At 31.7% G+C, this 57671-nt stretch carries 62 protein-coding genes and 3 pseudogenes (2 of these 65 running past the window's edge); 44 read left to right on the plus strand and 21 right to left on the minus strand.

Going from position 1 to position 57671, the window contains the following annotated elements:
- From G9F70_RS10385 to G9F70_RS10410, 7 genes are all read left to right on the plus strand, one after another.
- On the plus strand, window positions 1–964 hold the final stretch of the coding sequence (locus G9F70_RS10385; protein WP_164947139.1) for a DNA polymerase. The gene continues 989 nt to the left of window position 1, outside the view; only the last 964 of its 1953 coding nucleotides appear in the window; the start codon falls outside the window, past its left edge; it ends in the stop codon at window positions 962–964.
- A gap of 83 nt (window positions 965–1047) precedes the next feature.
- Window positions 1048–3381, plus strand: coding sequence for a VapE domain-containing protein (locus G9F70_RS10390; RefSeq protein ID WP_411956015.1), 2334 nt, complete (start codon window positions 1048–1050; stop codon window positions 3379–3381).
- Window positions 3382–3649: 268 nt separating this feature from the next.
- Window positions 3650–3817 carry a hypothetical protein gene (locus tag G9F70_RS10395; RefSeq protein ID WP_164947141.1) on the plus strand — a complete coding sequence of 56 codons (168 nt, stop codon included), beginning with the start codon at window positions 3650–3652 and terminating at the stop codon, window positions 3815–3817.
- Between the two features lie 32 nt (window positions 3818–3849).
- Window positions 3850–4383: a sigma-70 family RNA polymerase sigma factor gene (locus tag G9F70_RS10400; protein WP_164947142.1), complete on the plus strand. Its 534-nt coding sequence runs from the start codon at window positions 3850–3852 to the stop codon at window positions 4381–4383.
- A gap of 167 nt (window positions 4384–4550) precedes the next feature.
- Window positions 4551–4679 (plus strand): hypothetical protein, encoded by a 129-nt coding sequence (locus tag G9F70_RS26965; RefSeq protein ID WP_263484290.1) that lies wholly within the window; start codon window positions 4551–4553, stop codon window positions 4677–4679.
- Window positions 4680–4811: 132 nt separating this feature from the next.
- Window positions 4812–5249, plus strand: a complete 438-nt coding sequence (locus G9F70_RS10405; protein ID WP_164947154.1) for an HI0074 family nucleotidyltransferase substrate-binding subunit — start codon at window positions 4812–4814, stop codon at window positions 5247–5249.
- 1 nt (window position 5250) lies between these two features.
- Complete coding sequence (locus tag G9F70_RS10410) at window positions 5251–5541, plus strand: nucleotidyltransferase family protein (protein ID WP_164947143.1); 291 nt, start codon at window positions 5251–5253, stop codon at window positions 5539–5541.
- A gap of 88 nt (window positions 5542–5629) precedes the next feature.
- On the opposite strand, the gene G9F70_RS27275 is transcribed toward G9F70_RS10410, so the two are convergent.
- The 4 genes from G9F70_RS27275 to G9F70_RS10430 form a co-directional block, all read right to left on the minus strand.
- On the minus strand, window positions 5630–6472 hold the full coding sequence (locus G9F70_RS27275; RefSeq protein WP_224617838.1) for a sigma 54-interacting transcriptional regulator: 843 nt from the start codon (window positions 6470–6472) through the stop codon (window positions 5630–5632).
- A 40-nt stretch (window positions 6473–6512) separates the two neighbouring features.
- Window positions 6513–7307 carry a histidine kinase dimerization/phospho-acceptor domain-containing protein gene (locus G9F70_RS10420; protein ID WP_164947145.1) on the minus strand — a complete coding sequence of 265 codons (795 nt, stop codon included), beginning with the start codon at window positions 7305–7307 and terminating at the stop codon, window positions 6513–6515.
- 78 nt (window positions 7308–7385) lie between these two features.
- Window positions 7386–7973, minus strand: a complete 588-nt coding sequence (locus G9F70_RS10425) for a transporter substrate-binding domain-containing protein (protein ID WP_164947146.1) — start codon at window positions 7971–7973, stop codon at window positions 7386–7388.
- Entirely contained in the window at window positions 7973–8389 is a 417-nt protein-coding gene (locus tag G9F70_RS10430) for a TetR/AcrR family transcriptional regulator (RefSeq protein WP_164947147.1), read from the minus strand. Before G9F70_RS10430 ends, G9F70_RS10425 begins: the two co-directional genes overlap by 1 nt.
- 128 nt (window positions 8390–8517) lie before the next feature.
- Between G9F70_RS10430 and G9F70_RS10435 the strand changes: the two genes are divergently transcribed.
- The 6 genes from G9F70_RS10435 to G9F70_RS27280 all read left to right on the plus strand — a co-directional run bounded on the left by G9F70_RS10435 (window position 8518) and on the right by G9F70_RS27280 (window position 12547).
- The gene (locus tag G9F70_RS10435; RefSeq protein WP_318010992.1) at window positions 8518–10500 is read left to right on the plus strand and encodes an FAD-dependent oxidoreductase; all 1983 of its coding nucleotides are present in this window, start codon (window positions 8518–8520) and stop codon (window positions 10498–10500) included.
- A 93-nt stretch (window positions 10501–10593) separates the two neighbouring features.
- Window positions 10594–10818, plus strand: coding sequence for a hypothetical protein (locus G9F70_RS10440; protein ID WP_164947148.1), 225 nt, complete (start codon window positions 10594–10596; stop codon window positions 10816–10818).
- Between the two features lie 135 nt (window positions 10819–10953).
- Window positions 10954–11673 carry a hypothetical protein gene (locus tag G9F70_RS10445; RefSeq protein WP_202882658.1) on the plus strand — a complete coding sequence of 240 codons (720 nt, stop codon included), beginning with the start codon at window positions 10954–10956 and terminating at the stop codon, window positions 11671–11673.
- A 21-nt stretch (window positions 11674–11694) separates the two neighbouring features.
- The gene (locus tag G9F70_RS10450) at window positions 11695–11931 is read left to right on the plus strand and encodes a hypothetical protein (protein WP_202882659.1); all 237 of its coding nucleotides are present in this window, start codon (window positions 11695–11697) and stop codon (window positions 11929–11931) included.
- A 275-nt stretch (window positions 11932–12206) separates the two neighbouring features.
- Window positions 12207–12317, plus strand: a complete 111-nt coding sequence (locus G9F70_RS10455) for a DUF2922 family protein (RefSeq protein ID WP_164947149.1) — start codon at window positions 12207–12209, stop codon at window positions 12315–12317.
- Between the two features lie 83 nt (window positions 12318–12400).
- A complete protein-coding gene (locus tag G9F70_RS27280) occupies window positions 12401–12547 on the plus strand; it encodes an N-acetylmuramoyl-L-alanine amidase (RefSeq protein WP_164947150.1) in 147 nt (48 codons plus the stop codon).
- Between the two features lie 465 nt (window positions 12548–13012).
- Here G9F70_RS27280 and G9F70_RS10465 read toward each other — a convergent pair.
- Window positions 13013–13693 (minus strand): annotated as a pseudogene (locus tag G9F70_RS10465) (recombinase family protein).
- A 244-nt stretch (window positions 13694–13937) separates the two neighbouring features.
- Between G9F70_RS10465 and G9F70_RS10470 the strand changes: the two are divergent.
- Together G9F70_RS10470 and tnpA are read left to right on the plus strand one after the other, a co-directional pair.
- Window positions 13938–15473, plus strand: a complete 1536-nt coding sequence (locus G9F70_RS10470) for a transposase (RefSeq protein WP_224617509.1) — start codon at window positions 13938–13940, stop codon at window positions 15471–15473.
- Window positions 15474–15727: 254 nt separating this feature from the next.
- On the plus strand, window positions 15728–16201 hold the full coding sequence (tnpA, locus tag G9F70_RS10475) for an IS200/IS605 family transposase (protein ID WP_224617364.1): 474 nt from the start codon (window positions 15728–15730) through the stop codon (window positions 16199–16201).
- 106 nt (window positions 16202–16307) lie between these two features.
- Here tnpA and G9F70_RS10480 read toward each other — a convergent pair whose 3' ends face one another.
- Entirely contained in the window at window positions 16308–16631 is a 324-nt protein-coding gene (locus G9F70_RS10480; RefSeq protein WP_224617510.1) for a recombinase family protein, read from the minus strand.
- Window positions 16632–16994: 363 nt separating this feature from the next.
- On the opposite strand from G9F70_RS10480, the gene fmt reads away from it, so the two are divergent.
- Complete coding sequence (fmt, locus tag G9F70_RS10485; RefSeq protein ID WP_055665350.1) at window positions 16995–17948, plus strand: methionyl-tRNA formyltransferase; 954 nt, start codon at window positions 16995–16997, stop codon at window positions 17946–17948.
- A 336-nt stretch (window positions 17949–18284) separates the two neighbouring features.
- Here fmt and G9F70_RS10490 read toward each other — a convergent pair whose 3' ends face one another.
- Entirely contained in the window at window positions 18285–19478 is a 1194-nt protein-coding gene (locus G9F70_RS10490; RefSeq protein ID WP_224617502.1) for an IS91 family transposase, read from the minus strand.
- Window positions 19471–20319: a site-specific integrase gene (locus G9F70_RS10495; RefSeq protein ID WP_224617511.1), complete on the minus strand. Its 849-nt coding sequence runs from the start codon at window positions 20317–20319 to the stop codon at window positions 19471–19473. Before G9F70_RS10495 ends, G9F70_RS10490 begins: the two co-directional genes overlap by 8 nt.
- A 494-nt stretch (window positions 20320–20813) precedes the next feature.
- Between G9F70_RS10495 and G9F70_RS10500 the strand changes: the two genes are divergently transcribed.
- The 4 genes from G9F70_RS10500 to G9F70_RS10515 all read left to right on the plus strand — a co-directional run bounded on the left by G9F70_RS10500 (window position 20814) and on the right by G9F70_RS10515 (window position 24030).
- Window positions 20814–21239 carry a hypothetical protein gene (locus G9F70_RS10500; protein ID WP_164946289.1) on the plus strand — a complete coding sequence of 142 codons (426 nt, stop codon included), beginning with the start codon at window positions 20814–20816 and terminating at the stop codon, window positions 21237–21239.
- 542 nt (window positions 21240–21781) lie between these two features.
- Window positions 21782–22498: a hypothetical protein gene (locus G9F70_RS10505; RefSeq protein WP_164946288.1), complete on the plus strand. Its 717-nt coding sequence runs from the start codon at window positions 21782–21784 to the stop codon at window positions 22496–22498.
- 40 nt (window positions 22499–22538) lie between these two features.
- The gene (locus G9F70_RS10510; RefSeq protein WP_164946287.1) at window positions 22539–23177 is read left to right on the plus strand and encodes a lecithin retinol acyltransferase family protein; all 639 of its coding nucleotides are present in this window, start codon (window positions 22539–22541) and stop codon (window positions 23175–23177) included.
- A 298-nt stretch (window positions 23178–23475) separates the two neighbouring features.
- On the plus strand, window positions 23476–24030 hold the full coding sequence (locus tag G9F70_RS10515) for a hypothetical protein (protein ID WP_164946286.1): 555 nt from the start codon (window positions 23476–23478) through the stop codon (window positions 24028–24030).
- A gap of 271 nt (window positions 24031–24301) precedes the next feature.
- Here the strand turns inward: G9F70_RS10515 and G9F70_RS10520 are convergent, their stop codons facing one another.
- Window positions 24302–24883, minus strand: a complete 582-nt coding sequence (locus G9F70_RS10520; RefSeq protein WP_164946285.1) for an NAD(P)H-dependent oxidoreductase — start codon at window positions 24881–24883, stop codon at window positions 24302–24304.
- 229 nt (window positions 24884–25112) lie between these two features.
- Here G9F70_RS10520 and G9F70_RS10525 point away from each other — a divergent pair, with 229 nt between their 5' ends.
- Window positions 25113–25997 (plus strand): LysR family transcriptional regulator, encoded by an 885-nt coding sequence (locus tag G9F70_RS10525; RefSeq protein ID WP_164946284.1) that lies wholly within the window; start codon window positions 25113–25115, stop codon window positions 25995–25997.
- Between the two features lie 283 nt (window positions 25998–26280).
- Here G9F70_RS10525 and G9F70_RS10530 read toward each other — a convergent pair whose 3' ends face one another.
- Complete coding sequence (locus G9F70_RS10530; protein ID WP_164946283.1) at window positions 26281–26754, minus strand: MarR family winged helix-turn-helix transcriptional regulator; 474 nt, start codon at window positions 26752–26754, stop codon at window positions 26281–26283.
- Window positions 26755–27078: 324 nt separating this feature from the next.
- Between G9F70_RS10530 and G9F70_RS27285 the strand changes: the two genes are divergently transcribed.
- Window positions 27079–27291 carry a hypothetical protein gene (locus tag G9F70_RS27285; protein ID WP_318010993.1) on the plus strand — a complete coding sequence of 71 codons (213 nt, stop codon included), beginning with the start codon at window positions 27079–27081 and terminating at the stop codon, window positions 27289–27291.
- Complete coding sequence (locus G9F70_RS10540; RefSeq protein WP_164946282.1) at window positions 27261–28391, plus strand: MFS transporter; 1131 nt, start codon at window positions 27261–27263, stop codon at window positions 28389–28391. Before G9F70_RS27285 ends, G9F70_RS10540 begins: the two co-directional genes overlap by 31 nt.
- Window positions 28392–28676: 285 nt before the next feature.
- Here G9F70_RS10540 and G9F70_RS10545 read toward each other — a convergent pair.
- Window positions 28677–29188: pseudogene (locus G9F70_RS10545) on the minus strand (VanZ family protein).
- Between the two features lie 361 nt (window positions 29189–29549).
- On the opposite strand from G9F70_RS10545, the gene G9F70_RS10550 reads away from it, so the two are divergent.
- Entirely contained in the window at window positions 29550–31649 is a 2100-nt protein-coding gene (locus tag G9F70_RS10550; protein ID WP_164946281.1) for a phosphoenolpyruvate synthase, read from the plus strand.
- 192 nt (window positions 31650–31841) lie between these two features.
- Here the strand turns inward: G9F70_RS10550 and G9F70_RS10555 are convergent, their stop codons facing one another.
- Window positions 31842–32027 carry an FmdB family zinc ribbon protein gene (locus tag G9F70_RS10555; RefSeq protein ID WP_125003568.1) on the minus strand — a complete coding sequence of 62 codons (186 nt, stop codon included), beginning with the start codon at window positions 32025–32027 and terminating at the stop codon, window positions 31842–31844.
- Window positions 32028–32203: 176 nt separating this feature from the next.
- Between G9F70_RS10555 and G9F70_RS10560 the strand changes: the two genes are divergently transcribed.
- The 3 genes and pseudogenes from G9F70_RS10560 (at window position 32204) to G9F70_RS10570 (ending at window position 33576) form a co-directional block, all read left to right on the plus strand.
- Entirely contained in the window at window positions 32204–32341 is a 138-nt protein-coding gene (locus G9F70_RS10560; RefSeq protein WP_164946280.1) for a hypothetical protein, read from the plus strand.
- Window positions 32342–32647: 306 nt separating this feature from the next.
- A pseudogene (locus G9F70_RS10565) lies at window positions 32648–33226 on the plus strand (GGDEF domain-containing protein).
- A gap of 191 nt (window positions 33227–33417) precedes the next feature.
- Window positions 33418–33576, plus strand: coding sequence for a DUF3990 domain-containing protein (locus G9F70_RS10570; RefSeq protein ID WP_164946278.1), 159 nt, complete (start codon window positions 33418–33420; stop codon window positions 33574–33576).
- A gap of 256 nt (window positions 33577–33832) precedes the next feature.
- On the opposite strand, the gene G9F70_RS10575 is transcribed toward G9F70_RS10570, so the two are convergent.
- Both G9F70_RS10575 and G9F70_RS10580 read right to left on the minus strand, forming a co-directional pair.
- Window positions 33833–34255, minus strand: a complete 423-nt coding sequence (locus tag G9F70_RS10575; protein WP_164946277.1) for an ImmA/IrrE family metallo-endopeptidase — start codon at window positions 34253–34255, stop codon at window positions 33833–33835.
- A gap of 24 nt (window positions 34256–34279) precedes the next feature.
- On the minus strand, window positions 34280–34693 hold the full coding sequence (locus G9F70_RS10580) for a helix-turn-helix domain-containing protein (protein WP_164946276.1): 414 nt from the start codon (window positions 34691–34693) through the stop codon (window positions 34280–34282).
- Between the two features lie 172 nt (window positions 34694–34865).
- Here G9F70_RS10580 and G9F70_RS10585 point away from each other — a divergent pair, with 172 nt between their 5' ends.
- The 4 genes from G9F70_RS10585 to G9F70_RS10600 all read left to right on the plus strand — a co-directional run bounded on the left by G9F70_RS10585 (window position 34866) and on the right by G9F70_RS10600 (window position 37520).
- The gene (locus G9F70_RS10585) at window positions 34866–35084 is read left to right on the plus strand and encodes a helix-turn-helix transcriptional regulator (protein WP_164946275.1); all 219 of its coding nucleotides are present in this window, start codon (window positions 34866–34868) and stop codon (window positions 35082–35084) included.
- A gap of 125 nt (window positions 35085–35209) precedes the next feature.
- Window positions 35210–36283, plus strand: a complete 1074-nt coding sequence (locus G9F70_RS10590) for a DnaD domain-containing protein (RefSeq protein ID WP_164946274.1) — start codon at window positions 35210–35212, stop codon at window positions 36281–36283.
- A 100-nt stretch (window positions 36284–36383) separates the two neighbouring features.
- Window positions 36384–36926, plus strand: a complete 543-nt coding sequence (locus G9F70_RS10595; protein ID WP_164946273.1) for a sigma-70 family RNA polymerase sigma factor — start codon at window positions 36384–36386, stop codon at window positions 36924–36926.
- 327 nt (window positions 36927–37253) lie between these two features.
- Complete coding sequence (locus tag G9F70_RS10600) at window positions 37254–37520, plus strand: ImmA/IrrE family metallo-endopeptidase (protein ID WP_164946272.1); 267 nt, start codon at window positions 37254–37256, stop codon at window positions 37518–37520.
- A 258-nt stretch (window positions 37521–37778) separates the two neighbouring features.
- On the opposite strand, the gene G9F70_RS10605 is transcribed toward G9F70_RS10600, so the two are convergent.
- Complete coding sequence (locus tag G9F70_RS10605) at window positions 37779–38666, minus strand: fructose bisphosphate aldolase (protein ID WP_164946271.1); 888 nt, start codon at window positions 38664–38666, stop codon at window positions 37779–37781.
- Window positions 38667–39427: 761 nt separating this feature from the next.
- Between G9F70_RS10605 and G9F70_RS10610 the strand changes: the two genes are divergently transcribed.
- From G9F70_RS10610 to G9F70_RS10640, 7 genes are all read left to right on the plus strand, one after another.
- The gene (locus tag G9F70_RS10610) at window positions 39428–41167 is read left to right on the plus strand and encodes an ABC-F family ATP-binding cassette domain-containing protein (protein WP_164946270.1); all 1740 of its coding nucleotides are present in this window, start codon (window positions 39428–39430) and stop codon (window positions 41165–41167) included.
- A gap of 393 nt (window positions 41168–41560) precedes the next feature.
- Window positions 41561–42976, plus strand: a complete 1416-nt coding sequence (locus tag G9F70_RS10615; RefSeq protein ID WP_411956000.1) for an alanine/glycine:cation symporter family protein — start codon at window positions 41561–41563, stop codon at window positions 42974–42976.
- Between the two features lie 582 nt (window positions 42977–43558).
- Window positions 43559–45514, plus strand: a complete 1956-nt coding sequence (locus G9F70_RS10620) for an SEC-C metal-binding domain-containing protein (protein WP_164946269.1) — start codon at window positions 43559–43561, stop codon at window positions 45512–45514.
- Between the two features lie 246 nt (window positions 45515–45760).
- Entirely contained in the window at window positions 45761–46354 is a 594-nt protein-coding gene (gene rpsD, locus G9F70_RS10625) for a 30S ribosomal protein S4 (protein ID WP_164946268.1), read from the plus strand.
- A gap of 85 nt (window positions 46355–46439) precedes the next feature.
- Window positions 46440–47021 (plus strand): hypothetical protein, encoded by a 582-nt coding sequence (locus G9F70_RS10630; RefSeq protein WP_224617512.1) that lies wholly within the window; start codon window positions 46440–46442, stop codon window positions 47019–47021.
- A 229-nt stretch (window positions 47022–47250) separates the two neighbouring features.
- Window positions 47251–47694: a hypothetical protein gene (locus tag G9F70_RS10635; RefSeq protein WP_164946266.1), complete on the plus strand. Its 444-nt coding sequence runs from the start codon at window positions 47251–47253 to the stop codon at window positions 47692–47694.
- Window positions 47695–47763: 69 nt separating this feature from the next.
- Complete coding sequence (locus tag G9F70_RS10640) at window positions 47764–48591, plus strand: hypothetical protein (protein WP_224617513.1); 828 nt, start codon at window positions 47764–47766, stop codon at window positions 48589–48591.
- 598 nt (window positions 48592–49189) lie between these two features.
- Here the strand turns inward: G9F70_RS10640 and G9F70_RS10645 are convergent.
- Genes G9F70_RS10645 through G9F70_RS10655 form a run of 3 tightly spaced genes read right to left on the minus strand, consistent with a single transcriptional unit; the run spans window position 49190 to window position 51068 of the window.
- Window positions 49190–49831 carry an ABC-2 transporter permease gene (locus G9F70_RS10645; RefSeq protein ID WP_164946264.1) on the minus strand — a complete coding sequence of 214 codons (642 nt, stop codon included), beginning with the start codon at window positions 49829–49831 and terminating at the stop codon, window positions 49190–49192.
- Complete coding sequence (locus G9F70_RS10650) at window positions 49831–50691, minus strand: ABC transporter ATP-binding protein (protein WP_164946263.1); 861 nt, start codon at window positions 50689–50691, stop codon at window positions 49831–49833. The genes G9F70_RS10645 and G9F70_RS10650 overlap by 1 nt, the downstream gene beginning before the upstream one ends.
- A complete protein-coding gene (locus G9F70_RS10655) occupies window positions 50688–51068 on the minus strand; it encodes a GntR family transcriptional regulator (RefSeq protein WP_164946262.1) in 381 nt (126 codons plus the stop codon). Before G9F70_RS10655 ends, G9F70_RS10650 begins: the two co-directional genes overlap by 4 nt.
- 656 nt (window positions 51069–51724) lie before the next feature.
- Between G9F70_RS10655 and G9F70_RS10660 the strand changes: the two genes are divergently transcribed.
- Together G9F70_RS10660 and G9F70_RS10665 are read left to right on the plus strand one after the other, a co-directional pair.
- A complete protein-coding gene (locus G9F70_RS10660) occupies window positions 51725–52873 on the plus strand; it encodes an AAA family ATPase (RefSeq protein WP_164946261.1) in 1149 nt (382 codons plus the stop codon).
- A 6-nt stretch (window positions 52874–52879) separates the two neighbouring features.
- Entirely contained in the window at window positions 52880–53326 is a 447-nt protein-coding gene (locus G9F70_RS10665; RefSeq protein WP_164946260.1) for an HNH endonuclease, read from the plus strand.
- 79 nt (window positions 53327–53405) lie between these two features.
- Here G9F70_RS10665 and G9F70_RS10670 read toward each other — a convergent pair whose 3' ends face one another.
- The 3 genes from G9F70_RS10670 to G9F70_RS10680 form a co-directional block, all read right to left on the minus strand.
- Window positions 53406–53834, minus strand: a complete 429-nt coding sequence (locus G9F70_RS10670) for an Rrf2 family transcriptional regulator (RefSeq protein ID WP_164946259.1) — start codon at window positions 53832–53834, stop codon at window positions 53406–53408.
- A gap of 111 nt (window positions 53835–53945) precedes the next feature.
- Window positions 53946–54572, minus strand: a complete 627-nt coding sequence (locus tag G9F70_RS10675) for a DsbA family protein (protein WP_164946258.1) — start codon at window positions 54570–54572, stop codon at window positions 53946–53948.
- A 21-nt stretch (window positions 54573–54593) separates the two neighbouring features.
- Window positions 54594–55229, minus strand: a complete 636-nt coding sequence (locus G9F70_RS10680; RefSeq protein WP_164946257.1) for an NAD(P)-dependent oxidoreductase — start codon at window positions 55227–55229, stop codon at window positions 54594–54596.
- A 167-nt stretch (window positions 55230–55396) separates the two neighbouring features.
- Here G9F70_RS10680 and G9F70_RS26980 point away from each other — a divergent pair, with 167 nt between their 5' ends.
- The 4 genes from G9F70_RS26980 to G9F70_RS10695 all read left to right on the plus strand — a co-directional run.
- Window positions 55397–55519, plus strand: a complete 123-nt coding sequence (locus G9F70_RS26980; protein WP_263484294.1) for a hypothetical protein — start codon at window positions 55397–55399, stop codon at window positions 55517–55519.
- A 166-nt stretch (window positions 55520–55685) separates the two neighbouring features.
- Complete coding sequence (locus G9F70_RS10685) at window positions 55686–56258, plus strand: TetR/AcrR family transcriptional regulator C-terminal domain-containing protein (protein WP_164946256.1); 573 nt, start codon at window positions 55686–55688, stop codon at window positions 56256–56258.
- Between the two features lie 140 nt (window positions 56259–56398).
- Window positions 56399–57379: a DUF5692 family protein gene (locus tag G9F70_RS10690; protein ID WP_164946255.1), complete on the plus strand. Its 981-nt coding sequence runs from the start codon at window positions 56399–56401 to the stop codon at window positions 57377–57379.
- Between the two features lie 120 nt (window positions 57380–57499).
- Window positions 57500–57671 carry the 5' portion of an oleate hydratase gene (locus tag G9F70_RS10695; RefSeq protein WP_164946254.1) on the plus strand. 1598 nt of this gene lie beyond the right edge of the window, so 172 of the gene's 1770 nt are visible here — the first part of the coding sequence; its start codon is at window positions 57500–57502; its stop codon lies beyond the right edge, outside the window.

Below are 57671 nucleotides of genomic sequence, written 5' to 3' on the forward strand. Positions count from 1 at the left end.
TCCTAGAAATAGTATGGATAACTTAAGCTTTGCCCGGGGACTTATAAAAGCGGGAGATTATGAAATGCTAGAAATGCTTTTTGATAGTGTACCAGAGGTGTTATCACAACTTATAAGGACAGCTTTTATTCCATCAGTGAATTCTAGATTTATTGTATCAGACTTTAGTGCTATTGAAGCTAGGGTTATAGCTTATCTTGCAGGTGAAAAGTGGGTTATTGATACCTTTAAAAGTCATGGGAAGATATATGAAATGACTGCAAGTAAGATGTTTGGGGTGCCAATTGCTAATATAGTAAAAGGCAGTCCTCAGTATGAATTAAGGCAGAAAGGTAAAATAGCAACCCTGGCTTGTTGTTTTGGGGGAAGTGTTGGTGCCTTAACTAATATGGGCGCAATAAAGATGGGACTTAAGGAAGAAGAACTTCGAGGTATTGTTACAGCCTGGAGAAAAACTAATCCAAGGATTGTAGCGCTTTGGAGAGAAATTGAAAATGCAGCAATAGTTTCAGTAGCTGAAAATAAGATAGTTAAAATGCGGTGCGGACTTGAATTTTCTTGTACAAAACGTGTGCTATTTATTAAACTTCCCTCAGGTAGAAGTCTCGCTTATGTTAGCCCTAGAATTGAAACAGATGCTAGGTTTAACAAAGCAAAGCTTACTTATGAGGGAATAGAGCAAGTAACAAAGCAGTGGGGAAGGATTAGTACCTTTGGTGGGAAACTTACTGAAAACATAGTACAAGCAATTGCAAGAGACTGCTTAGCAGAGGCAATGATTAGGATTGACAAGGCAGGCTATAAAATAGTATTTCATGTCCATGATGAGGTTATTTTAGATGTACCAAAGGGTTTTGGATCTTTGCAGGACGTGAATGAAATTATGGGACAAGCTATTGATTGGGCTCCTGACCTTCAACTAGAAGCAGCTGGTTTTGAAACTGATTATTATAAGAAAGATTAACAGCACGGTACGTGATGATTAACTGCACCTAATAATTTTATGTGTAATGTCGGAGGGGAATATCTTTGAAAAACGATGGCCTTATTACTATTGCGATAGGAAGAAATCGTAAAGAGTTAAAGTGGAAAAATCAAATTATGAAATGGTCTGAGTTTTTAAGTAGAGTAAGCAAAACTACAAGAACGCCTGAGACCTGCGAGGAATATAAAAAATTACCAAAGATTGAGCAAGATAACCTTAAGGATGTGGGCGGCTTTGTTGGTGGAGCTTTAAGAGAAGGAAAAAGAAAAAGTGATGCGGTACTGAGTAGATGCCTCATTACTTTAGATGCTGACTATGGACAAAAGGGTCTATGGGATATTATAGAAATGTTATTTGATTTTAGCTGCGCAATGTATACAACTCATAAGCATAGTCCAGATTTTCCAAGGCTTAGGCTAGTTATTCCCCTAAGTAGAGCAGTAAGTTCTGAAGAATATGGTGCGGTATCTAGAAAAATTGCAGAGGAGATAGGAATAGATTATTTTGATGATACAACCTATGAACCTTCAAGACTTATGTATTGGCCCTCAACGCCCCTGGACGGAGAATTTGTTTTTAAGTATCAGGATTCCCAGTGGTTAAATCCAGATGAAATCTTAAGTAGGTATGAAAATTGGCAGGATACAAGTTTTTGGCCGGAATCTTCAAGAAATATAAAAAGGAGAGAAAAGCTAGCAGATAAGCAAGGAAATCCAAGTGAAAAGGGTGGAGTAGTAGGTGCCTTTTGTAGAACCTATAACATCCTGGGTGTAATAGAAAAGTTTTTAAGCGAGGTATATGTGACCTGTCTTATGGAAAATAGATACACCTATACTAAGGGAACAACAGCAGGAGGACTTGTTATTTATGAAAAAGGTGACTTTGCATACTCACACCACGGAACAGATCCCGCTTCCGGTAAACTTTGTAATGCCTTTGATTTAGTAAGACTTCATAAGTTTGGTGCTCTGGATGATGAAACGCGGGAAGGGACACCTATGAATAAAATGCCTTCCTTTAAAGCCATGCAAGAGCTTGCCATGAAAGACAGCTGCGTGAAAAGTCAAATAGCCCTTGAACATATTAATGAGGCTAGTGAAGATTTTAGTAGCGTGGATAATTGGGCAGAGCAGTTAGAGATTAATGCTAAAGGTGGCTTTAAGGAAACTTTGACAAATCTAGTATTGATAATCAAACATGATTCGGCCTTAATGGGAATTGCTTATAATGAGCATAGTGAAAGAATAGAAACACTAAGTGAGGTACCTTGGAAAAGATTAAAGGCTGGTTGGTCCTTAGGAGATGATGCAGGTCTCTCTTGTTATCTAGAAAAAAAATATAAGCTTTGGTCCCCAAGTAAATGTCAGGAGGCACTATTAAAGGTTGCTATAGAGAGATCCTTTCACCCAGTAAAAGAATTTTTAAAGTCACTACCGACCTGGGATAACGTACCGCGTGCTTCTACCTTACTCATTAAGTATTTAGGGGCAGCTGATAGTGAATATGTTAGAGCAGTTACAAGGAAAACCTTATGTGGTGCAATAGCTAGAGTTATGAAGCCTGGAATTAAATTTGATACCACCCTTATTTTAAATGGTCCTCAGGGAATAGGTAAAAGTACTATATTTTCAAAGCTTGGTGGCAAATTTTTTAGTGATGCACTAAGTATAGCGGATATGCATGATAAGACAGCAGCAGAAAAATTGCAAGGGAGCTGGATTTTAGAAATTGGGGAACTGGCAGGTATTAAAAAGGTTGATGAGGATACATTAAAATCCTTTTTAACAAGGCAGGATGATAAATTTAGAGCAAGTTATGGACGAGTAGTGGAGGAACATCCAAGGCAGTGCATTATTGTAGGGACTACTAATCAAGAAGCAGGTTTTTTAAGAGACACCACAGGAGGTAGAAGATTTTGGCCAGTAAAGGTTAAAGGCAGCTCCAAATTTAAACCGTGGGATATAAAAGATATAGATCAAATATGGGCAGAAGTCTTAATGATGTATAACAATGGAGAATCCTTAATACTAGACAGTTCACTTACTGAAGCCGCAGAAACGGCACAAATTGAAGCTTTTGAAAGTGATGAAAGGGAAGGCATAGTTAGAGAGTATTTAGATAAACTTCTTCCAAGCAATTGGGAGGAGATGAGCTTATATGAGCGGAGAGGTTTTTTAAGAGGTGAGGGAGAACTGGCAGTAAAAACTGTAGGAACATTAATACGTGATCGTGTTTGTATAATGGAGGTTTGGTGTGAACTCTTTGGAAAGGATGCAAGTATGTTAAGAAAAATAGATTCTTATGAGATAGGGGGGATAATGAGGAAAATGGAAGGGTGGGAGAAGATTAATGATAGAGTTCAATTACCTATTTACGGATACAAAGAGTTTTTTTGAGGGAATCTGCGGGACAGTGTGGACAGTAGATTATAGGTTGTCCCAGAGCTTGTCCCACCACTTAAAGCCTTATGGAATAAAGGTTTAGAGCTACTTCGGGACAAGTGGGACAAGAATTGTCTATAGAAGTATGTAAATTAGGTAGAATAAAAGGGACAGGTGTGCCTAATACGCATACCCACGTAAGAGAATCTTGTCCACCTTGTCCCAAAGATGTATTGAAACCTAGCAAACAAGTCATTTATACGTTGGACAAGTGGACAAGTGGATGAAAAAAAGTATTGCTCAGGTAGCACAGTTAAATGTAGTGAAGATAAGGATTAAAAAATCACTACGTAGGGAGAGGATTTTATGGGAACAAGAGAACTTAATTTTACTTAACTTAAGGCCTTTTGATGCTGGATTAACCATGGATAAATGCGAGGGATGCATATAGCTTTTATAAAATATAAAAAGGCGGTGTATATCATGGAAAAATTAGTTGAAAAGGCAAAAACTAAAGAGGGCAATTCTACAGAAGAAATAATAGAAAAATTCAAGTATCTAATATTCAAGGAGGCTTCAAAATATCACATTCCGAGTTATAATTATGAAGACTTAGTGCAACATGGGTATCTTTCAGTTTTAAAAGCAATAGCCATGTACAAGCTAGGAAGCAACAGCTTTTACGGTTATTGTATAAATGCCATAAAAATGAACTTTAAAGCCCTTTTAAAAGGCCAAATAAAGCATTTCAGAGAAGTTCCAAACAATGAAATGCTAGATTTTGATACCTCTGGAGATTATGAATTTACCTTAGAAGATGAAGTAATTGCCTATGATGAAGTGAAAAAATTATATGTAGCTCTTGATAAACTTGATCCCCCAGAGCGGGATATTTTGAAGAGATATTATGTTTTGGATCAATCTCTAGGAGAAATAGCTTGTGATATGGATAAAAGCTACCATCAATTTGCACGAATGAAGAGAAAAGCCTTAGAGAAACTAAGAAGACTTATGTGAATTAATATTTTTTAAAAGCTCCGCACAAAACTTCGCAGGGGCGAGTGGTAACTTAATTCAGCTAAAAACGATAGCACGGTGAAGAATAATATGACATTCATCTATCTTCTTATCTTAGGATAAGGAGATTTTTTCATTTTAAAATAAATTTAGATGAGGTAAAAGTAATGAAAGATAAATATAGACATGCATATATTATAAATGAAGTAACCAGCAATAAATACCAGCTTTGTAGGGTATTGAATGATTATGATAGTGATCTTGCGGTAACAGATGATAATGTTGAATTATGTTAATAGAACGTTTTGGTGTGTTAACCACATTTCAGTATGCACCTCTCGCTTCTATAATTGCAGTATTAAAATTTTATTTTCAAATGAAATTGTATATGGTAAAATAAATATATAATTTAGAAAGGGTGATTGAATATTATGGGGATATTAGATAAATACGAGGAGTCAATAAAATTAACATATAATTACGCATATAGAATGTTAGTTCATCTAAAGAATATTATAGATAATTTTAATAGTATACAAGATCCAGATGATATAACAATGGAAGTATATAGAGATTCTATTATTAAAAAGTACGAAACATTAGAAGATTTAACTTGGAAGTTACTTTCAAAGGTATTTAAAGCTTCAGGTTTGGAAATAAATAATCCAAGAGAGTGTTATAAGCAAGCCTTTAAAGAAGGGTTAATCAATGATATAGAAATTTGGAATGATATTTTACTATCAAGAAACTCTACAGCACATATCTATGATGAGGAAGACTATGAAGAAATTAAAAATAAGATAATAAATGATTATACATGTGCCATAGAAGATTTATTAAGCAAGCTATCAAAAGTGGTAATGTGATATGTATGGAATAGATAAACACGTATATGCAAACTTAATTTATTATTTCCAAAATAACACTACCATAGAAAAAGTCATAATATTTGGGTCAAGAGCAAAAGGAACAGAAAATATAAATTCAGATATAGATTTATGTATTGAGTTTATAGGAAAAAGTAAAGGAACTATTGTAGATGAAATTAATGATGTAATAGGAGTATACTCTTGTGATATTGTTTTCCTAGACGCATTAAATGAGAATATAGAAAAACAGATAGAAAGAGATGGAATTCAAATTTATTGTAAAAACTAAAAAAAGCTCTAGAAAAATTGCTAGAGCTTTTAAAGTTTCTAAAATCATTTGTCCGATATCTATTCTGCAATTCTTTTCTCTAAGATTCTTATTTAAATAGATTCATAAAGAAAACAATAGTTGGTATACCTATAAGGTCAATTAGAAATGCTCCAACTAATGGAACTATTAGAAATGCCTTTGGAGATGGCCCATATTTTTCAGTAACAGCTCCCATATTAGCTATAGCATTTGGAGTAGCGCCAAGTCCAATAGTTGTAAAGAAAGCTATCATGAAAGGCGATTGAAAAGTTGTATCCATACTAATTGTTATTATACCGCTCTGTTTTAGAACAAGGGCAAGTATTGAAAATAGTAAACCTCCAATTACTCTTCTTTCTATGGACTTCATGTTTTCGCCAACATAAATAGGTATAATATCATCACAGATACTAACAATATTTTCTGAAAAAAACACATCCTCAGGTAAGTCATCTGTGTTAATAAAATCATCTCTTGTTAAAGCAACTGCCCTCTCTATAATATTTTGCAATTCCCGTACATTTCCATCAAATTTATATTTTTCAATTGCTTGAAGAGCTTTAGCTGAAATACCTTTAATGTCTTTGCTTAATAATATATTATATTTCTTTAAGAAATGGTCAACTAGTCTTGGAATATCTTCTCTCCGTTCCCGAAGTGGAGGCATGCTTATATGTATTACATTTAATCTATAAAATAAATCTTTTCTAAAGTTATTTGTTTTTACCTCCTGTTTTAAATCCTTATTTGTAACTGCAATAAATCGTACATTTATTTTGGTACCTTTAATTGAGCCAATAGGAAATACAACTTTATCCTGAAGAACCCTGAGCAATTTAGTTTGAAGATTCACATCCATATCTCCTATTTCATCAAGAAAAAGTGTTCCTTTATTAGATAGTTCGATAATACCTTTTCTATCTTCAAATGCACCAGTAAAAGAACCCTTTTTAAATCCAAATAATTATTCTTTTATCTTGTTTATCTAAACATTCAACAGCATTTAGAACTATATTTATAAGTACCTGTCTAAATTGATTTTTATCAATAAACACAAAGATATTCTTATTTATATTATTCTCTATAATAATGTTTTCAGTTTGCAATTTGTTTTTTAATAAGAGAATAACTTTATTAACTATCTCACATAAATCTGTTTTTTCCTTGTATGGTTTTTGTGGCTTTGAATATTCCAGCAAATCATTAATCAAGGAATTTAGTCTATCTATTTCAGTAGGAATATCTTTGGACACCATTTCTCTGAATTTAGGATTATCAAACTTTTTGGGTATTAATTCAACGTATGCTCTTATTGAGGTTAATGGATTCCTAATTTCATGGGCAATACCTGAAATTAGGTTGCCCAAAGATTGCATTTTATCTTTTGTTCTAATATTTTCCTGCATTAATTTTTCTTCCGTTATATCTCTAAAGTCTCTTTCAAGTTTTATTTGTATATTCTTTTTTACAAGTATATCATTGGCATTGTTAATTTCACGTGTTTGTTTATTAACTTCTTTTTTTAAACGATTATTCCATTTATAAAACAGAAGCATTATAATGGCAAGAATAGGTATTATAATAGCTGAAAAAAATATAATCCGCTTAATATACCAGTTAGGTAAATTTACAGGCTGGCCAAACCATTTCCTATATATTTTATCGTATGTTCCATTTTTTTTAATTTCTTTAAGTCCACTATTAATTATGCGTAAAGTTTCTACATCTCCATATTTTACAGCCACGGAGTATTTAGTTGGATTGAGAACTTTACCAACAATTTTTATTTTATTTTTAATATCAAGTTTATTTATAAAAAATACTCAAGTTAAGGTATTACCTATATATGCATCTGCTTCTCCTGAAAGTAGCTTATTAATCGCTTGTTCTTGATCATTTGTATAAACGATATTTACATTATTCAAAGTATTAAGATTATCTACTGAAACATCACCTTGTTGTATAACTACTTTCTTGTTTTCCAAGTCTCTAAATTGATTTATATCATTATTATATTCAACAACAAAAATAGATTGAGAATTTTCTAAATATTCCTTGGAGAATTCATAATATTTGTCTCTATCTGTTTCGATTTTCATCCCCTCAATCACATCAACTTCACCATTTTTAAGTTTTTCACAGGCTTCTTTCCAAGGCATGGGATAAAACTTAATATCGATACCTGTAGATAGAGCTATGGCTCTCATTATATCAACGTTGAAACCAGTATATATACCATTTTCATCAGCATATTCATAGGGAGGAAAATTAATATCACCAGCTACCTTGAGAACAATGTGTTTATTTTCCCTTGGGAGCAGATTGGCACTTTTAAAATGGTAGATTACAATTAATGAAATAATAGCTAATATTGAAATTGTAATAATAAGAAGTTTTTTTATTAAAATCATCACCTTACTTTTAAAGAATATTTCAAGTTGTATTTCTGGATAAGAAATTTTATGTTAATTATATCATACCTGGGTAATCTCATATAACAAAGCCCATTTGGTAATCCCCTTTCCATAGATAAAAAGAATTCATTACCATCTGTTATTTGTGCCTTATATAATTGTGTGGAACAATCATTTCCAATATCAAGTCCATACTGCATTTGCGAAGCAATATAATCTATAATTTTATTGTAATAAGAATTTGATTTTTTTAATAAAGTGGGAAGTATGGTTTCTGAAAAATAAATATCACATATTGAATAAAGCTCAATAATGATTCCAGCTTTATTTTTGAAATGCTGATAAAAGCTGCCAACAGAAACACCTGCTTTTTCACAAATAACATAAGGAATAATGAGATATGGTGACCTCATTCAGTATTATGTGGTGGAAAAGGGATATATTGATATTATTAAGTTTGATTCTTATAAATTTAAGTGTTAAGATTTTAACATAATCAAATCACAGAACTGATTTTGTTAAATATGAAGGAGGAATTTTTGTGAACAAGTATCAAAAACTTTTTGAACCAATGACAATAGGTAAGCTGAAATTAAAAAATAGAATTTCCATGGCACCAATGGGATTAGTTTTTTATGCTGACCCAAATGGTGGGTTTAATGAAAATGCGCAAAACTATTATGTAGAACGCGCTAAAGGTGGCACTGGGTTAATTATTACTGGTATTTGTAACGTAGATTACAATGAAGTGGAAGATTTGATAATGCCATGTCCAACATACAGACCTGCATTATTTTGTAAGTCTGTAGCATCTATGATTGAAAGAATTCATGCTTATGATTCTAAAATAATTTTACAGCTTACAGGTGGTTTAGGTCGTTCTGCAATTCCAGGACTTGTAAAAACACACATAGCTCCATCTATTAATGAAAATCGTTTTGAACCAAGTATAATTCATCGAGAAATGACAACTGAAGAAATTCAAGTTTTGATTAATAATTTTATAAAATCTGCTGCAATTGCTAAAAAAGGCGGTTTTGATGGTGTTGAAATCCATGCAGTACATGAAGGCTACTTACTTGATCAATTTGCAATCAGTTTTTATAATAAACGTACTGATGAATACGGTGGAGATTTAAGGGCAAGATTAAAAATCGCAACTGATATTGTAAAAGGTGTGAAAAAAGTATGTGGTGAAGATTTTCCAGTATCTTTGCGCTATAGTGTTAAATCCTTTATAAAAGCTCTTCGCCTTGGTATATTACCAGGAGAAGAAGCTCAGGAAAAAGGAAAAGATTTAGAAGAAGGTTTAGAAGCTGCAAAGATTTTAGTAGAAGCTGGGTATGATATGCTAAATGTTGATGCAGGGACTTATGATTCATGGTACTGGAATCACCCACCAATGTACTTTGAAAAGGGAATGTATCGCGAATTTGGAAGAGCTGTGAAAAAAGTGGTGGATGTTCCTGTTATACTTGCAGGTAGATTGGACAATCCTGATATTGCATTAGATGCACTTAATGGCTGTTGTGATATAGTATCATATGGACGACCACTTCTTGCAGATCCTTATCTTCCAGAGAAAATTCGTACAGGCAATTTTAAGGATATTCGTCCTTGTCTTTCTTGTCACGATGGATGTATGGGAAGAATTGCCACAGGTTCTCCATTGTCCTGCGCAGTAAATCCTGCTTGCGGAAGAGAAGAAAAATATGGTTTAAGTAATACTAATTCGCCAAAAAAAGTATTGGTAATTGGTGGTGGACTCGCAGGTATGGAATGCGCACGTGCAGCAACAATTCGTGGTCATAAAGTAACCATAGTTGAAAAATCCAGTAAATTAGGTGGAAATATTATTCCAGGTTCTGTTCCAGACTTCAAAACTGATGATAGAGAATTAATTAAATGGTACGAATACCAACTAGAAAAACTTAGTATAAATGTTATAAAGAATACACCAGTAGATAAAGCATATGTTGAAAAATTTGATGCAGATGTTATTGTAGTTGCAATAGGTTCATCTCCAATTAGTATTGATTTTGGAAGCGAAAATAACGTATATACTGCAAATGATGTGTTACTAGATGTATCCAAAGCAGGCAATGAAATAGTTGTTGTTGGTGGAGGACTTGTAGGCTGTGAAGCTGCCTTATGGTTAGGACAGATGGGCAAAAAAGTAAGTGTTGTTGAAATGCAAAGTGATGTTTTAGGTGGACCTCATGGAATGCCTATGATGAATTATTCAATGTTAGTTGAGCTTTTAGCATTTAACAATGTAGATGTTTATAAAAATACAAAAGTTGAAAAAGTAAATAAACATTCAGTAGTTATAAATAACGCAGAAGGACTGGCCGAAATTTCAGCTGATACAGTTATTACCGCTGTGGGATACCGTCAAAAGAATGATTTGTATAATAGTCTTAATGATGGTGAAAAGGTACTTTATAACATAGGAGATTCTAGAGAAGTTCGTAATATTATGAACGCAATTTGGAGTGGTTATGAATTGGGAAGAAGTATCTAGATATAAATTTAAAATTAATATATGAATACAAACACCACAGAATGTAATATGTCTGTGGTGTTTTAGCGCCTATTATTTGCTCCATCGGAGCTGATGGAAAATATTCTGTGCGTAAAAATCGGCGCTGCGACCATATTTGGCGTTTTAATGGACAAGGACAATCTTGTGCAAGTTGTTTTTGATAAGGATGTGCTTTTTGAAGAGTGGTATGGATGTAGCGATGGGACTACAAACGGGTATATGGAGGTCAAAACAAAGGAGATCGTCAATAATTTCCTAACCTATACAAAGCACATTCCGACAGTTATTCAAAGATAAAATTCTGAAAACACAATAAGGCTACTCAAGTTACTTTAGATGAAGCTAAAAATCGCGACTACATTCATTGACGTCTATTATAATACTTTATTTAATATAATATTTAAAGTAATTATATTAAAAGGTAGGGAATAGATGAAGAGTATAAAGTTAAATAAGAATATAATTTTTCAAATTGTTATTGGATTATTAACAGCTTTATTATTAATATTAGTTGTTTTCATTGTATATCATAAAAACCAAAATTCTGTAAAGATAACAATGGGAGGACAGTTCTATACACAGTTTAGTGATAGTGAAGGGAAAGACATAGAAAAATATTTTAGACCATCAAAACTACCTTCTATTAATGATAGGTTTTTAGATTATAAATTTTTTGATAACTTCTACGATAAAAAGCCCTCTGAAATTACATTGCCTAGTAATTTGCTTAAAACTCCAGAAGAAACAATAATTAATTATTTCAGCGTTTTAAGGCAAGCTGCGAATCCAGTAGAAGGAAAGGGCGCGGGCTGTGGAACACTGGGGAATGCACAAATACCTTATCCAGTGGCATATAATTTTTTATCCTCTAAATATCGAGATAAGTTAAATTATAATGAGTACCTTAAATCTTTCGAAAATATACTTCATATAAATCTAATAAAACTAAAAAAAGTTCCTGAGTTTAATAATGATCTAAATAAAATCAAATATTTTGTTGAGATTGAAACTATTGAAGGTACAGGAGACAACATCTCTAATTTTGCTTATTACTATGCTTTTATAGAAATATCAAAAGAAGGTTCCTTGTATAAAATTTCTGATGTTCAACTTTTCGGAGAGGATTTTTTATGTGCACCTTATCATGGTTAGAATCATAATGCTGAAGCTGTAGTGGATATTAAATATGGAAATTGGTGTTCACTCGTAAAGGAAAGATATCCGACAAAACAAGAAGGATATGTTAAGAATATATATTTCAAGGGTACTGATGGAAATGATTACAAATTTATGTTTTTTCAATTGACTAATGATACTGACATAGAGATAGCACAATATAAAAAAGATGAAAAGGGAAATTGGAATTTAATAAAGATTAATCCGGAAAAATGCTTAGAGAAAAAATCTTAGCAACTAAAGCAAAGAAACTATACCCATGAAAAAATGTCTAAGTACTATATTTTGTATAATACTTGGACATTTTCATATCTTAATTTAATTAGCAACCATAAACTTCTAATTATGGCGCGATCTCGGGGGAATGTAGAATTATCTACTTAAAATGAAAACAAAATGAAAGGGGGAATTAACATGGCAGTTAAATCAACAAAGGTAGCCAGTGCGTTAAAGCTTATCCAATATTCGGACTAGACAGAGAAAATCAGTACAGCTTAGTTAATGCTCTTATGGATTTAGTAATCGCAAAAAACATTTTTGCAGCAGCGAGTGGTAACTTAGTTGGCAAGAAAGATGCTAAGATAGTTACTACTGATACTAGTACAGTTGAAGTAGCTTAGGGAAATAGTGCCTGCGAGGGCACTATTTTTCTGCTTAAACATTTAAATAAGGAGACAGAGGAGTAAAGGCGGCTAATTTTCATGTGCTAAGAGAAACCAAGGCCTCAGCTGTGCTAGTTGAGATTGGGTTTATTGATAGCACTAATGATAATAACGTTTTTGATAGTAAAAGAAGTGAGATTATTAAAGCATTAACTAAAGCTATTCTTACAGAAGTAGGTGTAAGCTAAAATGAACCTTCAGTACCTGAACAAGCGAGCGTACAAAATATTTATAGGGTTGTGGCAGGTTCATATGCTGCAGGGGAAAATGCTGAAAATCAAATTAGGAAGTTATGGGGGCGGTTTTTGGGGCAATAATTATGTAATGGGGTGTTCTAGGCACATGAAAAAAACGAACAGGGGTTCGACACCCCTCGCATCCACCATAAAAGAACAACAATTTTGATACAATGGAAAACCCTTGAATTCAGGGGTTTTCGTTGTTTTTTGGATGAAATACAAGCTGTAATTTGAGATGAAAGTCATGAAATTATAGGTTGGAATGGAATAAATGCACACCCCCTATGAAATCTAGTGTAGGGGGTGTGCACTTTTTAGCGGAAGTACAAAGCCAGTATTTTAGCGACCTTGAGTATAATTACGAAATAAATGCAGTAATTCTCTCAGCAATCGTTATCTGATAATATATTTAGCCTACTCATAATTGGTTTCTGTTATTGTTGATCTTTTCATACTGTAGTGAGTAGTTCTGCGAGTCGCATTATCATCAACTACCTGAATATTGCTGCGTCTTGTTTTTTTCAACTGAACTTTATCAAATAATTCCTGCGAAATAATAGGAACGTGGCAGTCTATTGCTAAATATTTTTGTAATTCACCTTTGTTGATTATTCTTTTATTGTTAGGATATTCAAGGCCGTAAGTTTTCCCAACCACCACATTGCCCGTGTACTTTTCATTTTAAAGCATTGTATCGATTGTACGCTTCGCCCAATGTTCTTTGTCTGTTGGAGACTTTAAACATTCCGCTTCAAGGTAACGAATTATTGCTAGAATGCTATAGCCATTAAGATATAACTCATAAATTTTCTGTACTACTTTGGATTGATCTTCATCTATAACAATATTTCCATCAGAAGTATTAATATAGCCATAACACTTGCGATTATAAAATTTTGAGTTTCCGGTCTCAAATCCACGCCGAATACCCCACCTAATATTTTGGCTTCTTGATTCACTATCAGCTTGTGCTACTGCTTCGAGAATAGACAACAGAAAAGTCTTGCTTGTCTCTGAAATGTTAATGTTTTCAACCTCAAAGTACACATCAACAAGCAGGCTACGCAATTTATTTATCACATCGAGTATGTCCACTTAGTACTCTCGGAAACTCTCAAGCCATTGCTAATGCTAGGTTAATTTTTCTTCAAAAATCAACTTCACCCCAGAATTTCTTTGAGTTTTATATTGTACGCATAACCTAGATAATCTAAGCTATTCGTAGCATTATTAATTTATTTTAAATAAACAGTTTGAAATAAGACTTGACAGCTAGTAAAAATTCCCAAAATGAAATGTGTATATTATTACCATTATTTCATTATAAGGAGTGATTTTCATGCTAACTGTTAAGGCTTCACATGCTCAATATCAAGATTTTGTTGAAACATTTCTAGAAAAATTCTTTATTCAAAATAATCAACAAATTACTTTGGTTGAGCGTAGTTCAATAATAACAAAAATCTGGTCTGCCGACCTAACCGGAATTGTTTCTCTAATACAAAGTACTTACTCTAAGTCCAATCAAGGGGCTCCGCCAAAAGATGCTGTAGCTTTACTTAGGTCCCTTATTATTATGGCTTATTGTAAAGAAACGAGCATATCATCTTGGATAAAGAAATTACGTTCAGAACCGCTTTATGCAATTCTGTCAGGGTTTATCCCTGCTTGCTACTCGCCCTCTAAAGCCGAAGGCATACTTGCTGATCAAATACCTGGTATAGGCACTTTTTATGATTTTATGGATAGGCTGATTTACAAGGACAAAGTCCTATATAAATCCAAACTGCGTAAATTTAAACGTAAACCAAGTAAAAAACAAAAGAAAAACCAAAAGATGAATAACTCCAAATCTGGCGTAGTTGAACGTTTAGTTAAAAGGGTTTTGAAATATGATAATTCTAAGCTTTCTGATAGAATAGAATCCAAAATGAACAACATACTTAAAGAATTATTTGTTATTCCTTCGTTATCAATGGGCATTCTGGGAGACCCTTCAAAACTAAATATTGCTGGTGATGGAACATGTATGCCTACGCAGGCTTCGCCTTATGGTAAAAAGGTTTGTGATTGCAAACTTAAACCTGGAGAGCGTTGTGATTGTTATCGAAAGTTCACCGATCCCAGTGCTAGCTGGGGTTGGGATAGCTTTAATGAACACTATTACTATGGTCATACTTATCACGGGTTCACTGCCTGTGATAGTTTTTACAGCCTACCTATCCAAATTAAATTTGTTAGTGCAGCTCGGCATGATTCTGTTACTGGCGTTTATGAACTTAAAGAGCTTGTAGATTTATACCCGAAAATTAAATTTCATTCTGTAGCCTTAGATTCTGCATATGATGCTAATGCTTTTTATCTTTTATGCATGCATTATGGAATAAATCCTATTATTGATTTAAATTCACGTTCTTCAAAACCTTCATCAGGTAGTGAATTTGTTGAACTTAATGATAAGGGTATTCCTCACGGGAAAATTTGTGGACATCAACTTCGTAATTGGGGAATTATCCGTAAAGAATACAGGCGTAAATGGTTATTCTCAGTTCAATGTGAACACTGTGAAAAATGTCCTATAAAAAGCAACAAAACTTACTACACTAAAACATTAGATAACCCAAGATATTTTACTCCAATAATAAGAGGTTCAAAGCAATGGAAATATCTTTATAAACGACGTTCAACTACTGAAAGATGTTGGGATAGAATAAACAATGACTTCCACGCTGAAAAAGCAATTATCTATTCTGTTGGTCGCAGAATAACAAGAGTATTTCTTGGTGCATTTTGCTGCTTTATAGATGCTTGGGCTAAAGAAAAACTAGTAACCCTTGCTGATATTTTCCCGATTTTTAGGAATAGCGCTGCGTAATTTACAGTCAGTTTCAACTCAATAACCAGCCTACGGCTTTTTTAAATAACGTATGAAAAAGCCTTTTTGTCATGCCCAAAATTAATCTAAAGAAATTTTTACATCCAGTTTAATACTTTTATTAATGAAAGAATACCACGGGCTATGCCTGTGGTTCTAAAAAGCTTATAGCTATACGTAGAAAAAAACAACCCCCTTTGATAAAATGGAAGTAGGTTTGCCAACCACAACCAAGTCAAAGGGGAAAAATCCAAATGGACAATCAAAGTTTAGCACATAGTAAATGGAATTGTAAATACCATATTGTCTTTGCACCCAAATATAGAAGACAAATAATATATGGGAAAATAAAATCAGACATAGGACAAATATTGAGAAAGCTATGTGAATATAAGGGTGTAGAAATATTAGAAGCAAACGCATGCAAGGATCATATACATATGCTTGTAAGTATACCACCCAAATTAAGTGTGTCACAATTTATGGGATATTTAAAAGGTAAAAGTTCATTGATGATATTTGATAGACATGCAAATTTGAAGTATAAGTATGGGAATAGACAATTTTGGTGTAAAGGATATTATGTAGATACAGTAGGAAGAAACAAAAATGCAATAGAAGAATATATAAAAAACCAACTTCAAGAAGATATTGTATGTGAGCAGATAAGTTTAAAAGAATATATGGACCCGTTTACGGGTGAGCCAGTAAATAAATACAAAAAATAATACCCCTTTAGGGGTTGTATGTAAAGGTATGCGGTTGGCAGAACTTTCAGTATGTCTTTAGACGTAGCCAGTAACATGCCCTTATAGGGCTAGAACAAGCCACCCGTTATACGGGTGGTCCTGACTCATAAATATAAGAATTGTTAATTATTGTTTTCCGACTATACTCGTCCACTGTATTGCGTCCAAATCGACTTACTGATTTGGTAATTATTAAGTCAATTTTGTGGTCATAGCAATCTGAGAGCATTCTTTGGAATTCTGTCCTGTCGGTAGTATTTTTCCCGGATTTAATATCTGCATATACATCAACTAGTTCCCAATCAAGGTGCCGCTTAACCAGCTGCTTATATTGATGGATTTGGTTGTTAAGGCTTTCTATTTGATCAGCATGCAACCTGCTGACTCTGCAGTATATTGCTACCTTCACTTTTAGCATGAGAGATATTCTCTCAATTTTCGTGACTTTTCTTTCATTACTCATTTTCGCATCATTCCTTTAAAAGAATTAAAAATATAAAATTTGCCAAATTACATGTTTCTCATATGAAAATTTCATCCAATATAATGATTATTGCCAAATTGTAATAAAATAATTAGCCTAAACATCTCACTTCGGAATTAGATTTATATTTAGGCTATGTTAAAAAGTAGTGTTAAAAATCATATACACCAATTATAGCCAATATTATCCTTTTGTTGTATAATGGAGTTAATTCGGACTTGTAATTTATTGTGTAACTAATGAATAACTACAAAATATATTTTGTAGTATCAAAGGGAGGTATCAATAATGAAAATAGTTTTTATGGGAACTCCTGATTTTGCAGTTCCCTCATTGAAGAAAATGATAGAGAAATATAATGTAAGTGCGATTGTAACACAACCTGATAAACCAAGTGGAAGAGGGAAAAAGGTAGCAATTTCACCAATCAAAGAGGTCGGACTATCGAATCAAATTCCGATTTTTCAGCCCGAAAAAATAAAAACAGACTCTGTAATTATTGATAAATTAAAAGAAATAAAACCTGATTTTATTATTGTTGTAGCATATGGTCAAATCATAACTAAGCATATACTTGACATACCAAGACTCGGATGTATTAATCTACATGCATCTCTCCTCCCAATGTATAGGGGGTCATCACCGATAAATTGGAGTTTAATAAATGGGGAAATAACAACTGGAAATACAACTATACTAATGGATACTGGTATAGATACGGGTGATATGCTTATGAGAAGTGAGTTTGACATATCTGAATCTATGACAGCAGGAGAATTGTACAAATTATTAAAAATAAACGGTGCTGAACTGTTAGAGGAAACAATAAATGGAATTATCACAGGTAAAATTTGTGGGGTAAAACAACAGAGTGATGGAAGTTCTTATGTACAGATGTTAAACAAGCAAATGGCAAAGATTAATTGGAATGACAGTAGTATTAACATACATAATTTAATAAGAGGATTGAGTTCTTGGCCATATAAAAATATAAACTCATGGCCAACTGCTCATACTTATTATAAAGATATTCCAATTAAAATATTCAAATCCAAGTCATTAGAGGCGAATATTATTAAACCACCTGGTTATATTATAGATGCAAATAATGAAGGAATTACAGTCGCCACCAATAACGGTATTCTGATTATAGAAATATTACAGTTTCCAGGGGGGAAACCTCTTGAGGTAAAAGAATTTTTAAAAGGAAATAAAATAGAAAAAGGCATTGTATTATCATAATCATAATTGATTAATAGTCTATATAGGACTACAATATTATGATTATTGGTTCGTAATATGTATAGGTTTGGATTCAGATGTTGAGCCGATAAAAACTATCACCATAAGTATATACTTAAATGATGATAGCCACTAAAACTGCTCAATTTCTGAAACAAGCAAAAGAACGATGCCGCGTTTCCACTACTATGGAGATTCAATCTTTCCCCTCTTTCTGAAATTTGCTTTAACACTAAGATTAATCACTTTAATTTCCATAAATGTATCTTAAACTCTTCTAAATTTTGATTATTTTCTAAAAATAGACGTACTTTCCCCCTCCCCAAAATAAACACTCTACGAGACGCTATTCCATTTTTTTTCACAAGGTGGAGAAAAATTTTGGCGATTCAACTTCTCTTTTATAATCATTTTACCTTTACCACAGCAAGAACATGTATTTATATCTATTCCTGTCATCTTTAAAAGAAGCTCCGCTGCACTTAACTTAACATCTGAATTTTCACCTTTACTTTGTACTGCACCTGTAAGTTCTTTGCACTTTTGAAGTTTAGTTGACCTATTTCTATTGCTTAATATCCCATAGTGTCTAATTTTTACAAATTTTCTTGGTAGAACATGCATGAGAAATCTTCTAATAAATTCATCTACCGCAAGAGTCATAAATTTTTCTTTATTATGGTCTTTATAATCTCTCCACTTAAATGTTACATATCCATTTTCTAAATTTACAATTCGATGATTAGATATCGCTACTCTATGAGTGTATCTGCCAAGGTATTCAAGTACGTACTCCGCACTCCCGAAAGGGGGTTTGCAGTATACAACCCATTCTTTTTTATATAACTTACCTACAAAGCTTTGGAATATGTGTTTTTCTGTTAATTCCTCAATTCCAGTAGTATATTTAAGAGCATTACTATAATAAGCTTTTTTAAGATAAAATAAGAATTTTCCTCTAAATATTCTTGATAAAACTTTCACTGGAATAAAAAAATTCTTTTTAGAATTTATCCATTTTGTACCATCAAAAGTTAAACCACCACTTGGAACTATACAATGCATGTGAGGGTGATTCATTAAGTTTTGACCCCACGTATGTAAAATTGACATAAATCCAATTTCGGCTCCTAAATATTTTTTATCTCTTGAAAGTTCAAATAATGTTTCTGAAACAGCATTAAAGAGGATAGAATACATTTCCTTTTGGTTTGTAAGAGTTATATAGTTAAGTTCTTGAGGTATAGTGAAAACTACATGAAAATACCCTACGGGTAATAAATCCTCTTTTCTTTTTTCAAGCCATCTTTCCTTTGCTAAAGTTTGGCATTTAGGACAATGTCTGTTTCGGCAGGAATTATAAGAAACTCTAATATGCCCACATTCATCACATTCATCTATATGACCACCAAGCTCTTCTGTTCTACAAGCTTCAATATCAATCATAGTTTTCAAAATGTGCAGCGGAAGCTGATGATTTCTCCTATATTCATCGCCATACTGATTAAATATATCTTGAATCTCAATCATCTTTTTCTCCTAAGAGCACATCCAATGGACTCTTTATATTAAGTAAATCCATTCTTCTAAGATGTAAATAAATAGTGGTAGTAGTTATTCTGGTATGTCCTAAAAGTCTTTGAATGTAGCAGATATCTGTACCAGCATCCAATAAGTGAGTTGCAAAGCTATGACGAAGCGTATGGACAGTTGCATGCTTAGTGATTTTAGTTTTTTTTATAGATTTCTCGAGCATTTTCTGAACACTACGTGGACTTATAGAATCTGTACGACCCTTTCCAGAAAATAAATATTCCGTAGGATGATATTTTATCCAATACTCTCTAAGGATTTCTAAATTTGCTTTTGACAACAATGAATATCTATCTTTTTTACCCTTGCCCTCTCTAATTAATATTTGCATGTTTTTACTATCAATATCCGTTATTTTTAAATTGCAAACTTCACTAACCCTTAAGCCTGCGGAGTAAACCGTCATGAGAATTGCCTTATGCTTAAGGTTTTCAGTAACATCAAAGATAGACTTAACCTCATCTGGGGATAATACAGCAGGTAATTTTGATGGTTCTTTCATCCTTGCGATTTTGTCCGAATTCCAGTATCTATTCAGAGTTTTAGTATAAAAAAATTTAAGGCTTGAATTAATATAATTAACTGTTCCTTCACTTAATTTCTTTATAATGATACAATAATGTAGATATTCACAAATTTCTTTTTCACCTAAATACTTTGGTGATTTGTTGTAAAATTTAGCAAAGTTACTAACGTGATTGATATAGCTTTTTATAGTCATTGGACTATAACCACTTAGTTCCATATCCATTTTCATTTTTTCTCTTAATTCTGACATAAATAATAACACTTCCTTATTTTTTATTTCGACAATAAAAGTTTATAGGAAGTGTGTATTATAATAAAGAAGTATCTTAGTAAATAGGATACTTCTTTATATTTTATTTATGTAAAAATTAAATTAAGCGCATTAGTACCCGTCTGCCACCGTTTTTAGCGGTTTAGTTCTATTTATTTATGACGCAATAAAGGCAGCCTTGAGAGGTTGCCTTTCAATTTCAACATTATTCTTAAACAGAGCCTTTATTCAACACAAAACCCTTTGATTTCAAAGAACTTTGTTGTTTTTATAGAGAAATTTAATGGTGATTAAGCTAAAATTAAAGGCACCGGATTGTGAAAATATGTACGCAATTTAGTGGCAATGATTTTGTGGAATCAGCAATAATATTAGGAAGTAATTTTGTTTGGATATCTATAATGACTTGCTATTCATGCGATTAAGAGCGAATATAACACTACCGAAACTAGCGGTAGAAAGGGGAGTTCGCCATGAATCCTAGAAATGTAATCATTATACCCCCTATATTCCCAAATCAGACCAGTCGATATTTAGGAACACCAGGAATAACTCATGTAGTAGGTTATGCCCGTGTTGAAAAAGGAACCGGTGCTGGTGTTCAGATTAGAAAAAATATCAGACAACTCATTGCAGATCAACCGGAATGGGAATTGGTATATGTAACGACAGACTACTATCAAACCAAGAATCAAGATTTAACATATCGTAGCTTTTTCAATATATGCAAAATGATTAGATCAGGATGTGTTGATGTTTTGATTATCTATTCTGCGAACAATTGGGAAGAAGATTATTCTATCGCAGAATGGCTGTTTCAGCTTTGCGTGGAATGCGGGATTGAAGGATACATTGCTCGCAACAATTCATTGTTTTTAGTATGTGGTTTTATAATATAACGTGTATTTTGCTAAATTGTATCAAAATATGAGTTTAGCCTAATTATCTCATAAAAGAACAACAAGTTTGATACAATGGAAAACCCTTGAATTCAGGGGTTTTCGTTGTTTTTTGGGTAAAATGCAGTGTGGAAATTGAGAGTGAAATAATAAAAACTTGGATTGAATTGAAATAAATGCACACCCCCTATGAAATTTAGTGTAGGGGGTGTGCATTTTTAGTAGGGGGTGTGCACTTTTTAGCGGAAATATTAAAAAGGGAGTTATATGTTTCATTAGAGTGCACCAGATGAATCTAGGTTCATAAGTGAAAACTCTATGTTGGGTATTAGGAGAAAATATGAATAAAGAAAGTAAATTACACAAAGTTCTTAGGTTATGAAAAATGGGAAGATGTAAGAGAATTTAATTGATGACTTTAATAAAGAGAGTGGGATAGTAACGTAAGGATTGAAAGGGCTGATAAAGCTCTTTATTAAAAATTATATTGTTGAGAAATAATCTAATATAATGTAGAATATTGGTATAGAGGAGGGGTTTAATTGCCAAATGAATTTGAAAGAATTATCCAAAAAGCTAGTGATGTTATGGAAAATCCAAAGTTACTATACAGATATGAAGATATTATATTGGGAGTACCTGTAAGAATAAGCAATGGAAAATATGAAAATATGTGGGCTGTATCTCCTTCAACTTGGCGTGCCTTTAGAGAAATTGATTCACCAAGTGAAATATATAAAGGAATAATGATTAAAAATAAAAACATAGTTATAGCTTCATTAAATAATGCAAAGTCAGTCGAGGATATAAACATTATTGAGAATAAACTTTACGATATTATTTTAAAAGAATTAAAAAACGCTAATAGAAATCAGTACTCTTCAATTTTAGATTCTTATAATAGAATAAGGAAACCTATTGATTTATATATTGAACATATTGTACTTATGTCAAAAGAGTTGGATAAAGAAAGGAAAGATATAATTCCGCTTTTATATTTGCCATTAGATTCTTGGATATTTAATTCTAATTTAATATTTTCATTAGAGGAGCTATATGGTGTTGGGCTTGATAGAAGTTCGCAATATGGAATGCTTAATAATGAAACTGATTACATAAAACTTCAAGAAATATTAAGTAAGAGGGTATCCTTTATAGCAAAACAAATAAATGAAAAGTTTAGTAGGATATTTTTAGATCTTTTTTGGAGTGACAGATATAAGAGAAGCGGCACAAACCTTTTTGAAACTAATAAATAGGTTCTTAATTTGTATATATTGTATTTAGGAGGTTTTAATTGTGGGTATACTTGGGAAAAGTCTATTTGATATAATTACGGATGGTGGTATTGTACCTAAATCACCAACAACTAGAATTGTTGAAAAAATAGTGCACTCTGTCTCTGAAAAAGCTGTTGAAAAACTTACTTCAAATGGGACTAATAAAAAAGGTAGTAAGTCTGTGGGATATGGTGATGTAATCGGAGTGAGACGTACAGGTTATAAGCATTTTGGAATCTATTTAAATGATTACTGTATTATACATTATGCCTCACGTAGTGGTGACTTTGGCAAAGATATTTGTATTCATGAGACTACTATTGAAAAATTCTTAGATGGTTCTAATAGCTATTTTGTATGTAAGTTTTCTAAATCTTATGGAAAACCAAGTGAGTTTGATATTAAAGCTTCATTATCTAGTTCTTCCTTTGTTCCACAATGGGACAAGTTATTTAGAACTTTAAAAGGATTTAATTATAATTTGTATTCACCAGAGGAAACTGTTCAAAGAGCTCATGAAAGAATGGGTGAAAGTAAATACAATTTAGTTACAAATAATTGTGAACACTTTGCAATTTGGTGCAAGACAGGAATATCAGAATCACATCAAGTTAATGATATTCTTGGAGACTTGCCATTTGAAACAATATATACATAAAAATTGAATATTATAGAATACAATACAATTTAGCAATAATAAAATTACTATCACAATGAAAACCCTTGAATTCAGGGGTTTTTGTTGTTTTTGGAGTGAATAGAGTGGGATTTTTTAAGGTTTTGAGCTTGGAATTATGCACTTTTATTATTTAAATGCACCCACCTATGGATTTTTGATTAGGTGGGTGCATTTTTAGGTTGGGTTGGTGCACTTTATAGCAGAAATATTTAGGATGATTGTTAAAGCAGTTTGTGTTACAATAAGTATGGAAAATTTTAGATTTTAAGGAGGATTTATGCCTAAAGAAAAAATGCATGAAGCAGAAGTAAGTCTATATATTGCAAATTACTATCTAAAACATTATTTAACTAATGAGGATATTTTCGTATCAATAGATGGTGCTCATATAAAGACCGGCGAAACTATACATTTTGATATAAAACAATTTTTAAAGAACTTAGGATTTATAAAAATAGGCACCGATTTAAAACGGTGGCAGGGAGAATATAAACTATCGGATGATTTGCCAAAATTAATTATTCATTCTAAGCCTGGTACTGGTGACGTTAACATAAAAACAAAAGACGGTAAGGAAATATATATAGAAAGTAAGAAAGGATCCTTTACAAATAAAAATGGCCAAGAATATTCTCTAATGAGAGAGGCAATTGGACAATTAGTTACTTGTAGAGAAATGAATGAAAATATAATTCCTATGGTAGCAGTACCTTACTCACCCAAAAGCTATGAACTGGCATGTAAATGGTCAGAGTATGTACAAATAAAATTATTAAGGATTAAGTTTATGCTTGTACGTGAAGATGGGGATATTACAATAGTACATTCTTAAGTTAATTAACTATAAAAAGAGAATATTATTTTCAATGATTAATATGTTTCCTAATACACCGCATGTAGAGTGTGTTGTGAAGATAAAGCGGAAAAGGCTTGAGTAGAGAGATTTAGAGGATTTTTACAAAAAAATGAAGTGTGTTATATGTTCCCTCATACGTTTTGAGGGAATTTTTCATTTTTTATTTTACTATGAAAATAGGCTGCCAACTATTGTTGTTGACAGCCTGAAGTTATGTATACTATCTATATAACTCCTTAATTATTATTTATTGTTGGGCAAAATAATCTCTGATTTCATTCAACTTTTCTTCAGCATGAGGTCTACCACCAGTTGCAATTTGATCAATTTGAAAATGTTTTAAAACTTCAAAACCGCAGGTTTGAAGAGTATCTTTTATAAAGCTGCCAGTAATAGGATTTTGCAATTGATTGTTATAGTAGTCGTTAGGTGTTTGCATAGTTGTAATAACGACTGCTTTTTTATTTTTTAATAATCCAATCATTGTTCCATTTGGCCCATAGCTATATGCCCAGCCAAGCTGAAAAACTTTATCACAAAATCCTTTTAAAGCAGCAGGCATTGATGCCCACCATAGCGGAATTGGAAATACCACTATATCTGCTTTATCTATTGCTGCTTTATATTTTAACACCAATGGATCTTCTATCTGTCCTTTTCTCCACTGCAACAAGTCTTGCCCTGTCATAAGAGGGTTAAATCCATCTTTTACTAGATCGATGCACTCAACAGAATGCCCGTTTTTTGAAACAGTTTCAACAACAGTTTTTGCTACTCCTGCGTTAAAGCTTCCTTCATAAGGGTGGCTACTAACAACTAAATAATTCATATTATCAATCTCCTTTTTTATTATATAGATTTTTTACATTATCTTAATGTAACAGACATCTGTAACATATTAAATCCTTATTTTTTATAACATTCTTAAGTAAGCGGTGTGTTATATTTTAGCGGGATTTTAAAATCATTTTAATTATACATCTTGAAACTTCATAAGTAAAATAGTATAATTTTATTATATGTATAGTTAATTACCTATGGAAAGAGGTGTATAATAAATGACCTTGAGGCATTTTAGGATTTTTATTGCAGTTTGTGAGAACAATAGTATAACTGCTACTGGCAAAAAACTTCACATTTCACAGCCATCTGTAAGTATTGCCATTCGTGAACTTGAAGAAAACTATGGAGTTAAACTTTTTGACAGAGTGTCACGAAGGCTATATATTACAGAGACTGGTAAGCATTTATTAGAGTATGCAACTCATATTGTTTCGCTAACTGACGAAGTGGAAGTAGGCATAAAAGATTGGGACTCCTTCGGCACTCTACGTGTGGGATCAAGTATTGCAATCGGTTTTGGTATATTGCCTTCTTATGTCAAAGATTTTGAGCAGCAGACACCTTCTGTTAAAGTAAATGTCGCTGTAAATGATACTAAAACAATAGAAGAATATATTTTAAGAAATACTGTTGATATTGCCCTAATTGAAGGTAAAGTACAGAGTCCAAATATTGAACAAATTAAGTTTATGGATGATGAATTGGTTTTAGTTTGCGGTAAAAAACACCCATTTAGCTGTTACGATGAAATAGATCTAAACATGCTAGATGGACAAGATTTTATACTACGAGAAAGAGGTAGTGATGACAGGGAATTTTTTGAGAGTTTCTTAGCAGCACACGAATTAGAAATCAATATACGATGGGAGAGTATAAGCATACTAATCATTTTTGAGGCAGTAAAAGCAGGGTTAGGATTAACCATTCTTCCTGATGTAATAGTAAAAGCAGGTGTATCATTAGGTAATATCCATGTGATAAAAATTAAAAACGTTTCGCTAAAACGTCAATTTTCTATTATTTATCAAAAAAATAAATTTCTTACCAAATCAGCAAAAAAATTTATCAGTCTTTGTATTAATAATAACGTAAACCCATAGTTTCCCAATCTAATAAAATGCAAACGGAACGCCACTTAGTCTTCTGATTAGGTGGCGTTCTTAAATTTTGCTTTAGACGAAAAATCATAAAGTGGATTGTTATAACTTTTGTTGAGTCGTATTTTATAGTTATATCCATATAAAATGAGGAAACAAATGCCGATTAATAATAAGTACTTAGATGAAATAAGAAACTGCTTAGCCGACTATTTTACTCCCAATTTACTAAAAGGTTGATTAGCAGTTATTATCGTTTAATTTAACATTTTTAGACACTTTATATTTACCAAACTGGTATTAACTTCGATGACAATTTACCTTCATTTGCTTCATGAACTAATTTTATTAAATCTTCTTTGATCATTTGCATTCGTTCAGCACCTATATTTTCAATCCAACGTTGCTCAATATCAGTTAGTATCTCCTCTTTTGCTTTCATTACTAACAATCCTCGCTCGGTCAAAACAATAATTTTCCCTCTCTTATCAGTGGGGTGAATTTTACGCATTACATAACCATTTTTCTCAAGGTAATCCACCATTTTACTCACAGCTTGCTTTGTAATTCCTAAATATTCAGCTAATTCTATACCCGTTGCTCCATCTGGGGTGATGTATGTAAACATAAACCCATGTGTAGGTCTAATATCTTCAAATCCCAATTCGCTCAATCTATCATGTAGTTCGTTAATCGCTGCTCTAAAAGATAATAACAAGAGTGATGTAAGATCTAATTTACTAAATACTTGATGATTCATATATAAAACCTCCTCAAATAAAGTCAATTAGGTTGACTTTTTATTAATTCTATTATACTATATGCAATATAGTCAATCAAGTTGACTGTATTTGTTTTGCTATGAAAGAAATAGGATTCACTAAAAAATCAATACACTATGATTGTAATTGAATACCTATTTTAAATGATTAATCTAACAACTTAAGAATAATTAACAGGAGGAGAAGAGAATGAAACAGTTTTATTCGTAAAAGCAAACAATCGTCCAGCAGATCAGGCGGTTAGTGTAAAGTTATATGAGACTTTTTTAGAAAGCTATAATGAATCACATCCCAATGATACTGTGGTAGAACTTGGTTTATACAATGAAGATTTGCCATATGTAGGAGTAGATATGATTAACGGTACTTTTAAGGCTAGTAGAGAACTTGATTTAACAGAAAAGGAAGCGAAAGCTGTTGCTGATAAATATTTAGATTTTTATTATCAATTTATTAAATTTATAGAAAGAAGGATTGAATTACAATGGAACGTTTATGGACAAAAAACTATATAATGCTGACAATTACAGCATTATTACTATTTAGTGGTTTTTATTTACTAATGCCAACACTGCCCATATTTATTAAACAATTAGGTGGAAGTGAATCTCAAGTTGGATTTATTATTGGAGTGTTTACAATATCGTCAGTAATTGTTCGTCCTATTGTTGGAGGATTAATGGATAAATATGGACGACGAGTATTTATAATAAGTGGACTAATATTTTTTGCAATTACAATGCATTTTTATGATTTGGTAACAATAATTATATTTTTAGTGATGTTACGTATCCTCCACGGAATCAGCTGGGCAATTGCTACAACTTCTATAGGAACGGCTGTGACTGATGTCATTCCAAAATCTCGTCGTGGAGAAGGAATGGGATGGTATGGGCTTTCAATGACTTTGGGCATGGCTTTAGGACCAATATTAGGTCTTTGGGTAGCAAAATCATTTTCATTTCATTATCTATTTTTGCTATGCACAGCATTAGCGCTTATTGCATTTATACTTGCATTTTGTACAAAAATCCCAGCAGTTCAACATACACATGAAAACACAATATCATTTTTTGAAAAAGACCTTTTACCAATCGCTATTGTTACATTTTTCCTATCCATTACTTTTGGTGGAATTACAACGTTTTTACCACTGTTTGCGGCAAAAATTCAAGTTAATGTTGGTACTTTTTTCTTAGTTTATGCTTTCATACTTGCAGTAATTAGACCAATTACAGGAAAGATATCTGATAAGTATGGAGAAGATGTCATTATTATTCCTGCACTCTTTATACTAATTGTCGCACTATTAGTCCTAGCATTTACAAAAGGAATTGTTGGACTAGTTATTACAGCTATTTTGTACGGAATTGGATTCGGATCAGCACAACCAGCCCTTCAACTAGCGATTATACGATTAGCTAAACCAGAGAAAATTGGAGTAGCGAACGCCACATTTTTTACCGCTTTTGATTTAGGTATTGGTTTAGGATCTATTATTCTAGGATTTGTTTCACAACTCGTGGGATATCAAACGTTATTTATTGTTTGTGCTGTATCTGCGTTTATTAGCCTATTATTTTTTACTGTTTTTGTTAAGAAGACATTAAAATAACATTTAGTTTACAGAAGAACATCCACTACTATCCACTATTTACTGCGAAATCATCTGCATATTAAAGCATTAAATAACTCACGACATCACTATCGTGAGTTTAATTTTTGAAATGATATAACCGCTCTCCTTTATTATACTTATTTAGTAAATGGATTTTTAAGATAAAGAAAAATACCCTTATTCTTCAATTTAACTAATAAAAAATGTTCATTAAATTTACTTCATGAACATTTCTACGTTCCTTTTGTGTAGGGCATCTTTTTAAATATGCAATAAAGATATTCAGAATCTCATTCTCACCATGAATAAATAATATAATATACTAGGTAATCCGATAGCAGATAGTATTGAGATTGCAGTATGTACTTTTTTCTTATCTTGTAACATAAACAATAAAAACTTATACCCTAAAATACCAATGACTCCACCCAAACAATTTAGAATTATATCATCAATATCTGATGCTCCAATGCCTAAAAGCCCCTGAATGATTTCAACAAACAAACTCACTATAAATATAAGGAGCAAATTGGTTATTACTCTTTTATGATTTTTGAATAATGACAAATATGTACCAAGGGGAATAAAAATAACTATATTGCCAACCACATTACTAAAGCATTCGCAAATCTGCCAGATATATATTCCATTATACTATAAAAAGGAGTGAGATTGATTGATCTATGCTCCAAATGCGAAATTCTTGATAAGAACAATATTTTAATTAGCAAAAGTATGTAACAAATGAAAACACCATATAAAAATACTGCTTTAATTCTCTCTCGTTTATTCATAATACCTCCGTTTTTCATTTCATCCCTGCTTATTCTCTGACGTTCAGTTATTAACTATCCAAGGGCAAATTAATTATAAAAGTGGTTCTCTCATAAATTGCATTCCTTACTTTCTTATATTACAAAAAGGAGTTTAAGAAAATTGTAATTAAACCTTAAGATTTCTTAAGATTACAATTTAAATTTTATCCATTTTCAAGAATAGTTTAGCTGATAGCAAACAAAAGTTGTTCAACCGTTAATACCCCATTTGGGACCTTAACTGATATGTTTTTCAAATTAACACTATGAGCTTAAATATTGTACTAAAAGGAAAAGAAAATATATCAAATTCATGGAAATGATAATGGGGGGGATAAAAATGAGTTCATATTTATTAAGCTTTAAAGACATTGATAAGTCAAAGCTAGAAGTGGTAGGAGGCAAAGGCGCAAACCTGGGAGAACTTTCAAGGATTGAAGGGTTACAGGTTCCTGAGGGCTTTTGCGTTACTACGGCGGCCTATAAAAAAGTAATAGAGTATAATAAGGAGTTTAACAGACTTCTAGAGGAATTATCTCATCTTAAGGTGGATGATAGAAAAAAAATAGGTGTAATCTGTGGTAAAATACGTAGTTTAATCGAAGGAATCACTATTCCAAAGGATATAGATGAAGGGATAACAGCATTTATTAAAAAGTTTGGTGAAAAGAACGCCTATGCTGTTCGTTCAAGTGCTACTGCCGAAGATTTACCTCTGGCCTCCTTTGCAGGGCAGCAGGATACCTATTTAAATATTATAGGAAAAGATGATATTCTTCACCACGTGAGCAAGTGCTGGGCATCACTTTTTACAGATAGAGCAGTGATTTATCGTATTCAGAATAACTTTGACCATCGCAGGGTATATCTTTCGGTGGTTATCCAAAAGATGGTTTTCCCAGTGGCTTCAGGAATTATGTTTACTGCAGATCCTATAAGTGGCAACAGGAAGGTCACCTCTATAGATGCAAGCTTTGGCCTTGGGGAAGCACTAGTGTCCGGCCTTGTGAATGCGGATATCTATAAAGCGAAGGCAGGCAAAATTATAGATAAAAAGATATCTACTAAGAAGGTAGCCATTTATGGCATTCCTAAGGGAGGGACTGAGCAGAGAGAGATTGATGCTGCTCAGCAGAATGATCCATCTATTCCGGAATACTTTATGTCAAGAAGCAGAGCTATGATGTCGGAATTAGAGCAGCAGTCACAGAAGATTTCAGGTAATGAGCTTTTTGATTTTGTTGAGAAGAGCATGGCTCGAATAAAGGACAATATGATGGATACCTACGGAGTTGTTTTTTCGGGAGCTTATGCAACTAGCTGGATTAATAAGAAGCTTGAAAAATGGCTAGGGGAAAAAAATCTAGCGGATACTCTTGCGCAGTCTGTATCTAATAATGTTACCTCAGAAATGGGACTTGAGCTTTTGGATGTATCAGATGTAGTAAGAAAGTATCCAGAGGTAATTAAATATTTAGAGCATCCTAAGGATGAAACCTTTTTTGAGGACCTTGTAAAACTTCCAGGAGGAATTGAAGCACGTGATGCAATAAGAGAATTCCTGAAGAAATACGGCATGCGGTGCTCTGCGGAAATAGATATAAGCAGGACTAGATGGAATGAAAGACCAACAATATTGGTTCCTCTGATCCTTGGTAATATTAAGGTTTATCCTCCTAATGCTCATGAAGCTAAATTTGAGCAGGGACTCAAGGAAGCTAAAGAGAAGGAGCAGGATATTTTAAGTAGGCTTCAAAAGCTTTCAGGTGGCAGAGTAAAAGCTAAAAAGGCGAAGAGAGCTATCAGTGTTCTTCGTAATTATGCAGGTTACCGTGAGTTCAACAAGTATACCTTAATCTGGTACGAGTGGGTTATTAAGCAGGTTATTATGAAAGAAGCTGAAAGGTTAGTATTACAGGGGATTATAAAGGAACCAGGTGATATATTCTATCTTGAATATGAAGAATTGAGAGAGGTTATTAAAACCAACAAATTGGATTATAGTATTATACAAAAAAGAAAAGAAGACTATGAGATTTACGAGAAGCTTACACCTCCTCGTGTAATTACATCCGATGGAGAAATTATATCCAGTCAATACGACATAAGCAAGATCCCAGAAGGTGCTTTGGCAGGGGTACCTGTATCAGCAGGCATAATTGAAGGCAGAGCAAGGATAATACTAAGAATCGAAGATGCAAATATCGAGGAAGGGGATATTCTGGTTACTACTTTTACTGATCCTAGCTGGACACCGGTATTTGTAAGTATCAAGGGACTTATCACAGAAGTTGGGGGAATGATGACTCATGGGGCAGTTGTCGCAAGAGAATACGGACTTCCAGCGGTAGTAAGTGTGGAGAATGCTACAAAACTTATAAAGGACGGACAGAGAATTCAAGTAAATGGAACAGAAGGATATGTAGAAATACTCCATTGAAAACAATTAAGGTGCTGCTATGATGAATGGAAATAAAAAGGCTATGAGCAAGTAGGCTGCAAAGACTTGATTTCTGCTAACTATCCGACTGTACACTTTGTATAGTGGTACTAGCTAAGGCATCAAGTCCGTCCATTCTTTACTAATTTAGATATATCATTAGGCGTAGTATTTTGATAAACATGTCTTATACTATTTTCTTGTATTGTTATATGAACCTGGGAAATTTAAGCTAACTGCTACTGACTTAAAAACCCTACTAACCTTACTGCCGCATATTTTACACGTTTCTAATGGTTTATCATTTATAGATGCTTCAACATCGAATCCAACGATATTTTTGCAATCCTCATTTGTGCATTTATATGAATATGTCACATTATTCCTCCTCTACTATTCTTTTTATTGAAGATAGCATCCTCTTTTAATTTATTTAATTCAATCCTTATTCTTCATCAGCTTTTAGTGCTTTATAATTATATCACAATATTTTAGGTTATAAATATACAATTTGTGATAGTAGTGTAAATACTCAAACAGAGGAGGCATAAAACATGACACAATCCAGCCATAATAATGCTAATAAGTTTAGTATGATAACTAAACTTGCTACTTTTTTGCCAATTATGAAAGGTTTTGATAGCATAGTCCATGTCGAAAAGGGAAGTTATTATACATTCTTTCAAGATTAAGCTTGGTTATATTTTTAAAATAATTATAGGGAACGTATAGAGATTAGAAAAATTAGGGATATGGATGACTTATTAAATACTGCTGTAAGTTGGATTATTCAACATAAAGATCGTTAAAAAAGAAGATACACTATTGTAAAATATGGAAGCGTATGCGGACAGATTTTACATGCTAAATTGGTCTATAAACCTTGGAATATTAAGTACATCACACATTGCAGAAATTACTGGTTTCATTCCTAAGCTATTCACTTAATATTTAAAGAGTCAATTTCAAAAAAAATATTTACATATTGTAGTATCTGGATGTTTTCTACAATTGCTCTTTTTATTGCAGTTCCAGTTTCAAAATTATTTTTAAGTATTATTTATTTTAATTATTTTTCAGCTAATTTTGATGCGTTAACAGGAATTGCAAATAGAGCTAATATAATGAAGCAGCTTATTGAAACAAAGGAACTTTGCGATAGAAACAAACAAAAGTTTGCGCTGATTATTTTTGATTTGGACAAGTTCAAGAGAATTAATGATGAATATGGACATTTGGTTGGGGACGAAGCATTAAAATATACAGCACAAACAGTATAGAATGCTATACGAAATACAGATTTTGTTGGACGTTTTGGTGGAGACGAATTTATAATTGCACAGAAGTTTATCAAAAATGAAGGCGATGTAGAAATAGTAATTAATAGAATATATAAAGAGTTAGAGATAGCACTTATAATAGGTGATAAAGAAATTCTAATAAATATAAGCAGTGGTGTCAGTATATTTCCTGATTGTGCTTCAGATATAGAGATTTTAATCAATCAAGCAGACAGTGCTATGTATGAAGGTAAAAAAAGAAAAGGATGTACATTAAACTTTTTTAAAAAAACTTGAAACTAACGAATTAACTTATATAACATAAAGAATAATTAGCAACAAAGAAAAGCATCTATGCAATCTCCTGTTATAATTAAGTTACTACACAAAAACATAACTAAGGAGAAAACATAAATGTTTAACAACTCAATTGTAACAAAATCATCGGCAATGATCATAGTATCTAAGAATAATGGAGGTAATATACAATGATTTTATATCATGGTTCTAATATTATGATTGAAAACATTGATTTAAATAAATGTATACCGTACAAAGATTTTGGGAAAATTCCCTGGGTAATGTTAAATACTTATAACAATCTAATTAGTCTTAACTATAAGAAACAGGCCTACTGCACCTATTAGTAAATAACTTAACTAAATTCTAGTTAAATTTAACAATATATTTATTAAATTTAACTAGAATTATAATTTTCTATTATTGATTCAATTTCTATTATCCCATTCAATTCTGTATTTCAGTCAATTAGCAAGAAGAAACTGTTTCCAGTTTCTTCTATGGTGTCTGGAAAGCCACCTAAAAAAGGTAAGATAAACTACCGAAATTTATAGAAATACATTTCGGTAGTTTTTTTGTCGTTAAAATACAATTAGCCTAAGTTTAAGAATAATTAACGTTGAAATCTAAGATATACTTCAGTATATAGTTATCCATTCTTTGTATATCCATTTTAAATAAATTAGAATCAAATAATAAAGCAATAGCAAATAGATTAGCTTCATACTCATTTGAATTTGATAATGAATCACCATTAAAATGATTACCTGCATTTTTATGTAAAACAGCATGTCCTAATTCATGTGCACAAAAAATTTGTTGTGATCTTTTATTAAAATTGGAATTTATACATATGCAAGGTGGCATATCTTCATAAGGTTTCAGTATATAGGCTTGCACTGCATTTTTTCTGAAAGAAACAAAGTTACAATTTATATTTAACATTTTTGCTATCTTAAACGGATTGTTTGTCTTATAAGTTTCTTTAAATTTGATAGCAGTCTCAACAATATCATTTCTTGTCAATCAGTCCATCCCCTTTAATGGTATTTATTTCTTATACTTATAGCTAATTAACTCTAATTGTCTCAAAAGTTCGTTGGCAAAATCAACTAATTCATCACGTCTCATTTTCTTTATATCATACCCACCATAAGCCATTAACATTGGCTGCTTTAATATGAATGTCATGGCATCCTCAGGAGTTTTTATGGTTTTGTATTCTAAAGAGGAATCAGTAGAGTCTTTTTCCCAACCCATTAAATAACTAGGCGTAGTATTTAATGCATTAGCTAAAATTTCTAGCTTATCAATAGGTAAATTTTTAATAAAGCCAGTTTCATAACGTTGTAATGTAGATTTACTTATACCGGTTTTATCTGCTAGGTCTTGATAAGATAAATTTTGTCTAATTCTTATCTCTTTAATTCTCTTTATTATTTCATTAGTTTCTCTTTCTTCCATAAAAAAAACCTCCCTATATAGCAATATTATACCATTTAATACCATGAATGCAACGAAATATTTCGAAAACTTAAAAAAAGTTGCATATTTGGGTTGACAGTAGCATATATGCAGTCATATAATAATATTATTCCATATATGTAATAAAAATACAAGGGAACAGGAGAGCGTTATGAATATAAATAAATTAAAGGGTAAAATGGTTGAGGCGGGTATTAGTCAAGAGAAGTTAGCTCAAAAGTTAGGTATAACAGTACAAGCATTAAATGCAAAGCTTAATAATAGATCATGCTTAACTATCGAAGAGGCGAAAGGGATAACTAATATATTGAATATTGAAAATCCAAGTGAAAAATTTTTTAATTCTAAAGTCCCAAATGTGCAACAATAGATTTAAAATTTGTAGTAAATATTTTTTTGTCTATGCAATTAAATGTAGATAATAAAAGAATAGAAATTTAGTAAAAGAAATATGCCTAATATAAAATTACTATCAATATCAAAGGAGGAATAATAATGGCTAAATATAGACAGATTTATACAGAATTTTGGAGTGATAGCTTTGTCCTTGAACCTACACCGGAGGAAAAATATTTTTATTTGTATCTTATATCAAATTGTAAAACAACACAGTGTGGTATTTATGAAATATCAAAAAGAATTATAGAAACAGAAACAGGATACAATAGGGATACTGTAGAGAAGCTAATTAAAAGGTTCTGTGATTATAATAAGATATTATATTGCGAAGAAACAAAAGAGCTTATGGTTATAAATTGGGTGAAATACAATGCTCCTAATAATGTAAATGCAATTAAATGTGTACATCGCGAACTTAGTAAAGTTAAACATAAAGATTTCCTTAAAATACTATTTAAAAAATGTAAGGAAGCCCAACTAGATGTAGAAAGAATCTTTGAAAATCTTATTACCTTGGAAGCTTGTTCTGAGGTTTTTACAGAGTGTTCCTTAGAAAAAGTGGGCAAGTTGCCATTGAGCCATACTTTAGAAAGGAACTCTGAAGTGATTTTCATAAATACCCAAAAGGCACCAGAAGAAGCTAGTAGTGTTTCTGTAGAAAATCAGGAAAATCAGGAATTAAGTGAATTTATGATTAACAAATCACTTAGTAGGCAATTACAAGCCCCTTATAAGGGGCTACCAAGTAATAGAATAAGAAGTAATAAAGAAGAAATAATAAATAAAAAGCAAGAAATAAGAAGTAATAAAGAAGAAGTATCAGAAAATGTAATAAAAGATAAAAATAATTCTTCGGTTGCTGATTATGAGGGGTTAAAAAATATAATTAGAATATTTGAAGAAAATGTACATGCTATTACACCTTTTGAATATGAAAAAATATTAGATTTTACAGAGCATGTAAGTAGTGAAGTTATTATCATGGAAATAGAAGAGACTGTGAACTATAACGCTAAAGCCATGCAGTATATTACTAAAATACTGCATAACTGGATTAGCAGCGGCATAAAAACTGCTCAAGAAGTAAAAGTTTATCAAAAACAATGGGCAAGTAAAAAGAGTAGCGACATAAGTCATAATGTAAAAAAAAGGTGGTTTCTGCGACTATGAGCAAAGAAGTTATGATTTTGATGCCCTAGAAAAACGATTATTAGGGCTCACGGATACTGAAGATACACTATATAAAAAATAAAAAAGGCGGTGTTTTATTATGGAAAAATTAGTTGAAAAGGCTAAAACTAAAGAGGGAGGAGCTATAGAAGAAATAATAGAAAAATTTAAATATCTTATATTCAAGGAGGCTTCAAGGTACCACATTCCAGGTTATGAACTAGAGGATTTAGTGCAGCATGGTTATCTTTCGGTTATAAAAGCCATAGCCATGTATAAGCTAGGTAGCAATAGTTTTTACGGCTACTGTATAAATTCTATAAGAATGAACTTCAAGGCCCTTTTAAAAGGACAAATAAAGCATTTTAGAGAAGTTCCAAACAATGAAATGCTAGATTTTGATACTGCAGGAGATTATGAATTTACCTTAGAGGATGAAGTAATTGCCCATGAAGAAGTAAAAAAATTATATGCTATGCTTGGCAGGCTTGAGCCTTTAGAGCGTGAAATCATAGAAAGATATTATATTTTGGAACAGTCATTGGGAGAAATAGCCTGTGATAGTGAAAAAAACTATTATCAATTTGCAAGAATTAAGAAAAAAATCTTAGAAAAACTGAAAGCACTTATGCAGCAAGCTTAGGCGGTTAGTTGCCTCCTCTTTACTGGAACTTAATATCTTTACTGCTTCTTTTGCAAGTCTATCTTCTACTGAATTTTCTATCCAATGCTCTAATAGAAGGCCTGGGGGGGTAATGGGGAGAATATTTAATATTGGGAGGGGGTGTTCTTAATTAGGATATCCCTTTAAAATTTATTACCTGTTTAATAAAAAAATATCAGAAGCTTTATGTATTACCATGGACATACTTGCTGAAGAAAAAGAAGATTTAAGAGAAGAACCAGTTCTAATGTTTATGGGGAAAGTCAAAGAAGGTACAAAAAAAGTAATAGGGTAATTAAAGAAGATGTGTTTAAGATTTTAGAGATGAATTGTAAAACACTATATTATCCAATAAAAGATGATGATATTTGCGGATTTGTCTATAAGCATAAAGATAATAAAATCGCATGTATAAATTCATCCATTCCAATGGAAAAGCAAGTGTTTGCTGCAGCGCATGAGTTATACCATATATTATATTCCGATATAGATAATGGAGAACTCGTTAATAGCGAGGTACTCGATGAAAAAATGCCACTTAAAGAAATGAGCAGAGAAGATAGGTATTATTAGAGCGTAGGTATAAGTTGTTTATAGCAAACAAAAGTTGTACACTTCGGTTCAAACATTTGTAACTGCCTCGAGGGACGTAGCAATAACTGAAAGTTACTGTTGGCTAATAACAACAAAAAAACTGTTCCAATTTTTGTAGAGAATCAGACGCCTTACAAAGATTGAAACAAATTTTGTTGTTGAGGGCTATACCACAGTTAGAGTCATCTCATGCTTAAGCATTTTGGTGAATCCAGTCCTACTAGGTTTGCGCAGTTGCTATTTTATGGATGCTTCATAAATTGTTCGAATTGAATCGGATAGCATCAAATTGAATTCTTTGTCTGTTTGCTTAGCGGTCAATCCTTGCGATAAGGCACGCGAAAAACTAGCAATAAGTCCGTGATTGTGCGCAAGTTTTTGATTTGCTTCACTTTGAGTGTACCCTCCTGATAAAGCCACAATACGTACAATATGCAGATTATCCATTAAATCGTGATAGAAGTTATTTTCTGTTGGTATTGAAAGTTTAAGCATGACTTTGACATCTTTGTCAAGGGCGGATAATTGATTGAAAATTTCATATTTTAATAGTTTTTCTGATTTTTCCTTATCCTTGCTGTGGATATCAACCTCAGGTTCGATAATTGGAATAAGCCCCGCTTCAGCTATTTTCTTGCCAATATCGAACTGTTGCTCAACTATTTTTCGAATTCCTTCTGAATTGGCTTCTTTAATGACTGAACGCATTTTTGTCCCGAAAATGTTTTTTTCAATCGCCCGTTTTAAGAGTTCTTTCAAATTGGGAATCACTTTCATGAGTTGAACACCGTTCTCAAGTCCAGCGAGCCCTTTATCAATCTTTAAAAAAGGCACAATACCTTTGTTCTCCCAAAGAAAATCCGCGGTAAATTGATCACCAACCTTACGATCCATAGTGTTTTCAAATAAAATGGCACCCAAAATATGCTCCGAATTGAATGCAGGGTTCGTGATAATACGCGTTCTCATTTCGTGTACCAAATCAAACATTGCTTCGTCATTTGAATAAGAGTTTTTCGAAATCCCATACTGCAAAAGTGCAGTGGGAGTACTGCCCCCACTCTGGTCCAATGCAGCGATAAACCCTTTTCCAGCATGGATTCGATCCATTTGTTCCTGATTCATATAATTATCCCCTTTCATTTTTATTAACTGAATAATATCTTTAATTTTATTATAGCACTTCTTACGTACAGATATACAGCTCGATTCCCATTAACAAGGAATTTGGAACCCCGGACTTTTTTATTGGTGGGATGCTTGTCGAGAGAAGCATCCACGTCAAACCCGCTAATATATTACACCATTTAATACCGTAAGGTAACAATCAATATGTTATAAAATATGTGTGGGATACCATTATATTTGAAAAGGCACACCTTTAGAACTATATAAAGTTATCAAAATTACTAAAGTTTACTAAGGTATTTAGGTCAGGTGCTTCTTCCCTCGCCATGACGCACATTTTTATCGTTACGATACAAATGATTTATTTAACTATACCATTATTACCGTAAATTGGTTTAAAAATACAGTGAAAAATTTTAGTCAAGCTATAAATAAAGCATAGGTATGGCTAGAATGACCTATTTGATTAAGATTTAAATGATAATAAGTTGAGTAGAAATGTTTATTGTGAAGCTTATTTTATTGACATTTATTAAGTTATAAATGCGACTCTATTGTAAAATATGGAATCATATGACATCGTTGAGTTAATATGAAATGATTGAACTTAGTCGTAAAAAATGTTATGCTATCAAGGGTAAACTAAGTAGAATGTCTTTGCTACATAAAAATCAAGTGTAAAATTGCAATTGAGAAGAAAATATATTGAAGAGCTTATTTTTATAGGCTCTTTTTTAGTGATAAAGAGAGGTAATAATATGATAAAAGTTGAAAATTTGTCCTACTCATTTCCGCAAAAGGATCTATATAATAATATTTCATTTACATTAGAAGCTGGAGAGCATTGTGCTTTTATAGGAACAAATGGCAGCGGAAAAAGTACATTGATAGATATAATTATGGATCCAGAAAAATATATGTTCGATGGTAAGCTCGAGATACAGCCAAATTGTAGAATTGGGTACGTAAGTCAATTCTCACAACAGGGCGAAGCAAAAGAAACTACAGTTTTCGAATATATAGGGGAAGAATTTATTAAACTACAAAATGAAATAACATCTATTTGCAGCGAAATGGAAACATCGACCGATATTGATTCACTACTAGAAAAGTACCAACAAACTTTAGACGCATTTGATGCAATTAATGGGGATGATTTCGAAAATAACATTAATAAAAGCCTAAATCTTGCAAACTTAATCAAATATAAAGATCTAATGATATCTGAACTTAGTGGTGGGGAATTTAAGCTTATTCAAGTAATTAAGGAAATGCTAAATAGTCCAGACTTAATGATTATGGATGAACCTGATGTGTTTTTAGACTTTGAAAACCTTAATGCGCTTAAAAATCTAATTAATTCGCACAAAGCAGCAATGCTAATTATTACGCACAACAGATATCTATTGAATCATTGTTTTAACAAAATTCTGCACCTTGAAAACATGGAACTCCAAGAGTTTGATGGAAGATATATTGATTATAACTTCTCATTACTTCAAACTAAAATTGAAATGCAAGAACTAGCTATTGATGATAATGAAGAACTTGAGCGAAATGAAAAGTTAATAAAAAAACTAAGATTTGAAGCAACTGAGTATGATCAATCTTCTAAAGGGAAATCTCTAAATGCTAGAGTTAAAATTCAAGAAAGATTAGAAAAACGTAGAATTAAATCACCATTTGTAGATATTAAAGAGCCCAATATCAGTTTAGTTACAGATAATGAAATGGTCGAAACCATTGCTTTAAAAGTTAATGATTATAGTGTTAGCTTTGATGATATGCTTCTAGAAAATGTTAACTTTGAGATTAAATCTACTGATAAAGTAGCCATTGTGGGTCCAAATGGTACAGGAAAAACCACAATACTTCGAGAAATCTTTAAAAATAATCATGATTCTATTGAGATAAATCAGCAAGTTGAAGTGGCTTATTTATCTCAACTTCAAGGCAAAACAGTAAATGAGTCTAATACCATACTTGAAGAGTTCTTAGATGCTGGTTTTAAAACTTGTGAAGAGATTAAATCATATATTTCAAACTATGGTTTTGAAGAAGAAATCATTAATCAAAAGATAGGGTCTTTATCTGGTGGAGAAAAAAATATGCTTCAATTGGCTAAAGTTTCTGCTAGTCAAGCAAACATGTTGCTTCTTGATGAACCGACAAGTCATTTAGACACCTATTCACAAATAGCACTGGAAAAAGCCATAGAAAACTATAAAGGTGCGATTTTAATGATTTCTCATGATTTCTATTCTATAGTAAACTGTATGGATTTTGTTTTAATCATTGAAGATAAGACAATTAGAAAAATGAGTATGCGAAAATTTAGAAAGATGATTTATGCTAATCATTTTGGTGTAGACTATTTAGAAATTGAACAAAAGAAAAAATTAGTTGAAACAAAAATAGAATTAGCTTTAAAAGATACTGATTTTACGCTTGCAAAAGTTTTATCCCAGGAGTTAGAAGAGCTGATTAAGTTATTCTAACCCCTGTAAGGTGCCTGTCGCCTTGAAAAAATTGGGAATGCAAGTTGCTAAGAAACTGGGCACGATGGAACTACTGAAGAAATTCGGTAGTTTTTTTGCGAATACTATTAAGCTGTTATAAAGTTAAAGAGTTTTATTAATAAGCATTTTGAATTTTACATAAATAATATATTCATATTTTTGATAATAAGAAAAAAGGTTTAAAAGCTTTTTTAAAAGATTATTCATTGTGTATAAATGATTTGAAGCTATATTATTCAACACTATTTTAAAGGAAATACTTTTTGAATATTCTGATTGCTGGTTTTTTTATTTTTTTGTGATACAATAACTTTGAATTTAACTAATACATATGTATAAAATATTAAATGTACTAAAGAAGGTGAGGATAAAATGATGAACTATTTACAAGTAATTATCGGAAATATAAATGATATTCTATGGTCCTATGTACTTATTGCACTACTTATTTTTATGGGGTTATATTTTACATTTAAAACAAAATTTGTTCAATTTAGATATTTAAAAGAAATGATATCTCTTTTAACTGAAGGTGCGGGAAAGTCTATTTCTAAAACTGATAAAAAGAAAGGGGTTTCTTCATTTCAAGCATTTTGTATGAGTACTGCTTCTAGAGTTGGAACTGGAAATCTTGCTGGAGTTGCTATTGCTATAGCTATTGGCGGTCCGGGTGCAATATTTTGGATGTGGGTAATTGCTTTAATAGGTGGTGCTTCTAGTTTTGTTGAAAGCACTCTAGCTCAAATTTATAAAGTTAAAGATAAACATGGGTACAGAGGTGGACCGGCATATTATATGGAAAAAGCACTTAATAAAAGATGGATGGGGATTGTTTTTTCTATATTAATTACTGTATGTTTTGGTCTTGTATTTAACTCTGTTCAATCAAACACTATATCACTTGCTTTTCAAGAAGCTTTTGGAGTTAAAACTGTTATTACTGGTTTGATTTTATCAATATCTACAGCAATTATAATTTTTGGCGGAGTTAAAAGTATAGCTAAGTTTTCGGAAATTGTTGTTCCTATAATGGCGGTTGCATACCTTTTAGTAGCCATATTTGTTATTATTAAAAATGTATCTTCTTTACCAGCAGTGTTCTCACTTATATTTAGAAATGCTTTTGGTTTTGAACAAGCCTTAGGCGGCGGTCTAGGTGCTGCCATGATGATGGGAATTAAACGAGGACTTTTTTCAAACGAAGCTGGAATGGGAAGTGCTCCTAACGCTGCAGCAACAGCAGAAGTATCGCATCCTGTAAAACAAGGACTGATTCAAACTTTAGGAGTGTTTACAGATACAATTTTAATATGTAGTGCAACTGCATTTATAATATTATTATCTGGAAATTATACAACTAAAGGATTAACTGGAATACAGCTTACACAAAGTGCTTTAAGCTCACAAGTTGGTGCTTGGGGAAATACTTTTATTGCTGTATGTATATTCTTATTCGCATTTAGTTCAATTGTAGGAAATTACTATTATGGCGAAACAAATATAGAATTTATTAACACAAACAAAATATATGTTTTTTTGTATAGAATTGCTGTTGTAAGTATGGTTTTCATTGGGTCTGTAGCAAAGATTCAAATAGTCTGGGATTTAGCAGATTTATTCATGGGATTAATGGCAATAATTAATTTGATTGCTATATTTAAGCTTGGTAAAATTGCTTTTGCAGCATTAAAAGATTACACTTTTCAAAAGAAACAAGGAAGGGATCCCGTATTCACAAAGAACTCTATTGAAGGATTAAAAAATGTAGAATGTTGGGATGAAGAATAATTTTCCGTTTTAAACATAAAAGGTAATAAAGTAAGGGCATGGCTAGAATGAACTGTTTGGTTTGTTCCAGATATTATTATTGATGCTACCTCTGAAGTCATGAAGAGGCGGTAATATAAAAATTATAGATAAAAAAACACTACTGCACTTGGGGGGAGCCCAGTGCAGTAGTGTTTTTAATTCTTCGCCATTTAAAAAAATGGTATTTAAATTATAGACTATTTTCGAGATTTCTATTCAATGTGGTATTTCATCATTAGTTCAAGTTAAAACAAAGGACAGTGTCCCATTTATGCAAGGAGTTTCTACAAAACTAAATGATTTAGGTGCCTGTCGCCTTTCAAAAAATGGAAATGAATAAATGTAGACCTTAAAAAGATTTTGGGAAAGGATTCTACTGTACAACAATAAAGAGCCAAGCTGAAATGTCCTTAAGATTTTATTTTCAAATGAAATTGTGTATGGTAAAATAAATATATAATTTAGAAAGTGTGCTTATAGCCAGTTTATAAATTTAAAAAAATTAGGGCATAATTCATAATAGCTATTAAATTTAAGAGAAAGAAATGGAGAAGATAAGATTTGAAAGGTAAATGTTATTATTGCAATGAGGAATTATCAGAAAGAACCGTTAAAAGGCATGTTAAAGGTTGTAAAGATAGAAAGGAAAAGATAAAAGAAGCAATGGCGAGTTCTAAAAAAACTAAGAGTCAATATGTTTTATCTATAGTTCCACAGTATGGATCCAAAGAGTATTGTTTATATATAGCTATAGATATAGATTCAACTTTAAAGAATTTGGATAGTTTTTTAAGAGATATTTGGTTAGAATGTTGTGGACACTTAAGTAGTTTCATTATAGGTGATGTAAATTATGACTCTTCAGTGGAGGAAGATTCTGAATTTTTTTTCAATGACGAAACAATGGATTTCGAATTGAGACAGGTAATTTCTGTAGGTGATAAATTTAGATATGACTATGATTTCGGTTCTACTACTAAATTAAAACTTGAAGTTATTGATGAGTATTTAACAGGGGAAAAACATAGTGAAATAGAAATATTAGCTAGAAATGAAGAAATACAAAATTTTTGTGCAAATTGTAATAAAAAGGCAGAGTATTTTGATTATGAAGAAGAAAAGTTTTTTTGCGAAGATTGCATAGATGAAGATACTGAGATGGTAGATATACCTGAATATACAAATTCACCTAGAGATGGAGTTTGTGGATATGAAGGAGACAGAGACACAGAAAAACAGTACTTGCCAGGAAATAAATTTAAGTTTAAGAAAGCTAAAACAAAAAGGCAAAAGAATATAGTTCCATTTATAGAGGATGATGAGTTTGATCAATATAATGATGAAGAGAATTTTGATTCCATTTTACATAGCGTAATGAATAATATAGATTTAGAAATTGAAAATAAAGCAAATGCAATGTTTAATAAAGTAAAAAGAGGTAAGTTTACACAGGATCTAAGAGAATTATTAGAATGTAATACCAAACCTGAATTATTAAAAATAGCATCTATGCTAAATACTACGAAGGTATCTAAGCTTAATAAAGGGCAATTAGTAGAAAGACTTTTAGATGTATATGAAGAGAAAATAACGCAGGCGTTATATTTAATTGATAGTGAAAGGTTTGAATTTTTAAAAAATGTAGCTGATAAACATGGATATATATCTTTTGAAGATCATAATTTCACATCAAACCCAGATTATTTTTTAGAATGCGGATTTGTATTTGTAGCTATGAGAGAAGATGGTGTATATTTAATCATGCCAAATGAAACAATAAATGCTATAAAATCCTTAGATAATGAGGAGTATAGAAAAAAACTCGCTAAAAATACAGAACTAGTAAAGCTATTCTGCGGAATGACCTATAACTATGGCGTAATGCTTATAAATGATTTTAAAAGCATGCTTAATAATTATGTTGACTATTCTTTAGGTGAAACTGATTTTTACGGAATAATTGTAAGTGGTTCATATTATTATGGTGGGTATAAATTACAAGGTAATATAGCCTATAGTATAATGGTGCCACTAGAAGATGTTGTCAATATTATTAATACAAGAGAGAAGATTTCAAGTGATAGTGATTTTTGTATTATAAAAAAGGATGAACTACTTGAATCTGCCAATGAAGAATATTTAATTGAAAATAAAATAAGTATGAAATTAAAAAGGCATTTAAAGAATAATTGGAAAATAGAAGATTCACAGGTTGAAATGATTATAGTTAATTTATATGCTGATATTCAAGAAAATGAAAAGGAAGAAGTAATAGAAAATATCCTATATGCATTAGGAGAAGCAAGTGAAAATGACCTTCAAAAATTATTAGTAGAGATAAATAGTTTTATAAATAATACTAGACTTTGGAGATTAAAAGGATATACTTTAAACGAATTAAATTCAGGACATAATAATACTTCTACTCCTAAGATAGGAAGAAATGACGCTTGTATATGTGGAAGTGGTAAAAAATATAAAAAGTGTTGTGGATCTAAGGTTATTCAGCTATTTTAATGAGAGAGCTGTTACTAGATTTACGGTTCAGTAGAATGAAATATGATGAATTTAACCCTCCATAGATAAATACTATGGAGGGTTTTGTCTAGTCATAAACTTTTTAAAGGATTATGTACTTTTTTGTAATGTAAAATTTTTTTGTGGAGATAATGAAAATCATTTGCAATTGATAAAATATATGATATAATGAATTTAATATAAATGCATTATCGCGGCAAAATAATATATTTTATGGAGGAATTTATGGCAAAGATAAGAACACCAAGGTTTAAATTAAGCAGAAGATTAGGCGTAAATATTTACGGACATCCAAAAGCAATGAATAGAGCTACAAAAGAAAGCAGTAGAGGTGGTAAGCAGTTATCAAATTATGGTATTCAGCTTATAGAAAAACAAAAGCTGAAATCCTATTATGGTGTGCTTGAAAAGCAATTTTCAAGATATATAAATAGAGCAATGAAAAGCAAGGAAATAACAGGGGATGCTTTAGTTAAATATTTAGAGTGCAGACTAGATAATATAGTATATAGAATAGGATTTGCAAGCTCTATACGTCAGGCAAGGCAAATGGTTAATCATGGTCATATAACGGTAAATGGTAAAAAGGTAGATATTCCATCTTTTGAAGTTAAGATTTCCGACAATATTGTATTAAAAGAGAAATACAGAAAAAATGAAATATTTACAGAAAGTTTTTTAGAGCTTAAAACATTTACCTTACCTTATATCGAAAAGGATTATGAAAATTTTGCTGGAAAAATTATAAGAATGCCTGAAAAAAATGAAATCCCAATAGATGTAAATGAAGTTTTAGTAATAGAGTTTTATTCAAGATAATATAATGTACAAATATAATAATTCATACTATTGGGAAGGTTTGATATTTGAAAAGCGTAACCTTTGGAAAAATTTATTCTTAGACTTGCCTATTAAAAAAAATTCTATATTTATAAATAGCACACTTATTAATTATAATAAAGATATATTAGATAGTAACTGGGCTTCTTACAATGACATAAAAGCCATTTTAGGTTTTTTGCAATATATATATATTCCTACTGGGTTTTTCTTTGTATTAAATGATTTGCAAGAAATTTACGTGACCCTGGGAACTTCTGAGGTAATTCTTGAAGAATTTAATGAGCAATTTGATGAAAATATTCATATTAAGATTATGGATAAGTTTGTTATAGAACTAAATACATATTGGGAATTAAATGAAGAAGAGTGTAAAATCAAATTGAAAAATTTTTGCCGTGAATTCAATGCCTATTGGAAAATGTATGATGAAGAATTATGTATAAATTTGTTTTATAGTGTAAATGAAATAGAAAAATATATTTTTGAAGCAGATATTTCACAGTTTACAGAGGTTGTAGAAGAAGAAATTGGGATAAGTAGAAAAGAATTTCATGGAAAATTTAGTGATATTTATGAAAATCAGTTTATGGCCCATATTTTTCTAAACTTTTTAAATGATAGCGTTGGATATATTGAATATTAAAGATGCATAAACAAATAATCACTATAGTAACTTAGATTTTAAGCTGCTATAGTGATTATTTTATATCTCTAATCTTTATATTTATGATAAATTATGGTAGTATATAGTTATTACAATAGACACACGGTAAATTAACTGTGTGTCAATTCATATTTCCATAGATTTTATTGCGTTTTTATTTGAATGCATAAAATATATAAAAAATATAAAAAATAGGGGTGATCTGTTAATGAAAAATTTTAAAAGTATTATAATGATGGGGTTTATGTTATTGCTAGTTATGCTGTCAAAGCCAGTGATGGCAATCGGATTAAGTAGTTTTACCGATATTCCAAATTTTTCTGTGGTAATAGGAGCTAATATGTATACTTTAGATTATGCAAATGATTTAAAAAATGAAAATCAAATTAGGGATGCAGTAGTTAAACATAAAGGTGATATTTTTATAAAAACAGGGGATAGCAAGTGGATAAAAAATGATGGTGGGATACAAGTGAATAAAGATTCTGTTGATATTTCAACTATTAAATATAGTAATGGTCAAGAGATTGGAGGTTCAATAGCTTCAAATGAAACAAATTCAACATCTGGGCCGATTAGTAGTAATATTTATTTACCAGCAGGTGAAGTTGATTTTCTTTCAACGAAATTAATAAAAACAGCAGCAAATTAAGCTACATTTAAGTATAAAATATTAGATAAAGCTGGTAAGGATATTACTAAGGCAATCCCCGCTTACGAGATGATGACGAATTTCTGGATAGATTCCAAAGGAGGTTCAATAAGTTTAGATCCACTAACAGGAACAGCTACAATACTATATGATTTTTCTGATACTGACCAATTTGTCATGGTACAATTAGTATGTTCTAATGGAGTATCAGGAAAATCAACCTTGGCTTTAGGTGATGCTAAAGCAGAAGATGTTTTAGAAGTATCAGATATTAGCATTGTCTCAGCTAATTTAATGACAAGCCCTAACAAGATTCAAAATAATGCTAATTTAATAAAGACTGGGGCAAACACAACTACTTTCCAATATAAAGTTAAAAATAAATACGACATTAATATTACTAAAAAAATTCCAGCTAGCCAAATAGAAGCGGTTGTATCTGTAAGTTCAACAGTAACCTTAGATCCATCAACTGCAACTGGTACAATAACTTATAATTCTTCTACTGATGTTAATAAACCAATTAGTATTTCATTAAAAGACAAATTAACTGGCCAAAAGGTAGACTCAGCACTGTTTACATCCCAGGATGTAACTGAAAATCCCAGGGTCAGTAAGATTACTATAACTTCAGATAGAATAGGAATTGCTCCTTTAACAAGAATTGGTTATACAACATATAGTGTATTTAATCAATATGGATTTGATATTACAAATTCAACCCTTAGTGATGGTGTAAAATTCAAAAGTGAAGCTGGTACAATTGTATCCAAGGGTGGTATAATTACAATGACAGCCAATACAGGTACTAATCTTAGTACGCTTAAATCAGTAGTAATAACCGGTAGTGATTCAATTACTGGAACTTCAACAAGTGCTACATTGGATGTAAGATAATGTAATATTATGAAATTAAATAATTATTCAAAATGCCGTATTATTCAGAAGTGAATTCTACGGCATTTTGCGTCGCTTATGGAAAATATGTTGAGTTAAAAATGGGTGGGATATATGGATATTCACTACCCATATTTATCGGTGTAACCATGCTTTTGTTTTTAGCGAGTATTCCATATTTTAGTTAGAAATGATAATTCAAATTAATTGGTTACGTAGTTTAAATTTACTTTAAAGTTGATCTGCAATTGTTATTACGGTGGTAATATTATTATATTAAATAAGTTGAATGTAACACAATATCAATTGAGTTACATTCATATTGAGGCTATGAGATATTCCAATGTTTTTTATATAGTAGATTGATAGCCGTGGTGCCAGACACCTTACAGGGATTGGAAGTTTACTGATAATCTCTGTTGCTAATTTGGTAGGCTATATATAAATTTGAGTTGATTTTTCCAGTTATGTTTTATTTTTTTTGGTTATCTTTAAAGTGCTTATAAGTCAAATACACAAAGGGAAACAGCACACATAATATTACTACTGGGGTTGGTAAAGCTTGCATAGATATCTCTCCTTTCTCAAAATAAATAAGTTATATCAATTCTTTTTTTGAGTAAATTTTTATAGATACGCTCATAGAAATAAAGAGAATAGCAATTATAGCCACAATCGCTATCAGGTACTGGACAAACATAGGCAGTGCAGACAATCCCGTGAAATCAAGTTTGATATTGGCTTTTATTAATAAAGGTATTAAAAATGGTGTTCCCATGATTAATATCATGAAGAAATACTTTGTTTTTTCAAAGCCCAATTTATATTGTATAGGTGTATATACGCCAAATAAGATTACTGAAATCAGCAGAGTAATAAGGTAGCTAGATGGAGTAAGAAATTCAATTTTGGCAAATAGCAGTGCTAATAAGTAGTATGCCACACAGCAATAAGCAAATATCAATAGGAGAAAAGCATATCTTGCTTTTACAAGAGTACTGCGGGAGTATGGCGTAGAACATAGCAGGGCTTCAGCTTTAGGGTATTTCATTTCTGCCATCAAAACATATTGATACAACATAAACACCGCAAAAATTACCGATACCACAAAAGCACTAAGCCCCAAAAGTTGGGATACTTGTATCATTATAAAAAGGGGTATAGCAAATGGTAAAACCACCAAAAGTGGCAAATATTTTTTTATAAGTAAGAAGTCTTTTTTAACAAGATGGAACAGCATTATCTTTCACCTCCTTCCACATAGCCTAGCATAATATCTTCTATGCTAGGTCTTTCAACCAAAATGTTTTTTATGCTTTTTTGAACTTGAGATAATTTATTGGTGATACCCGTAAATCCAAATCCTGTTTCTTGAATATTTAAGAATAGTTTTCTGGTTTCAACAGTCAAGTCATTGTTATCACCTTTTACTAATCGATGGGTATCCATCAATGTATCCTTTTCTTCCTCGAACAAGATTTTGCCATTGTTAATAAGAATTATCATATCTGCAATTTTATCAAGATCAGACGTGATGTGCGTTGAAAAGAAAACACTTTTGCCACCTTGTTTCATATAATCTGTCAAGATATTCATGAATTGGTTTCGAATTAAGGGATCAAGTCCACTTGTAGGTTCGTCCATAATAAGCAAGTCTGCCTCATGGGAGAGTGCCAAAGTCAATGCGAACTTCATACGCATACCTTTTGAAAGTGTTGAAATCTTCTGGCGTGGATTAAGTGAAAAACCTTCCATATAGGTTTTGTAATCTCGTTCATTCCACCTGGAATATGCCGGTGCAATAATGCTTTTCATTTCTTTCATGGTTAATTCATCATAAAAGCAGCCATCATCCAGCACAACTCCAATACGGTTTTTTAACTCAGACTCCTGCGTATCCATATCCTTTCCAAAGAATTTGATAGTACCGGCATTTCTCATTACAAGACCAAGAATGCTCCGTATAGTGGTTGTTTTACCTGCCCCGTTAATACCTATAAAACCTGTAATACAATCTTCTTGTAAAGAAAAACTAAGATCAGAAAGAGCAAATTTCTCATAAGATTTATTTAATCCTGATACTTCTAATACATTGCTCATTGTTCATCCTCCTCATATAAAATATTCATCATTTCATTTAATTCCTCTTTTGAAATTTTTAATGTCTTTGCTGTTTGAATTAAGTCCTGCATTTTTTGTTCAACAATGCGCCGTTTAGAGTCACGAAGTAGTTCTAAATTACCAGCAGAAATAAAAGTGCCAATGCCCACCTGACTTGTAATAAAGCCCTCTTGCTCTAATTCATTGTAGACACGGCGAATAGTAAGAACGCTTACTTTCAAATCAGTGGCAAAATTTCTGATAGATGGAAGTGGATCACCCTCAGACATCTCACCTTTAAAAATAATATCTTTTAGTTGGTCTTTTATTTGTTGGTATAGGGGTATATTAGATATATTTGAAATTAAAATCTTCATATTACATTATCACCTTCCTAAGTACACGGTGTGTATATTCTTAATACACACTATACACTTAGGCTCTATTTTTGTCAACAGGTTAAAGGACAAAGAAAAGTGCATCATGTAACTAGCAGAGGAAATTTACTTTACTACAGGTTCTAGTCCAACAAAGGGAACTAATTAATTTCAGAGGAAATCGTTGCTTAAGGAAGAATTTTTTTTACTGGATGTGTTATAGTATTATAAGGTCAGGTGACCCCTGGTAAGGTATTATGAAATAATGGAGAAGAACATTAATAATTGAAGTTGTGATGAGAACAGTCAATATTGGACATATACGAGATTTTAAAAATATATTAAATGAGGCTATTCTAAAAAATTTAAACAGCATGAAGAAAGCAATAACTCTTCCGATTCGTGTGTTTACAACCGTAACGTACTGTGAATTTTTTTATGGATTCCTTTGATGGGTGTAAGTAATTGAGGTATAATAATATTAAGTACATCAGTTTATGAAAATAGTATATAAGAAGGCGATTTTATATATTTTTGAAATAATATACAAAGACAAAATAGTTAATGATATCATTATGCATACATATGAACTAAATAAGAAATAGGGTTTAATAAAAAAGGGTATCATTGATAATTTGATATGGCGGTGAATAAAAATGAAGTTGAAAAAAATTAGATTTGATAATCATGAAATACTGAACAATCTAGAAGTGAATTTTTGTAACAGTAATGGAATTCCTTTAAATACTGTAGTTATAATCGGTAGTAATGGAACTGGTAAGACTACCTTGCTAAAAAGTTTGTTCGACTCTTTCGAAGTGGCTCACAAGTCATATAATAGTAAAAACATAAGGGATCTTGAGTTACACCTGGGAAAGGTTTATACATCCGTTCAACTTGATGAAGAAGAAGGAGAAATGTTAACTCCCAATGTTAGAAATCTCAACTTTATTATGGATAAAGATGATCCTAAAGTTGTATATATGCCAGCAGAAATTAGTTTCGATAAGCTTAAAAAAGTTGATAATACATTTAAGCTTTATCCTAGTTTTTTAAACATAGTAGATCAAAGCATAACAGAAAATGTTCCTTCATTTATAGCTACAAAGATAAATAAAGAAATATTTAAAAACAGAAATAAAATTATTGGTGAAGTAATAGATAAGGTATGTGATGAAATAAATAGTATATTTTCCATTATGGAAATAGACGTTAAGCTTATAGGATTGTCAGAAGATGAAGACACAAAGCCAATTTTTAGAAATAGCTTTGGAAAAGAATTTGATATTAATGGATTGTCTTCAGGTGAAAAGCAACTATTTTTAAGAGGATTATCTTTAAAATTTTTAGAGGTTAATAATTCAATCATATTAATTGACGAACCTGAAATATCACTACATCCAGAGTGGCAGCAAAAGATAATAAAGGTTTATGAGAATATAGGGACTAATAATCAGTTAATAATTGCTACTCATTCTCCACATATAGTAGGAGATATTAAAGCAGAGCAGCTAAGAATATTAATTAAGGACAAAAATGGAGTATCTTTATTTGATAATGATAAAATAGATGAGACTTATGGGCATACCATTGAAAACATCTTAAAAACTACAATGAAATTAGAAAATGTAAGAAATGATGATATTTCAGCGAGGCTTAAAAAGGTGTTAGATTTATTAGAAAAAAATTCATTTGAAACATTGGAATTCAATGAAAATTTTGATTATCTAAGGAAGTATTTAGGCGATTTTGATAAGGACATAATGCTTATTAACTTGGAAAAATCAAGAAGGAGAAGAAGGTAGAAATTAATGTTAAGAATCAATAAAAATAAAGAACCGGATTTCCTTCTCAAATTCAAGAGAAAAAACATTCCAAAGTTATTTCAACAATATAATAATTTACTAGTTTCTTGTAATGAAAAGAATAGTTGTGGCAGTGTAAAACAAAATAAATATTCTGAGGAATTTATTAATCCAGTAATTGAAAATCCAAAAGATTTTCTTACATATAATCTAGCCAGTGGAGAAATTATTCCAATATATAAAGATGTAGTGGATATAAGAAACAAAAGAGCGTCATACACTATTGAACTTCTAAATCTCAATAATCATGTTTTAAAAGATGCAAGGAAGAACTTGATACAGATTTTAGAAGTATACAGAGAGAATTTTGAAGAAATTACAACCTATCTACAATACTTTTTAGATGATGGCCATAACTTTCCAAGTTTAATAAGGTTCTACATGGAAGGGTAAAATATATGATTTTAAATCTATCAATGAAAACTAATAAAAAATCTCAACTTTAAAAATTTATTTTAAAGTTGAGATTTTTTTATTGAATTTTTTTATTGATGTCGCCAACAACATCAAGCATAGTAACCTTTCTTAGAGCATTTTCCATTGCTTTTTGTGCACTAAGCAAAGTGACTTCGATAACAGATTGAATGTTTGCACCTATTGGGCAATTGGGATTTGGATTTGGATGAATTTGAAACAAACCACCATTTTCAACTACGTCTACCGCTTTGTATACTTCTAATAAACTTATATCTTCAATATGTTTAGTGAGATAGGAACCGCCAGTTCCGCGTTTCATATCAACAAGGCCTGCATTCTTAAGCATTCCAAGTATTCTTCTAATTACCACTGCATTGGTATTCACACTTCCTGCAATCATATCTGAGGTGGGCAATGGATTTGCATAAATTGATAGAATAGATAATATATGGACTGCTACCGGGAATCGACTACTTATTTTCATGACCAAAACCCCTTTTTATCTATTTATTGCTTATGAATCCTAATTTAAAATTATTTCAACTTTTTATTAGGAGTTATGAGTTATACACAAACAATACTATCACATAGACGCCTATCCTTCCAATAGAATTTTATCAAGTCCCTTAAAATTGCTATAGCCTTGTGCTATTATTGTTCGTTTATTATCTTTTTCAAGAATAATCGTTGGAAAACTCTGTACTCCTAATTTTTCTCCTTTTTTAAAGTATTCAAAAGTTTCTTCCATCAATTCCTCTGAAAGAAATTTTTTCTCAAAGTCTTCTTTAGAAACACCAAAACTTTCGGCAATTTTGCTATAGATAGAAATATCATTCATGTCTTCTCCGTTTACAAAGAAGGCCTCCTGTATTTTTTTTACAAAATCAAAGGACATGTCTTTATTTAATTTTTGAAAGAGAACCACTGCTTTTGCACCTGGCAAGCTATCAAGAATTCTATCACTGCTATCTAATACATTTTTATTGAAGCCTTCACCAAAGTGTATACCAGTTAAGGCCTCTACTCTAACATTGCTAGTTTTTATAAATTCACCTAGACGAGTGTCCATGGTTTTAACTTCATCACCTATCCACATACCTCCAGGTATGATTTCAAAGTCATATTTATCTTTATGATTTTTATGGATTCTAGTAATAACATCGCTAAAACCATAGCACCATCCACACATTGTATCCATAATGTAATATACTTTATTTTTCATATTTTTATACCTCCTAAAATATTAGTATCCAATAGTAAATCTTTGGCGAGAAAATTTTGGATTTGAAGCTTCGTCAAGAAGAGCTTGTGCATAGTCTTGAAAAGAAATTTTGCTTGCGCCTTTATCATCTACAATTAAATCATCTTTACCAAGCTTATATTTTCCAGTTCTGATTCCAGATTCAAATAGGGCTGCAGGACTTAAAACTGTCCAGTCCAGTTCATTTTCATTTTTATAAAGTTCTAAGGCACTAGTATGTGCTGAGCTAATTGGTTTCCAATCAGCAGGAAAGTTCTCTGAATCACCTAATTTAAGGCTAGGAGCCACGTATAGACTTCCTGCTCCACCGATAGCGATAAGTCGAGGTACCAAAGCTTTTTTTGTTGCATTTATTAAATTTTTTGTAACAACTAATAAACTATCTTCTGCTCCGAGCTTTGGACCAAAAGCACTAATAACAAGGTCATTTCCTTTTATTGCATTTACTAAGCTTGTTTCATCAAATGCATCTGCCTGAATTATTTTTAAGCTACCTTGCTTATTTATATATTTAGCTTGATTATGAACAATTGCTGTAACCTCATAATTTCTTGCTAGGGCTTCTTCCAAAATCACCTTACCTACATTTCCATTTGCACCTATAATTGCTATTTTCATATTTATCATCCTCCAAATTTAATTTTAATCATTAAGTTATATTTATTAATGTAACCTACTTGATTACGACTGCCGTTGTACTCATTATAGTTACAACAAGAAAATTTGTCAACTGTTTTTTTTAGTTTTTTTTAAAAACACCCTAGTAGGGTAGGGAGCGTGTTCCTTTGTCACCATCTAGCGCCTCCGAGGTCCAGGAAATTAACAGGTACAGTAAAATTGCCGTTGAATTAATTGAAAAAGAGGTTGATGAAAAATACAAGGAAAAGTCATTGTGGAAACTGTGGTAGTATAGGAAAACGTGTTTGCAAATATTTAACTGGAAAATGAGTAAAAAATAGTTAATTAATATATTTAATTAATATGGATTTGATGTTATAATCCTTTATAGGTAACCTTTTCCATTATTCAAATTGAAAAAAGATAAAACCTATTTTTGTATTAGAGGAGAAGTCTATGAAAAAGAATGCTAAAACTGCAATAATTAACTCGTTTAAACAATTATTAACCAAAAAATCTATAGATAAGCTTACAGTAAAGGAAATTTGTGAACATTGCAATGTAAACAGGCAAACTTTTTATAATCACTTTACTGATATCATGGATGTTTTTAAATTTATATTTTTTCAGGAATTATCAACAGATATTGCTCAAAACAGAACCTTTGAAACCTGGGGAGGCGGTTTCCTGGCTACAATGAATTATCTGAAGAAAAACTCGAAAATGATTCTACATGTATATAACTCTTCTTATTGGTGTGAGTTTAATACCTACTTTACAAATCTTTCTACCAGATTATTAGATGATGTGGTAGATGAGTGTGTTGAAAAAACCACAGTAAAATTAAAGGATAAAGATCATGTTTTCATAGTTAATTTTTATAGACATGTGTTTAATGGGCTGATTATAGACTGGGTAAGTGAAGGCATGGAAGAAGAACCCGAAAATCTCCTTAAAAAGCTCTTGACCATGATAACCGGAAGTATTCCTCGTTCTGTTCTTGCATTTGAAGAAGAAATAAAAGAATAATTATTTTAGATAAATGAAAGTGTATAAAATAGACACTTTCATTTTTTTGTCTATTGAAATGAATTTGACAAAAATTATACAATAGATATATAAAATACTATATATATAAAACACTAGATGTTTATATTAGGGGGGATAATATGTTTAATTTTAACTATGCCAACGGGGCATCAGCATTAAGTGTATGGGGTGTTTGGATAATTGTTTTCGTAGCGCTCTTTGCCTTTAATGAAGTAGCTCGCAGATTTAAGTATGTTGGTTTGTTTAGTTTTGTTGTTTTACCAATAGTACTTTCAATATTATGGTTTACGGTACTAAGTGACACAACTTATACAGACTGGTTCCATTTAGCAAAGGTGTATTCGTCTACAGCTGGATGTATAGGTTTTTGGTGCATCAGGCACTTTAAGGGGAAAAATAAATTAACAGGTAAAGAGTGGAGATTATCTGATAAAAAATGGATATTATGTTTTCCACCTCTTATTCTTGCAATTAACATTATGGAGGCAGTAATTCGTGATTTCCAAGTTGGCATTCAGTATGCTGGTGGGGGGACGTTAGCAGATGAAGCCATGTATGTACTTGGTGGTAACTGGAATTTTATGAATGGTATAGCGGGTATTCTAAACATCATTGCTATAACCGGATGGTTTGGAATTTGCATAAAGAAACAGACTTCAAAAGATGGCAGCAAGGATATGTTGTGGCCTGATATGCTATGGTTTTGGATTATAGCCTATGATTTATGGAATTTTGCTTATACTTATAACTGTCTTCCGGGACATGCTTGGTATTGCGGTCTTGCTTTGTTACTAGCGCCAACCCTCTGTGCATTTACAGTGGGAAAAGGAGCATGGCTACAGCATCGTGCACAAACACTGGCTATATGGTGTATGTTTGCACAGACATTCCCAGCCTTTATTGATAAGGGTGCTTTTGTCGTGTCGTCATCTTACAATAAAGGGGCACTATTTGCATTTAGCTTCATAGCACTAGCTGTAAATATAGCAGTATTTGTTTACATGATTTACAAAGTAGTTAAGACAAAGAGAAATCCTTATCTTGGCGAACTTTATACAGATTTGAAAGAATTTAAAGAAATCAAAGCGCTTGCAGAGTAAATATAAACACAAGCATTTTACTCATAATTAGACAAAATGCATTTATTGTCTATTGTGATGTCTCAAAATTTTTTTTATAATCAAGTTATAAAGAATATTAGTTTTTAGGAGGTATTTAATATGTATTATAGCAATGGAAATTATGAAGCATTTGCACGTCCTTTAAAACCAGTTGATGTAGACAAAAAATCTGCTTACCTAGTTGGAGCTGGACTCGGGTCATTGGCAGCTGCATGTTTTTTAGTACGTGATGGTCAAATGAAAGGTGATAATATTCATATTCTTGAAGAAC

Source organism: Clostridium sp. FP1 (genome assembly GCF_011065975.2).
Taxonomy (GTDB): Bacteria; Bacillota; Clostridia; order Clostridiales; family Clostridiaceae; genus Clostridium_AD; species Clostridium_AD tagluense.

Coding starts and splice junctions, on each gene's coding strand:
- G9F70_RS10570 (WP_164946278.1), top strand. CDS start 33,418: ATGATTTTATATCATGGTTCTAATATTATGATTGAAAACATTGATTTA.
- G9F70_RS10500 (WP_164946289.1), top strand. CDS start 20,814: ATGAATCCTAGAAATGTAATCATTATACCCCCTATATTCCCAAATCAG.
- G9F70_RS10615 (WP_411956000.1), top strand. CDS start 41,561: ATGATGAACTATTTACAAGTAATTATCGGAAATATAAATGATATTCTA.
- tnpA (WP_224617364.1), top strand. CDS start 15,728: ATGGACAATCAAAGTTTAGCACATAGTAAATGGAATTGTAAATACCAT.
- fmt (WP_055665350.1), top strand. CDS start 16,995: ATGAAAATAGTTTTTATGGGAACTCCTGATTTTGCAGTTCCCTCATTG.
- G9F70_RS10400 (WP_164947142.1), top strand. CDS start 3,850: ATGGAAAAATTAGTTGAAAAGGCAAAAACTAAAGAGGGCAATTCTACA.
- G9F70_RS10515 (WP_164946286.1), top strand. CDS start 23,476: ATGCCTAAAGAAAAAATGCATGAAGCAGAAGTAAGTCTATATATTGCA.
- G9F70_RS26965 (WP_263484290.1), top strand. CDS start 4,551: ATGAAAGATAAATATAGACATGCATATATTATAAATGAAGTAACCAGC.
- G9F70_RS10580 (WP_164946276.1), bottom strand. CDS start 34,693: ATGGAAGAAAGAGAAACTAATGAAATAATAAAGAGAATTAAAGAGATA.
- G9F70_RS10655 (WP_164946262.1), bottom strand. CDS start 51,068: ATGAAGATTTTAATTTCAAATATATCTAATATACCCCTATACCAACAA.
- G9F70_RS10520 (WP_164946285.1), bottom strand. CDS start 24,883: ATGAATTATTTAGTTGTTAGTAGCCACCCTTATGAAGGAAGCTTTAAC.
- G9F70_RS10585 (WP_164946275.1), top strand. CDS start 34,866: ATGAATATAAATAAATTAAAGGGTAAAATGGTTGAGGCGGGTATTAGT.
- G9F70_RS10595 (WP_164946273.1), top strand. CDS start 36,384: ATGGAAAAATTAGTTGAAAAGGCTAAAACTAAAGAGGGAGGAGCTATA.
- G9F70_RS10670 (WP_164946259.1), bottom strand. CDS start 53,834: ATGAAAATAAGTAGTCGATTCCCGGTAGCAGTCCATATATTATCTATT.
- G9F70_RS10650 (WP_164946263.1), bottom strand. CDS start 50,691: ATGAGCAATGTATTAGAAGTATCAGGATTAAATAAATCTTATGAGAAA.
- G9F70_RS10660 (WP_164946261.1), top strand. CDS start 51,725: ATGAAGTTGAAAAAAATTAGATTTGATAATCATGAAATACTGAACAAT.
- G9F70_RS10550 (WP_164946281.1), top strand. CDS start 29,550: ATGAGTTCATATTTATTAAGCTTTAAAGACATTGATAAGTCAAAGCTA.
- G9F70_RS10690 (WP_164946255.1), top strand. CDS start 56,399: ATGTTTAATTTTAACTATGCCAACGGGGCATCAGCATTAAGTGTATGG.
- G9F70_RS10640 (WP_224617513.1), top strand. CDS start 47,764: ATGATGACGAATTTCTGGATAGATTCCAAAGGAGGTTCAATAAGTTTA.
- G9F70_RS10495 (WP_224617511.1), bottom strand. CDS start 20,319: ATGTCAGAATTAAGAGAAAAAATGAAAATGGATATGGAACTAAGTGGT.
- G9F70_RS10605 (WP_164946271.1), bottom strand. CDS start 38,666: ATGAATCAGGAACAAATGGATCGAATCCATGCTGGAAAAGGGTTTATC.
- G9F70_RS10410 (WP_164947143.1), top strand. CDS start 5,251: ATGTATGGAATAGATAAACACGTATATGCAAACTTAATTTATTATTTC.
- G9F70_RS10680 (WP_164946257.1), bottom strand. CDS start 55,229: ATGAAAATAGCAATTATAGGTGCAAATGGAAATGTAGGTAAGGTGATT.
- G9F70_RS10665 (WP_164946260.1), top strand. CDS start 52,880: ATGTTAAGAATCAATAAAAATAAAGAACCGGATTTCCTTCTCAAATTC.
- G9F70_RS10425 (WP_164947146.1), bottom strand. CDS start 7,973: ATGATTTTAATAAAAAAACTTCTTATTATTACAATTTCAATATTAGCT.
- G9F70_RS10395 (WP_164947141.1), top strand. CDS start 3,650: ATGAAAAAAAGTATTGCTCAGGTAGCACAGTTAAATGTAGTGAAGATA.
- rpsD (WP_164946268.1), top strand. CDS start 45,761: ATGGCAAAGATAAGAACACCAAGGTTTAAATTAAGCAGAAGATTAGGC.
- G9F70_RS10455 (WP_164947149.1), top strand. CDS start 12,207: ATGGATTTAGTAATCGCAAAAAACATTTTTGCAGCAGCGAGTGGTAAC.
- G9F70_RS10560 (WP_164946280.1), top strand. CDS start 32,204: ATGACACAATCCAGCCATAATAATGCTAATAAGTTTAGTATGATAACT.
- G9F70_RS10610 (WP_164946270.1), top strand. CDS start 39,428: ATGATAAAAGTTGAAAATTTGTCCTACTCATTTCCGCAAAAGGATCTA.
- G9F70_RS10685 (WP_164946256.1), top strand. CDS start 55,686: ATGAAAAAGAATGCTAAAACTGCAATAATTAACTCGTTTAAACAATTA.
- G9F70_RS10540 (WP_164946282.1), top strand. CDS start 27,261: ATGGAACGTTTATGGACAAAAAACTATATAATGCTGACAATTACAGCA.
- G9F70_RS10675 (WP_164946258.1), bottom strand. CDS start 54,572: ATGAAAAATAAAGTATATTACATTATGGATACAATGTGTGGATGGTGC.
- G9F70_RS10430 (WP_164947147.1), bottom strand. CDS start 8,389: ATGAGGTCACCATATCTCATTATTCCTTATGTTATTTGTGAAAAAGCA.
- G9F70_RS10445 (WP_202882658.1), top strand. CDS start 10,954: ATGAAGAGTATAAAGTTAAATAAGAATATAATTTTTCAAATTGTTATT.
- G9F70_RS10440 (WP_164947148.1), top strand. CDS start 10,594: ATGGAAAATATTCTGTGCGTAAAAATCGGCGCTGCGACCATATTTGGC.
- G9F70_RS10530 (WP_164946283.1), bottom strand. CDS start 26,754: ATGAATCATCAAGTATTTAGTAAATTAGATCTTACATCACTCTTGTTA.
- G9F70_RS10525 (WP_164946284.1), top strand. CDS start 25,113: ATGACCTTGAGGCATTTTAGGATTTTTATTGCAGTTTGTGAGAACAAT.
- G9F70_RS10635 (WP_164946266.1), top strand. CDS start 47,251: ATGAAAAATTTTAAAAGTATTATAATGATGGGGTTTATGTTATTGCTA.
- G9F70_RS10470 (WP_224617509.1), top strand. CDS start 13,938: ATGCTAACTGTTAAGGCTTCACATGCTCAATATCAAGATTTTGTTGAA.
- G9F70_RS10490 (WP_224617502.1), bottom strand. CDS start 19,478: ATGATTGAGATTCAAGATATATTTAATCAGTATGGCGATGAATATAGG.
- G9F70_RS10645 (WP_164946264.1), bottom strand. CDS start 49,831: ATGCTGTTCCATCTTGTTAAAAAAGACTTCTTACTTATAAAAAAATAT.
- G9F70_RS10590 (WP_164946274.1), top strand. CDS start 35,210: ATGGCTAAATATAGACAGATTTATACAGAATTTTGGAGTGATAGCTTT.